This is a genomic window from Promicromonospora kroppenstedtii, assembly GCF_044389675.1.
GTDB classification, from domain to species: Bacteria; Actinomycetota; Actinomycetes; order Actinomycetales; family Cellulomonadaceae; genus Promicromonospora; species Promicromonospora kroppenstedtii.
Genome location: NZ_JBIRYI010000011.1, coordinates 95,018 through 150,063 on the forward strand (window position 1 = coordinate 95,018; position 55,046 = coordinate 150,063).

General features: G+C 73.3%; 56 protein-coding genes (1 of these 56 cut by a window edge). 23 read left to right on the forward strand and 33 right to left on the reverse strand.

Translation table 11 applies throughout. From position 1 onward, the window contains the following. Positions 1-146: 146 nt before the first annotated feature. The gene (gene metG, locus ACH47X_RS18255) at positions 147-1,865 is read right to left on the reverse strand and encodes a methionine--tRNA ligase (RefSeq protein WP_397405942.1); all 1,719 of its coding nucleotides are present in this window, start codon (positions 1,863-1,865) and stop codon (positions 147-149) included. A gap of 118 nt (positions 1,866-1,983) precedes the next feature. Continuing rightward, entirely contained in the window at positions 1,984-3,555 is a 1,572-nt protein-coding gene (pdxR, locus tag ACH47X_RS18260; RefSeq protein WP_397405943.1) for a MocR-like pyridoxine biosynthesis transcription factor PdxR, read from the reverse strand. Between the two features lie 67 nt (positions 3,556-3,622). Between pdxR and ACH47X_RS18265 the strand changes: the two genes are divergently transcribed. Next, the gene (locus ACH47X_RS18265) at positions 3,623-4,633 is read left to right on the forward strand and encodes a DMT family transporter (RefSeq protein ID WP_397405944.1); all 1,011 of its coding nucleotides are present in this window, start codon (positions 3,623-3,625) and stop codon (positions 4,631-4,633) included. Here ACH47X_RS18265 and ACH47X_RS18270 read toward each other — a convergent pair. Continuing rightward, positions 4,560-5,147, reverse strand: coding sequence for a TIGR03086 family metal-binding protein (locus ACH47X_RS18270; RefSeq protein ID WP_397405945.1), 588 nt, complete (start codon positions 5,145-5,147; stop codon positions 4,560-4,562). The genes ACH47X_RS18265 and ACH47X_RS18270 overlap by 74 nt on opposite strands. Positions 5,148-5,198: 51 nt before the next feature. Here ACH47X_RS18270 and ACH47X_RS18275 point away from each other — a divergent pair, with 51 nt between their 5' ends. Beyond that, the gene (locus ACH47X_RS18275; protein WP_397405946.1) at positions 5,199-5,615 is read left to right on the forward strand and encodes a MarR family winged helix-turn-helix transcriptional regulator; all 417 of its coding nucleotides are present in this window, start codon (positions 5,199-5,201) and stop codon (positions 5,613-5,615) included. 36 nt (positions 5,616-5,651) lie between these two features. On the opposite strand, the gene ACH47X_RS18280 is transcribed toward ACH47X_RS18275, so the two are convergent. From ACH47X_RS18280 to ACH47X_RS18320, 9 genes are all read right to left on the reverse strand, one after another. After that, a complete protein-coding gene (locus ACH47X_RS18280; RefSeq protein WP_397405947.1) occupies positions 5,652-6,371 on the reverse strand; it encodes a response regulator in 720 nt (239 codons plus the stop codon). Then, positions 6,368-8,902 (reverse strand): DUF4118 domain-containing protein, encoded by a 2,535-nt coding sequence (locus tag ACH47X_RS18285; RefSeq protein WP_397405948.1) that lies wholly within the window; start codon positions 8,900-8,902, stop codon positions 6,368-6,370. Before ACH47X_RS18285 ends, ACH47X_RS18280 begins: the two co-directional genes overlap by 4 nt. A 4-nt stretch (positions 8,903-8,906) precedes the next feature. Beyond that, complete coding sequence (kdpC, locus tag ACH47X_RS18290) at positions 8,907-9,533, reverse strand: potassium-transporting ATPase subunit KdpC (RefSeq protein ID WP_397405949.1); 627 nt, start codon at positions 9,531-9,533, stop codon at positions 8,907-8,909. Between the two features lie 32 nt (positions 9,534-9,565). Next, complete coding sequence (gene kdpB, locus ACH47X_RS18295; RefSeq protein WP_397405950.1) at positions 9,566-11,779, reverse strand: potassium-transporting ATPase subunit KdpB; 2,214 nt, start codon at positions 11,777-11,779, stop codon at positions 9,566-9,568. Further along, positions 11,776-13,443 carry a potassium-transporting ATPase subunit KdpA gene (gene kdpA / locus ACH47X_RS18300; RefSeq protein ID WP_397405951.1) on the reverse strand — a complete coding sequence of 556 codons (1,668 nt, stop codon included), beginning with the start codon at positions 13,441-13,443 and terminating at the stop codon, positions 11,776-11,778. Before kdpA ends, kdpB begins: the two co-directional genes overlap by 4 nt. Positions 13,444-13,451: 8 nt before the next feature. Further along, complete coding sequence (gene kdpF / locus ACH47X_RS18305) at positions 13,452-13,544, reverse strand: K(+)-transporting ATPase subunit F (protein ID WP_084800731.1); 93 nt, start codon at positions 13,542-13,544, stop codon at positions 13,452-13,454. Between the two features lie 842 nt (positions 13,545-14,386). Continuing rightward, positions 14,387-14,818, reverse strand: coding sequence for a TFIIB-type zinc ribbon-containing protein (locus ACH47X_RS18310; protein ID WP_397405952.1), 432 nt, complete (start codon positions 14,816-14,818; stop codon positions 14,387-14,389). A 70-nt stretch (positions 14,819-14,888) separates the two neighbouring features. After that, the gene (locus ACH47X_RS18315; protein ID WP_397405953.1) at positions 14,889-16,073 is read right to left on the reverse strand and encodes a hypothetical protein; all 1,185 of its coding nucleotides are present in this window, start codon (positions 16,071-16,073) and stop codon (positions 14,889-14,891) included. Between the two features lie 2 nt (positions 16,074-16,075). Continuing rightward, a complete protein-coding gene (locus ACH47X_RS18320) occupies positions 16,076-17,197 on the reverse strand; it encodes an SPFH domain-containing protein (protein ID WP_397405954.1) in 1,122 nt (373 codons plus the stop codon). Positions 17,198-17,423: 226 nt separating this feature from the next. Between ACH47X_RS18320 and ACH47X_RS18325 the strand changes: the two genes are divergently transcribed. The 7 genes from ACH47X_RS18325 to ACH47X_RS18355 all read left to right on the forward strand — a co-directional run bounded on the left by ACH47X_RS18325 (position 17,424) and on the right by ACH47X_RS18355 (position 24,194). Then, positions 17,424-17,807, forward strand: a complete 384-nt coding sequence (locus tag ACH47X_RS18325; protein WP_397405955.1) for a universal stress protein — start codon at positions 17,424-17,426, stop codon at positions 17,805-17,807. A 22-nt stretch (positions 17,808-17,829) separates the two neighbouring features. Beyond that, on the forward strand, positions 17,830-18,954 hold the full coding sequence (gene moaA / locus ACH47X_RS18330) for a GTP 3',8-cyclase MoaA (RefSeq protein ID WP_397405956.1): 1,125 nt from the start codon (positions 17,830-17,832) through the stop codon (positions 18,952-18,954). 63 nt (positions 18,955-19,017) lie between these two features. Continuing rightward, positions 19,018-19,242, forward strand: coding sequence for a hypothetical protein (locus ACH47X_RS18335; RefSeq protein WP_397405957.1), 225 nt, complete (start codon positions 19,018-19,020; stop codon positions 19,240-19,242). 148 nt (positions 19,243-19,390) lie between these two features. Then, positions 19,391-20,380: a carbohydrate ABC transporter permease gene (locus ACH47X_RS18340; RefSeq protein WP_397405958.1), complete on the forward strand. Its 990-nt coding sequence runs from the start codon at positions 19,391-19,393 to the stop codon at positions 20,378-20,380. Beyond that, complete coding sequence (locus ACH47X_RS18345) at positions 20,377-21,249, forward strand: carbohydrate ABC transporter permease (RefSeq protein WP_397405959.1); 873 nt, start codon at positions 20,377-20,379, stop codon at positions 21,247-21,249. The genes ACH47X_RS18340 and ACH47X_RS18345 overlap by 4 nt, the downstream gene beginning before the upstream one ends. A gap of 52 nt (positions 21,250-21,301) precedes the next feature. Then, positions 21,302-22,684, forward strand: a complete 1,383-nt coding sequence (locus ACH47X_RS18350) for an ABC transporter substrate-binding protein (protein ID WP_397405960.1) — start codon at positions 21,302-21,304, stop codon at positions 22,682-22,684. Between the two features lie 100 nt (positions 22,685-22,784). After that, on the forward strand, positions 22,785-24,194 hold the full coding sequence (locus ACH47X_RS18355; RefSeq protein WP_397405961.1) for a glycosyltransferase family 4 protein: 1,410 nt from the start codon (positions 22,785-22,787) through the stop codon (positions 24,192-24,194). On the opposite strand, the gene ACH47X_RS18360 is transcribed toward ACH47X_RS18355, so the two are convergent. Further along, complete coding sequence (locus ACH47X_RS18360; protein ID WP_036970536.1) at positions 24,160-24,579, reverse strand: molybdenum cofactor biosynthesis protein MoaE; 420 nt, start codon at positions 24,577-24,579, stop codon at positions 24,160-24,162. The two genes, ACH47X_RS18355 and ACH47X_RS18360, sit on opposite strands and share 35 nt — an antisense overlap. A 31-nt stretch (positions 24,580-24,610) precedes the next feature. Next, the gene (locus ACH47X_RS18365) at positions 24,611-25,867 is read right to left on the reverse strand and encodes a molybdopterin molybdotransferase MoeA (RefSeq protein ID WP_397405962.1); all 1,257 of its coding nucleotides are present in this window, start codon (positions 25,865-25,867) and stop codon (positions 24,611-24,613) included. 78 nt (positions 25,868-25,945) lie between these two features. Here ACH47X_RS18365 and ACH47X_RS18370 point away from each other — a divergent pair, with 78 nt between their 5' ends. Next, complete coding sequence (locus ACH47X_RS18370) at positions 25,946-26,584, forward strand: hypothetical protein (RefSeq protein ID WP_397405963.1); 639 nt, start codon at positions 25,946-25,948, stop codon at positions 26,582-26,584. Positions 26,585-26,596: 12 nt separating this feature from the next. Here ACH47X_RS18370 and ACH47X_RS18375 read toward each other — a convergent pair whose 3' ends face one another. After that, positions 26,597-27,085, reverse strand: a complete 489-nt coding sequence (locus tag ACH47X_RS18375) for a dsRBD fold-containing protein (protein ID WP_397405964.1) — start codon at positions 27,083-27,085, stop codon at positions 26,597-26,599. 194 nt (positions 27,086-27,279) lie between these two features. Between ACH47X_RS18375 and ACH47X_RS18380 the strand changes: the two genes are divergently transcribed. Beyond that, positions 27,280-28,458 carry an XdhC family protein gene (locus ACH47X_RS18380; protein WP_397405965.1) on the forward strand — a complete coding sequence of 393 codons (1,179 nt, stop codon included), beginning with the start codon at positions 27,280-27,282 and terminating at the stop codon, positions 28,456-28,458. A gap of 52 nt (positions 28,459-28,510) precedes the next feature. Here ACH47X_RS18380 and ACH47X_RS18385 read toward each other — a convergent pair whose 3' ends face one another. The 3 genes from ACH47X_RS18385 to ACH47X_RS18395 form a co-directional block, all read right to left on the reverse strand. Then, the gene (locus tag ACH47X_RS18385) at positions 28,511-28,849 is read right to left on the reverse strand and encodes a DUF86 domain-containing protein (RefSeq protein WP_397405966.1); all 339 of its coding nucleotides are present in this window, start codon (positions 28,847-28,849) and stop codon (positions 28,511-28,513) included. Further along, positions 28,846-29,325 (reverse strand): nucleotidyltransferase family protein, encoded by a 480-nt coding sequence (locus ACH47X_RS18390; RefSeq protein WP_397405967.1) that lies wholly within the window; start codon positions 29,323-29,325, stop codon positions 28,846-28,848. Before ACH47X_RS18390 ends, ACH47X_RS18385 begins: the two co-directional genes overlap by 4 nt. Positions 29,326-29,458: 133 nt before the next feature. Continuing rightward, positions 29,459-29,812: a VOC family protein gene (locus ACH47X_RS18395; protein ID WP_397405968.1), complete on the reverse strand. Its 354-nt coding sequence runs from the start codon at positions 29,810-29,812 to the stop codon at positions 29,459-29,461. A gap of 83 nt (positions 29,813-29,895) precedes the next feature. Between ACH47X_RS18395 and ACH47X_RS18400 the strand changes: the two genes are divergently transcribed. Continuing rightward, entirely contained in the window at positions 29,896-30,897 is a 1,002-nt protein-coding gene (locus ACH47X_RS18400) for a S66 peptidase family protein (protein WP_397405969.1), read from the forward strand. Between the two features lie 150 nt (positions 30,898-31,047). After that, positions 31,048-31,467, forward strand: a complete 420-nt coding sequence (locus ACH47X_RS18405) for an Hsp20/alpha crystallin family protein (RefSeq protein WP_036970540.1) — start codon at positions 31,048-31,050, stop codon at positions 31,465-31,467. 179 nt (positions 31,468-31,646) lie between these two features. On the opposite strand, the gene ACH47X_RS18410 is transcribed toward ACH47X_RS18405, so the two are convergent. Genes ACH47X_RS18410 through ACH47X_RS18430 form a run of 5 tightly spaced genes read right to left on the reverse strand, consistent with a single transcriptional unit; the run spans position 31,647 to position 37,989 of the window. Beyond that, entirely contained in the window at positions 31,647-32,537 is an 891-nt protein-coding gene (locus ACH47X_RS18410) for an ROK family protein (RefSeq protein ID WP_397405970.1), read from the reverse strand. Beyond that, complete coding sequence (locus ACH47X_RS18415) at positions 32,534-34,306, reverse strand: dipeptide ABC transporter ATP-binding protein (protein WP_397405971.1); 1,773 nt, start codon at positions 34,304-34,306, stop codon at positions 32,534-32,536. Before ACH47X_RS18415 ends, ACH47X_RS18410 begins: the two co-directional genes overlap by 4 nt. Then, positions 34,303-35,139, reverse strand: a complete 837-nt coding sequence (locus tag ACH47X_RS18420; RefSeq protein ID WP_397405972.1) for an ABC transporter permease — start codon at positions 35,137-35,139, stop codon at positions 34,303-34,305. The genes ACH47X_RS18415 and ACH47X_RS18420 overlap by 4 nt, the downstream gene beginning before the upstream one ends. After that, on the reverse strand, positions 35,136-36,173 hold the full coding sequence (locus ACH47X_RS18425) for an ABC transporter permease (RefSeq protein ID WP_397405973.1): 1,038 nt from the start codon (positions 36,171-36,173) through the stop codon (positions 35,136-35,138). Before ACH47X_RS18425 ends, ACH47X_RS18420 begins: the two co-directional genes overlap by 4 nt. A 1-nt stretch (position 36,174) precedes the next feature. Beyond that, a complete protein-coding gene (locus tag ACH47X_RS18430) occupies positions 36,175-37,989 on the reverse strand; it encodes a peptide ABC transporter substrate-binding protein (RefSeq protein ID WP_397405974.1) in 1,815 nt (604 codons plus the stop codon). A 252-nt stretch (positions 37,990-38,241) separates the two neighbouring features. On the opposite strand from ACH47X_RS18430, the gene ACH47X_RS18435 reads away from it, so the two are divergent. Continuing rightward, on the forward strand, positions 38,242-39,450 hold the full coding sequence (locus ACH47X_RS18435; protein WP_397405975.1) for an ROK family transcriptional regulator: 1,209 nt from the start codon (positions 38,242-38,244) through the stop codon (positions 39,448-39,450). Continuing rightward, the gene (locus ACH47X_RS18440) at positions 39,447-40,949 is read left to right on the forward strand and encodes a M81 family metallopeptidase (RefSeq protein WP_397405976.1); all 1,503 of its coding nucleotides are present in this window, start codon (positions 39,447-39,449) and stop codon (positions 40,947-40,949) included. The genes ACH47X_RS18435 and ACH47X_RS18440 overlap by 4 nt, the downstream gene beginning before the upstream one ends. Before the next feature lie 81 nt (positions 40,950-41,030). Here ACH47X_RS18440 and ACH47X_RS18445 read toward each other — a convergent pair whose 3' ends face one another. After that, on the reverse strand, positions 41,031-42,059 hold the full coding sequence (locus ACH47X_RS18445; protein WP_397405977.1) for an ornithine cyclodeaminase: 1,029 nt from the start codon (positions 42,057-42,059) through the stop codon (positions 41,031-41,033). Continuing rightward, complete coding sequence (gene ddaH / locus ACH47X_RS18450) at positions 42,056-43,051, reverse strand: dimethylargininase (RefSeq protein ID WP_397405978.1); 996 nt, start codon at positions 43,049-43,051, stop codon at positions 42,056-42,058. The genes ACH47X_RS18445 and ddaH overlap by 4 nt, the downstream gene beginning before the upstream one ends. Before the next feature lie 102 nt (positions 43,052-43,153). Between ddaH and ACH47X_RS18455 the strand changes: the two genes are divergently transcribed. The 3 genes from ACH47X_RS18455 to ACH47X_RS18465 all read left to right on the forward strand — a co-directional run bounded on the left by ACH47X_RS18455 (position 43,154) and on the right by ACH47X_RS18465 (position 45,653). Then, a complete protein-coding gene (locus ACH47X_RS18455) occupies positions 43,154-43,591 on the forward strand; it encodes an Lrp/AsnC family transcriptional regulator (protein WP_397405979.1) in 438 nt (145 codons plus the stop codon). A gap of 74 nt (positions 43,592-43,665) precedes the next feature. After that, complete coding sequence (locus ACH47X_RS18460; protein ID WP_397405980.1) at positions 43,666-44,331, forward strand: DedA family protein; 666 nt, start codon at positions 43,666-43,668, stop codon at positions 44,329-44,331. A gap of 137 nt (positions 44,332-44,468) precedes the next feature. Then, a complete protein-coding gene (locus tag ACH47X_RS18465; protein ID WP_397405981.1) occupies positions 44,469-45,653 on the forward strand; it encodes an MFS transporter in 1,185 nt (394 codons plus the stop codon). Here ACH47X_RS18465 and ACH47X_RS18470 read toward each other — a convergent pair. From ACH47X_RS18470 to ACH47X_RS18480, 3 genes are all read right to left on the reverse strand, one after another. Beyond that, the gene (locus ACH47X_RS18470) at positions 45,552-46,517 is read right to left on the reverse strand and encodes a helix-turn-helix domain-containing protein (RefSeq protein ID WP_397405982.1); all 966 of its coding nucleotides are present in this window, start codon (positions 46,515-46,517) and stop codon (positions 45,552-45,554) included. The genes ACH47X_RS18465 and ACH47X_RS18470 overlap by 102 nt on opposite strands. An 81-nt stretch (positions 46,518-46,598) precedes the next feature. Then, positions 46,599-47,030, reverse strand: coding sequence for a hypothetical protein (locus tag ACH47X_RS18475; protein ID WP_397405983.1), 432 nt, complete (start codon positions 47,028-47,030; stop codon positions 46,599-46,601). Between the two features lie 32 nt (positions 47,031-47,062). Continuing rightward, a complete protein-coding gene (locus ACH47X_RS18480; protein ID WP_397405984.1) occupies positions 47,063-47,719 on the reverse strand; it encodes a hypothetical protein in 657 nt (218 codons plus the stop codon). A gap of 120 nt (positions 47,720-47,839) precedes the next feature. On the opposite strand from ACH47X_RS18480, the gene ACH47X_RS18485 reads away from it, so the two are divergent. Next, positions 47,840-48,226, forward strand: coding sequence for a DUF1304 domain-containing protein (locus tag ACH47X_RS18485; RefSeq protein WP_397405985.1), 387 nt, complete (start codon positions 47,840-47,842; stop codon positions 48,224-48,226). Between the two features lie 6 nt (positions 48,227-48,232). On the opposite strand, the gene ACH47X_RS18490 is transcribed toward ACH47X_RS18485, so the two are convergent. From ACH47X_RS18490 to ACH47X_RS18500, 3 genes are all read right to left on the reverse strand, one after another. Beyond that, positions 48,233-49,174: a GlxA family transcriptional regulator gene (locus ACH47X_RS18490; RefSeq protein ID WP_397405986.1), complete on the reverse strand. Its 942-nt coding sequence runs from the start codon at positions 49,172-49,174 to the stop codon at positions 48,233-48,235. Further along, entirely contained in the window at positions 49,171-49,746 is a 576-nt protein-coding gene (locus tag ACH47X_RS18495) for a cysteine hydrolase family protein (RefSeq protein WP_397405987.1), read from the reverse strand. The genes ACH47X_RS18490 and ACH47X_RS18495 overlap by 4 nt, the downstream gene beginning before the upstream one ends. A 121-nt stretch (positions 49,747-49,867) precedes the next feature. Beyond that, positions 49,868-50,710 carry an NAD(P)H-binding protein gene (locus ACH47X_RS18500; RefSeq protein WP_397405988.1) on the reverse strand — a complete coding sequence of 281 codons (843 nt, stop codon included), beginning with the start codon at positions 50,708-50,710 and terminating at the stop codon, positions 49,868-49,870. Between the two features lie 123 nt (positions 50,711-50,833). Here ACH47X_RS18500 and ACH47X_RS18505 point away from each other — a divergent pair, with 123 nt between their 5' ends. Then, a complete protein-coding gene (locus tag ACH47X_RS18505; RefSeq protein ID WP_397405989.1) occupies positions 50,834-51,247 on the forward strand; it encodes a winged helix-turn-helix transcriptional regulator in 414 nt (137 codons plus the stop codon). 168 nt (positions 51,248-51,415) lie between these two features. Here the strand turns inward: ACH47X_RS18505 and ACH47X_RS18510 are convergent, their stop codons facing one another. Beyond that, positions 51,416-52,258 (reverse strand): alpha/beta fold hydrolase, encoded by an 843-nt coding sequence (locus ACH47X_RS18510; protein ID WP_397405990.1) that lies wholly within the window; start codon positions 52,256-52,258, stop codon positions 51,416-51,418. Positions 52,259-52,383: 125 nt separating this feature from the next. Between ACH47X_RS18510 and ACH47X_RS18515 the strand changes: the two genes are divergently transcribed. Next, positions 52,384-52,953, forward strand: coding sequence for a TetR/AcrR family transcriptional regulator (locus tag ACH47X_RS18515; RefSeq protein WP_397405991.1), 570 nt, complete (start codon positions 52,384-52,386; stop codon positions 52,951-52,953). Positions 52,954-53,031: 78 nt separating this feature from the next. After that, complete coding sequence (locus tag ACH47X_RS18520) at positions 53,032-53,625, forward strand: DsbA family protein (RefSeq protein WP_397405992.1); 594 nt, start codon at positions 53,032-53,034, stop codon at positions 53,623-53,625. Here ACH47X_RS18520 and ACH47X_RS18525 read toward each other — a convergent pair. After that, entirely contained in the window at positions 53,564-54,508 is a 945-nt protein-coding gene (locus ACH47X_RS18525; RefSeq protein ID WP_397405993.1) for an alpha/beta fold hydrolase, read from the reverse strand. The genes ACH47X_RS18520 and ACH47X_RS18525 overlap by 62 nt on opposite strands. A 33-nt stretch (positions 54,509-54,541) precedes the next feature. On the opposite strand from ACH47X_RS18525, the gene ACH47X_RS18530 reads away from it, so the two are divergent. Beyond that, on the forward strand, positions 54,542-55,046 hold the start of the coding sequence (locus tag ACH47X_RS18530) for an AfsR/SARP family transcriptional regulator (RefSeq protein ID WP_397405994.1). It continues 1,670 nt past the right edge of the window; only the first 505 of its 2,175 coding nucleotides appear in the window; the start codon lies at positions 54,542-54,544; its stop codon lies beyond the right edge, outside the window.

A 55,046-nucleotide genomic window follows, 5' to 3' on the forward strand; every position in this document is an offset into this window, starting at 1 on the left:
CACGGGGCGGCCGCGGCGTCGGCAGTTGGCATCGAGATCGGCTCAGGCCTGAGCCGATCTCGATGCCAACTGCCGACGCAACGGGCAGGCTGCCGAACTTGCCGCAGCCAGTTGCCGGACTCGGCGCAGCCCCGAGCTCTCCGGGCTCAGGCCTCGCCGCCGCCGAAGCGCTCGCGGTAGGCGTCCAGGTCGTCGTCGCTGATCTTCGCGAACAGCACCGGCGGCACCGTGAACGCGGTCCCGGCTGGCACGGCGTCGAGCGACGTCGCGGCCTCCGGGCTCACCCAGGTCGCGGTGTCGTCGGCCAGCGCGAACACGCGGCGCAGCGTGGCCGCCGTCTGCGGGATGAACGGCTCGGAGACCACCGAGTAGAGGTGGATCAGGTTCATCGCGGTGCGCAGCGAGACCGCCGCCGCCTCCGGGTCGACCTTGACCTGCTTCCAGGGCTCCTTCTCGACGAGGTACGCGTTGCCCGCCGACCACAGCGCGCGCAGGGCGTTCGCGGCCTTGCGGTACTGGAGGGCCTCCAGGTGCTCCTCGTACTCGGCCAGGAGCCGCGCCACCTCGGTGCCGAGCTTCTCCTCGGCAGTGCCCGGCGTGCCGCCCTCGGGGACGGTCTCGCCGAACCGCTTGGCCGAGAAGGTCAGCACGCGGTTGACGAAGTTGCCGAGGGTGTCGGCCAGGTCCTTGTTCACCGTGCCGGCGAAGTGCTCCCAGGTGAACGACGAGTCGTCGGACTCCGGGGCGTTGGCGATGAGGTACCAGCGCCAGTAGTCGGCCGGCAGGATCTCCAGCGCGGCGTCGGTGAAGACGCCCCGCTTCTGCGACGTCGAGAACTTGCCGCCGTAGTAGGTCAGCCAGCTGAAGCCCTTGACGTAGTCGACCATGGTCCACGGCTCGCGGACGCCGAGCTGCGTGGCGGGGAACATCACCGTGTGGAACGGGACGTTGTCCTTGGCCATGAACTGCGTGTAGCGCACGTCGTCTGCCTCGTACCACCAGGACTTCCAGTCCCGGGTCTCCCCCGGCGCGGCGGCGTCCGCCCACTCCTGGGTGGCGCCGATGTACTCGATCGGGGCGTCGAACCAGACGTAGAAGACCTTGCCGTCGGCCGCGAGCTCGGGCCAGGTGTCGGCCGGGACGGGCACGCCCCACTCCAGGTCGCGCGTGATGGCGCGGTCCTGCAGGCCCTCGGTGAGCCACTTCCGGGCGATCGAGGTGGACAACAGCGGCCAGTCCTTGCTGTTGCCGTCGATCCACGACTCGACCTCGGCCTGGAGCTTGGACTGGAGCAGGAACAGGTGCTTGGTCTCGCGCACCTCGAGGTCGGTCGAGCCGCTGATCGCCGAACGCGGGTTGATCAGGTCGGTCGGGTCGAGCACGCGGGTGCAGTTCTCGCACTGGTCGCCGCGCGCGCGGTCGTAGCCGCAGTGCGGGCAGGTGCCCTCGACGTAGCGGTCGGGCAGGAACCGGCCGTCGACCGGCGAGTACACCTGCCGGATCGCCCGCTCCTCGATGAAGCCGTGCTCGTTGAGCTGCCGCGCGAAGTGCTGCGTGGTCTCGGCGTTCTGCGGCGAGGAGCTGCGCCCGAAGTGGTCGAACGACAGCCCGAAGCCCTCGTAGATCTTCTTCTGGGTCTCGTGCGCCCCGGCGCAGAACTCCGCGACGGGCAGGCCCGCCTCGGCCGCTGCCAGCTCGGCCGGCGTGCCGTGCTCGTCGGTGGCGCAGATGTACAGCACGTCGTGGCCGCGCTGGCGCATGTACCTCGCGTAGACGTCGGCCGGGAGCATCGACCCGACCATGTTCCCCAGGTGCTTGATGCCGTTGATGTACGGAAGCGCACTGGTGACAAGGTGGCGAGCCATCGCTGGATGCTCCGATTCGTAGTTCTGGATCCGTGGGTCCGGGCGGGGTGCCCGGCGGGCTCGCGGAGCGAGCCACGGCCAAGCCTAGATCCACCGGGTGCCGGGGGCGGCATCGCGGTCACGGTGTGAGCGGCCGGACGCCGACGACGGCTCCGGCGCCGGCCGCCGGCCGGAGCCCGCGCGCGACCCGCGCCACGGCCTCGGCCAGCCGGTCCGGCGGGTTGGCGGCGTACCCGATCACCAGCCCGGGCGGTCCGTCGCCCACCCGGTGGGCCGACAGGGGGTGCACCCGGACCCCGGCCGCGGCGGCACGCCGGGCCACGTCGACGTCGTCGACGCCCGGCAGGGTGACCAGCAGATGCAGGCCGGCGGCCACACCGTGGGCCGCCGCGCCGGGCAGGTGCGCCGCCAGCGCCGTGAGGAGGGCGTCGCGCCGGGCGCGGTGGCGGCGCCGGACCTGGCGCAGGTGCCGCTCGAAGGCGCCCGAGGTGATGAAGTGCGCCAGGGCGAGCTGGGGCAGCGCCGGGCTGGCCAGGTCGGTCCAGTACCGGGCCTCGACCAGCTCGGACCGGAGCGCGGCGGGCGCCAGCAGCCAGCCGATCCGGATCCCCGGCGCGAGCGTCTTGGACACGCTGCCCAGGTGCACCACGTGGTCGGGCGCGAGGGCGCGCAGCGCGGGGACCGGCGGGCGGTCGTACCGGTGCTCGGCGTCGTAGTCGTCCTCGATCACGAGCCGACCGGGCGTCCCGTCCGGGTCGTCCGCCGGTCCGGAGCCCGCCCACGCGACCAGCGCGCGCCGCCGGTCGGGCGCGAGGACCACGCCGCTGGGGAACTGGTGCGCGGGGGTGACCAGGACGGCGTCGACCCCGGAACGACCCAGTGCCCCGACATCGAGGCCGTTCCGGTCGACCGGGACGGGCATGGGCGTCAGGTCCCACCGACGCAGGTGCTCGCGCGCGCCGTAGGAGCCCGGGTCCTCGAACCCGATCCGGGTGGTGCCGCGGGCCACGAGCGCACGGGCGAGCAGCATCAGGCCCTGGGAGACACCGTTGACGACCAGGATGTCGTCCGGGTGCGCGCGCAGGCCGCGGGTGCGGGCGAGCCATGCGGCGAGCGCCTCGCGCAGCGCGGGCAGGCCGCGGGGGTCGCCGTAGCCGAGGTCGCTGGAGGCGAGGCCGTCCAGGGCCGCGCGCTCGGCGCGGGCCCAGGCCGCACGCGGGAAGGCGGACAGGTCGGGCAGCCCGGGCGAGAGGTCGATCAGGTCGGCTTCCGTGCCGCCCGGAACCTCCGGCGCGAACGCGCCGGGCAGGCCGCCCGCCAGGCCCGGCGCCGACGGCCGGGCCTCCAGGGAGGCGCCGGGCGAGGCGCCGGGCACGGCGGCCGACGCCGCGGTCCTGGTCCCGGGCCCAGGCGCCGGCGCTGGTGCAGGCGCCCAGGCGGCGCGGACCGTCGTGCCGCCGCCGTGCCGCCCGGCGAGCAGGCCCTCGTCCGTCAGGCGCCGGTAGGCGTCGACCACCACGCCGCGGGAGCAGCCGAGCTGGTCGGCGAGCACGCGCGTGGCGGGAAGCCGGTCGCCCGGGACCAGGCGTCCGTCGGACACGGCGCGCCGCACCGCCTCGGCGAGCCAGGCGGTCAGCCCGCCGGCCGGGGCGTGGGCGGGGTCGAGCTGGAGAAAGTCGGACCCGGTCATTTGGTCCCCTCGAATTCTGACGTCTTGGCACTGTCAGATATACCAAGTCGCGGGCAGGCTCGCGGACATGACGACCAGCACCAGCTCCGCGCCGCACGCGGGTACCGGCACCGACACCGACCGGAGCAGCCCCGAGGCCCCCCGGACGGATCGGCACGGCCCCGCCTGGACCGGCCCACTGTTCGCGGCACTCGGCATGTCACTGGTGGGCAGCCAGGTGGCGGTCTCCGGTGTGCTCGCCGACGCGCCGCTGTTCGCGGTGCAGGCCGTGCGGTACACGGTGGCGGCCCTGGTGCTCGCGGTGGTGCTGCGACTGACCGGCCGGGCGCTGCCCGCACCCCGCGGCCGCGAGTGGGCCTGGCTCGCCGGCGTGGCGCTGAGCGGGCTGGTGCTGTTCAACGTGGGGGTGGTCCGCGGCGTCGCGCATGCCGAGCCCGCGGTGATCGGGGTGGCGGTCGCGGCCGTGCCCGTGCTGCTCGCCCTGGTGGGGCCGCTCCTGGGCGGTTCGCGGCCGACGCCGGCCGTGGTGGCCGCCGCAGCGGTGGTGACCCTGGGGGCCGTCCTGGTCACGGGCGGCGGACGCACGGACGCGGCGGGGGTCGGCTACGCGCTGCTCACCCTCGTGTGCGAGGCCGGGTTCACGCTGCTGGCCGTCCCCGTGCTGCGCCGGCTCGGGCCGCACGGCGTCTCGCTGCACGCGGTCTGGATCGCGGCCGTGGCGCTCTGGGCGCTGAGCCTGACGGTCGAGGGGCCGGGCGCCGTGCTGACCCTGCGGGCAGAGCACCTGCCGGCCACGCTGCACCTCGCGCTGGGCGTCACCGTCGTGGCGTTCCTGCTCTGGTACACCGCCGTCGGCCGGATCGGTCCGGGACGGGCGGGGCTGTTCACCGGCGTCGTCCCCGTGGCATCGGCCCTGGGCGGCGTGGTGCTCGGCGGGGCGGTGCCGGGGCCGGCCGTCTGGCTGGGCATCGCGATCGTGGTGCTGGGCGTCGCGCTGGGGATGGTCAGGCGACCGGCTGCGGGTCCCGGCCCAGCAGCCGCAGCGCGGCGAACCACGGGTCGGAACCGGTCGCGGTGAGCGGAGGCTCGAACACACCCGGCGTCCCGCCCGGCCGGGCGGCGATGGCGCTCGCGCTGTCGAGCACGAAGGCGACCGTGGCGTCGTCGGGCCGGTAGGTGGTGCCGACCGCGGTGGCCACGTCCCAGGCGTGCACCGCGGTGTCGAGGAGCTGCATGCCGAGCGCGAGGGTCGCCGGGACCCGGGAGTCGAACTCGGCCAGACGGACGGGGGCGTCCGGTTGCGCGCGTGCGGACGCCTCGCGCAGCGCCGTCGCGGACTCCGCCCACGCGCCGACGGCGCCGTCCGGGGTCACCTCCGGGCCCGCGTAGAGCGCGATGTCGGCGTCGCCGTCGCCGAGGGCGGCCGCGAAGCCGCGGTTCTGGCCGATCATGTGCGACAGCAGGGCGGCGAGGTCCCACTCGTCGCACGGCGTCGGGAGGTCGAGCGGGCCCCGGGCGGCCCGCTCGATCAGGCGGGTGGTGTCGGCGAGGGCGGTGTGGTGCAGGGTGAGCATCTCCGAATAAGTAAGCATGCGTAGACGATACACCCGCGCAGATCATAGGTTGGTGGTTAGGATCTCCGGGTGGAGCGTCCCGAGCTTGGCTATCTCTTCGACCGGCTGCTGCGGGTGGTGATCGCTCGTGAGGAGCCGATCCTCGCGGCCGCCGGCCTGCAGATGTGGGATCACGTGCTGCTCACGGCGCTCGCCCGGGGGGACGCCCCGACCCAGGCGCAGCTCGCGGCCGAGACCGGGCGCGACAAGACCCGGCTGATCGGCAACCTGGACCGGCTCGTCGAGCTCGGGCTGGTCAGCCGCGTGCCCGACCCGGCCGACCGGCGCAACCGCGTCGTCTCGCTCACCACCGAGGGGCGACAGGTCCTGGAGCGGTGCCAGACCGGCATCCGCGCCATGGAGACGGAGCTGCTGGGGGCCCTTCCGGCTGGCGAGCGCGCGAACTTCGAGCGGGCGCTGGTGGCCCTGGCCGCTTCCCTCGACTGACCGGCACGCCGAGCGGGTCAGAGGCGCCGGGCGCCCTCACTCCTCGAACCGGTACCCCGCCCCCGGGTGCGTCAGGATGTGCTTCGGGTGCGACGGGTCCTGCTCCAGCTTGCGCCGCAGCTGCGCCGTGTAGACGCGCAGGTAGTTGGTCTCCGTCGAGTAGGCGGGACCCCACACCTCGTGCAGCAGCAGCTTGCGGTCCACCAGCCGGCCGCGGTTGCGGACCAGCACCTCCAGCAGGGCCCACTCGGTGGGGCTCAGCCGCACCTCTTCCCCGGCGCGCGAGACCTGCCGCCGCGCCAGGTCGATCCGCAGCTCGCCCGCGGTGACCACGGGCTCCTCGGCCTGCGCCGGCTCCGCCCGGCGGACGGCGGCACGCAGGCGCGCCAGCAGCTCGTTCATGGCGAACGGCTTGGTCACGTAGTCGTCGGCGCCCGCGTCGAGCGCGTCCACCTTGTCGTCGCCGAGCTGCCGGGCGGACAGCACCACGATCGGCACCCGGGTCCAGCCCCGGATGCCCGCGATGACGTCGAGCCCGGGCATATCGGGCAGCCCCAGGTCGAGCAGCACCACGTCGGGCCGCGCCGACGCCACGGCGTCGAGCGCGGCGGCGCCCGTCGGCGCGGCGGTCACGTCCCAGCCGTGCGCACGCAGGTTGATCGCCAGCGCGCGGGCCAGCGCGGCGTCGTCGTCCACCACGAGCACGCGGTTGCCGGACGCCGTCCGCTGGCCCCCGCCGTCCACAGCACCGGTCACGGGACCATCCCATCACGCGGGACGGTCAGAACCATGGTCAGGCCGCCGCCCGGGGTGTCCTCGGCGGAGATGCGGGCGCCGACCGCGTCCGCGAGGCCCGACGCGACCGCCAGACCCAGGCCCAGGCCGTTCGCGCTCGTGTCGTCGAGCCGCTGGAACGGCTCGAACATGGTGACCTTGCGCTCGTCCGGCACGCCGGGGCCCGTGTCGGCCACGCGCAGCTCGACGGCGTCGCGCGCGGCCGAGGCGGTGAACAGCACCTTGGCGCCGGGCGGCGAGTACCGCACCGCGTTGGAGACCACGTTGGCCACCACCCGCTCGAACAGGCCGGGGTCGGTGTGCACGAGCGGCAGGTCCTCCGGCACGTCGAGCGTGAGGTCAGCCAGCCACGGCTCGACGGCGATCGGCACCACCTCCTCCAGCGACGCGGCGCGCAGCGCGGGCCGCACGGCGCCGGTCTGGAGGCGGGACAGGTCAAGCAGGTTGCCGATCAGCCGCTCGAGCCGGTGCGTCGAGTCGGCGATCGTCGCCGTCAGGACGTCGCGGTCCTCCCGGTCCAGCTCGACGTCCGGCGAGGCCAGGCCGTCCACGGCCGTGCGGATCGCCGCGAGCGGCGTGCGCAGGTCGTGCGAGACGGCGGCGAGCAGCGCGGTGCGGGTGCTCTCGGTGCGCTCCAGCACCTCGGCCTGGGCGGCCTGCTCACGCAGCCTGCGCCGCTCCAGGACGATCCCGGCCTGCGCCCCGAACGCCTCGACCACCTGCCGGTCGCTCGCGGGCAGCACGCGGCCGGCCAGGACCAGCCGGTGCCGGTCGTCGACCAGCACCTCGGTCTCGGTCTGCTCCGCCCCGTCGCCGCCAGGTCCGGGAGCGGACTCCGCTCCGGTGACCCACCGCTCGTGCGCCACCACGGACCAGGGCCCGCGGTCGTCGGCACGCTCCTCCAGGCGCACGTCGGACATCGCGAAGGTCTGGGCCAGACGGTGCACGATCGCCTGCGCCGTATCCTGGCCCGACAGCACCGACCGGGACAGCGCCGCGAGCGTGGACGCCTCGGCCCGCGCCCGGTAGGCCTGCGTGGTGCGCCGGGCGGCGAGGTCGACCACGGAGGCGACGGCCACGGCGACCACGACGAACACACCCAGGGCGAACACGTTCTCCGCCTCGGCGATCGTCCACCGGCCCACCGGATCCGTGAAGAACCAGTTGAGGCACAGGTTGGACACGACGGCGGCCACCACCGCGGGCCACAGTCCGCCGATGAGCGCCACGCCGACCACCCCGGCGAGGAGCAGCATGGCGTCCGTCGCGAGCGCGACGTCGTCCCGGCCGATCGCCAGCAGCCCGGCCGTGAGCACGGCGGGGACCAGCAGGGCCGACGCCCAGCCGGCGGCCCGGCGTCGTGGGGACAGCGACGAGTAGCGGGAGCGCACGCCCACACCGACCCGCGCCCGCTCGTGCGTCACCAGGTGCACGTCGATGGCACCGGACAGCCGCGCGATCTCCGCGCTGGACGAGCCCAGCAGCGCCTGCCGCCACACGGGGTGCCGGGAGACGCCCACCACGATCATGGTCGCGTTGACCCCGCGCGCGAACTCCACGACGGCGGACGGCACGTCCTCCCCCACCACCGTGTGGAACGCACCTCCGAGCGACTCCACCAGCGCGCGGTGCGCCGCGATCGTGGCCGACGGCGTCGACGGCAGGCCGTCGGTGGGCAGCACGTGCACGGCCAGCAGCTCGGTGCCCGCCGCCCGCTGGGCGATCCGCGCGGCCCGGCGCAGCAGCGTCTCCGTCTCCGGGCCGCCGGTGACGGCCACGACGATGCGCTCGCGGGCAGGCCAGGTGCCGCCGATCGAGTGGTCGGCGCGGTACCGGGTCAGGGCGTCGTCCACCCGGTCCGCGAGCCAGAGCAGCGCGAGCTCGCGCAGCGCCGTCAGGTTGCCCACGCGGAAGAACGACGACATCGAGGCGTCGATCTGCTCGGCGCGGTACACGTTGCCGTGCGCGAGCCGGCGCCTCAGCTGCTCCGGCGAGAGGTCGACGAGCTGGATCTGGTCGGCCTCGCGGACCACCTGGTCCGGCACCGTCTCGCGCTGCCGCACCCCGGTGATCGCCTCGACGTCGTCCGTGAGGGACGCGATGTGCTGCACGTTGACCGTGGTCACCACGTCGATCCCCGCGTCCAGCAGGTCGTGCACGTCCTGCCAGCGCTTGGCGTGCTGGGAGCCGGGCGCGTTGGTGTGCGCCAGCTCGTCGACGAGCACCACCTCGGGGGCGCGCTCCAGCACCGCGGCGACGTCGAGCTCGGTGAGCGTGGAACCGCGGTGCTCGGCCAGCCGGCGCGGGATCATCTCCAGGTCGCCGATCTTGGCGACCGTCGCGGCGCGGCCGTGCGTCTCGACCAGCCCGATGACGAGGTCGGTGCCGCGCGCCCGGCGGCGGTGCGCCTCGTCCAGCATGGCGTAGGTCTTGCCCACGCCGGGGGCCGCCCCCAGGTAGACGGTGAGGCGGCCCCGGCGTCCGGTGGTCATGGGTTCAGTGTGCGTCATCGAGCGCGAGGTTGAGCTCGAGCACGTCGACCCGCGGCTCGCCCAGCACGCCCAGGTCGCGCCCGGCCGTATGCGCCTCGACCGCGGCCTCGACGTCGGCCACCGGCAGGCCGCGCTCGCGCGCGACCCGGGCGACCTGGATCGCGGCGTACTCGGGGCTGATCTGGGGGTCCAGGCCCGACGCGGAGGCCGTGACCGCGTCGGCCGGGACGTCCGCCGGGTCCACGCCCTCCAGCTCGGCGACGGCGGCCTTGCGCTCCTCGATGGTCGCCACCAGGTCGGGGTTGAGCGGGCCCAGGTTGGAGCCGCCCGAGGCCAGGGCGTCGTACCCGTCGCCCGCGGCCGACGGACGGGGGTGGAAGTACTGCGCGCCTTCGAAGCCCTGCGCGACCAGCGCCGAGCCCACCGCCTCCGACCGGTCGGTCGTGTGCGAGCCGTCCGAGCGGACGAGCGAGCCGTTGGACTGCCAGGGGAAGGCCACCTGCCCGACGGCGGTCACCGCGAGCGGGTACGCCAGGCCGACCAGGAGGGTGAGGACGAGCAGCATGCGCAGTCCCGCCAGCGAGTGCCGGGTCAGCGTCGCGAGCTCGCTCGCCACCGTGGTGCTTGCCATTGTGATTTCCTTTCCGGATCCGGTGCGCGGGGCTACAGGCCCGGGATCAGCGAGACGACGAGATCGATGAGCTTGATGCCGATGAACGGCGCGACCAGGCCGCCCAGGCCGTAGACCAGCAGGTTGCGCTGCAGCAGCGACGACGCCGAGGCCGGCCGGTACCGCACGCCCCGCAGCGACAGCGGGATCAGCGCCAGGATGATCAGCGCGTTGAAGATGACGGCCGACAGGATCGCCGAGCCCGGGCTCGCCAGGCGCATGACGTTCAGCACCTCGAGCTGCGGGAACACCGTCATGAACATGGCGGGCAGGATCGCGAAGTACTTCGCGACGTCGTTCGCCACCGAGAACGTGGTCAGCGCGCCGCGCGTGATGAGCAGCTGCTTGCCGATCTCCACGATCTCGATGAGCTTGGTGGGGTCGGAGTCGAGGTCCACCATGTTGCCCGCCTCCTTGGCGGCGGACGTGCCGGTGTTCATCGCCACGCCGACGTCGGACTGGGCCAGTGCCGGGGCGTCGTTCGTGCCGTCCCCGGCCATCGCGACGAGCCTGCCGCCCTCCTGCTCGCGCTTGATGAGCGCGAGCTTGTCCTCCGGGGTGGCCTCCGCCAGGACGTCGTCCACCCCCGCCTCCGCGGCGATCGCCCGCGCGGTCACGGCGTTGTCGCCCGTGACCATCACCGACCGGATACCCATGGCGCGCAGCTCGTCGAACCGCTCGCGCATGCCCTCCTTGACCACGTCCTTGAGCCGGACGACGCCGAGGATCCGCGCGGGGGCCTCGCCCACCTGCTCCGCCACCACCAGCGGGGTGCCACCACGGCGGGAGACCGCGTCGATGTGCCCCTCCAGCTCGGTGCGCTCCCTGTCGGAGAGCTGTGCCCCGGTGCTGTGCACCCAGCGCTGGATCGCGCTGCCCGCACCCTTGCGGATGCGATGGATCTCGGTGTGCCCGGCGCCCCCGGCCTCGGTGGTCCGGGTCAGCGGCACATCCACCCCGGACATACGCGTCTGGGCGGTGAACGGCACGAGCTCGGCGTCCACCGGGAGCTCCTCGACCGTCCCGGCTCCGCCGCTCGAGAGGCGCATGCCGTCGACGAGCTCGACGATGCTGCGCCCCTCCGGGGTCTCGTCCGCGAGGGACGCGAGCCGGGCCGAGGCCGCCAGCTCACGCGGGGCGACCTTCCCCAGCGGGAGCACCTCGGTTGCGCGCCGGTTGCCGTACGTGATGGTGCCCGTCTTGTCGAGCAGCAGCACGTCGACGTCGCCGGCCGCCTCCACGGCGCGGCCCGACATCGCCAGCACGTTGCGCTGTACCAGTCGGTCCATGCCCGCGATGCCGATCGCGCTCAGCAGCGCGCCGATCGTCGTCGGGATCAGGCAGACCAGCAGCGCCACCAGCACCAGCAGCGACTGCCGCGAGCCCGAGTAGACCGCGAACGGCTGCAGCGTGGCAACCGCCAGCAGGAACACGATCGTCAGCGACGTCAGCAGGATGTTCAGTGCGATCTCGTTCGGCGTCTTCTGCCGCTCGCTGCCTTCGACCAGGGCGATCATCCGGTCCACGAAGGTGGCCCCGGCGGGCGCCGTGATGCGCACGACGACCTGGTCCGAGAGCACCACGGTGCCGCCGGTGACGGCGCTGCGGTCGCCGCCGGACTCGCGGATGACGGGGGCGGACTCGCCGGTGATGGCCGACTCGTCGATGGACGCGACGCCCTCGATGACGTCCCCGTCGCCCGGGACCGTCTCGCCTGCGGCGACCACCACGACGTCGCCCCCCTGCAGCGTCGAGGACGGCACCTCGACGGTCGGCAGGTCAGCCAGGCCGCTCGTGTACCGGAGCGTGTCCCGCGGGGCGTCGACCTTGTGCGCCGTCGTCTGCTGCTGCGTGGCGCGCAGCGTGGAGGCCTGCGCCTTGCCCCGCGACTCCGCCACGGACTCGGCGAGCGTCGCGAAGAGCACGGTGGCCCACAGCCACACCGCGATCCACCAGGCGAACACGCCCGGCTGGACGATCGCGAGCACCGTGGTGACCAGCGCGCCCACCTCGACCACGAACATGACGGGCGAGGTGTACAGGACGCGCGGGTCGAGCTTGCGCAGCGCGCCCGGGAAGGCGGACCGCAGCTGCGTCCAGGTCAGGGCGCGCGGCGCGGCGGAGCGCTCGGCCCGCTGCGAGCCGGCCCCGCCGGACGCGGGTTCTCGGGTGGGGACGTCCGGGATGTTCCGGGTGTCGATGGTCATGACAGGGACTCCACAACGGGACCGAGGGAAAGAACGGGGATGAAGGTGAGACCCACGACGATGATCGCCACCGTCGCCAGCAGGCCCGCGAACAGCGGGCGGTGCGTGGGCAGGGTGCCCGACGTCGCGGGCACGGCCGTCTGGCTCGCGAGGCGGCCGGCGAGGGCCAGCACCAGTGCGATCGGCACGAACCGGCCGGCCAGCATCGCGATGCCCTGGGTCACCTCGTAGAACGGGGTGCCGCTGGTGAGCCCGCCGAACGCGGAACCGTTGTTGTTCGCGGCGGAGGCATAGGCATAGAGCACCTCGGACAGGCCGTGCGGGCCCGACTCCTGGATGCCGGCCAGGCCCGGCTCGACGACCACGGCGATCGCCGTGCCCACCAGGACCAGCGCGGGGACCGTCAGCACGTACAGCGCGACGAGCGTCATCTCGGGGCGGCCGATCTTCTTGCCCAGGTACTCGGGCGTGCGGCCCACCATGAGCCCGGCGATGAACACCGCGACCACGGCCAGCACGAGCATGCCGTACAGGCCCGCGCCGACGCCGCCGGGGGCGACCTCGCCGAGCAGCATGTTGAACAGCACCACGCCGCCGCCGGGGGCGGTCAGCGAGTCGTGCGACGCGTTCACCGCGCCGGTCGACGTCGCCGTGGTCGCCACCGCGAACAGCGCGCTGCCCGCCAGGCCGAACCTGGTCTCCTTGCCCTCCATCGCGGCGCCCGCCGCCTGGGGCGCGGCCCCGGGGCCCGCCATCTCGGCCCAGGTGGTCAGCGCGAGCGAGGCCGCGAACAGGCCGGCCATGACGCCGAGGATCGCCCAGCCCTGCCGCTTGTCGCCGACCAGGATGCCGAACGTGCGGGGCAGCGTGAACGGGATGAGCAGGATCAGGAAGACCTCGACCAGGTTGGTGAACGGCGTCGGGTTCTCCAGCGGGTGGCCGGAGTTCGCGTTGAAGAAGCCGCCACCGTTGGTGCCGAGCTCCTTGATGGCCTCCTGCGAGGCGACCGGGCCGCCGAGCGACTGCTGGGTCGCGCCCTCGACCGTGGTCAGCGCGGTGTGCGGGTCCAGGTTCTGGATCACGCCGCCGGCCATCAGCAGCACCGCGGCCACCAGGGACAGGGGCAGCAGGATGCGAGTCACGCCGCGGGTCAGGTCGGACCAGAAGTTGCCGATGCGGGCGTCCGTCCCGGAGCGGGCAAACCCGCGCACCAGAGCTATCGCAACCGCCATGCCGACGGAGGCCGAGACGAAGTTCTGCACGGCCAGGCCGGCCATCTGTACCAGGTGCCCCGCGGCGGCCTCACCCGAGTACCACTGCCAGTTGGTGTTGGTGGTGAAGCTGACCGCGGTGTTCCAGGCACCGGCCGGGTCGAAACCGGTGAAGCCCAGGCTCCACGGCAGGTACGCCTGCAGCCGCAGCATGCCGTACAGGAACAGGACCGAGACGAGCGAGAACCCGAGCAGGGACATCAGGTAGGTGGTCCAGCGCTGCTCGGCGTCCGGGTCCACGCGGACGACGCGGTACCAGAGACGCTCCGCGCGCAGGTGCTTCGGGCTGGAGTAGACGCGCGCCAGGTAGGCGCCCAGGGGAACGTGGACGGCGGCAAGCACGGCGACCAGGACGGCCACCTGTGCCACCGCGACGAGGACTGCGGAGCTCATGGCAGCGATCACCGCGTCCGGTCGGCGCGGATCAGCGCCACGAAGAGGTAGACGAGGCCCGCGAGGGTCAGCACCAGGCCCACGGCGTCGAAGAGGTTCACTTCCGCCTCCCCGAAGGGCGGGCGGAGTCGTCGCTCGCGGCGGCGCGCCGCGCCACCAGAGCCACCGCGGCGAAGAACGCCACGGTCAGGAGGATGAAGGCCAGATCGGTCATGCCACTGGTCTACGCCGCTCCGCGACCCGTGGAACCAGTCCTTGACGGAACGCTGACGCCGCCCGGGCGCTCGCTGACGCCCTCCTGACGCCGCGCGCCGTCGGCGGGGTGGGGCGCCGTCGAGCGTAGGCTCCGTCGGCGCAACCGGCAGGCGCCGTCGAACGTAGGCTCCGTCGGCGCAACCGGCAGGCGCCGTCGAACGTAGGGTCCGTCGGCTCAGCCGGCAGGCGCCGTCGAGCGTAGCCTCCGTCGGCGCAACCGGCAGGCGCCGTCGAACGTAGGGTCCGTCGGCGATTGAGCGCTCATGAGCCGACGAACCCTACGTTCGACCGCCTGCGACGTTCGACCGCCCGGGCAGCGCGTGCCAGGTGTCAGGCCGCGAGCACGGGCACCGACGGCGCGGGCAGGCGTCGTCGAGCGTAGGCTCCGTCGGCGCAACCGTCGGGCGCCGTCGAACGTAGGGTTTGTCGGCTCATGAGCGCTCATGAGCCGACGGACCCTACGTTCGACCGCTGGGGCAGCGGGTGCCGGGTGTCGGGCGCCCGGGCAGCGGGTGCCAGGCGCCAGGCGCCAGGGCAGCGTGAAGTCAGGTAGGGCGCGGGCGCTGGGTCGAGCACATCGGCGTCGGCCCGGCTCCAAAATGAGATCGGTCGGTTGCTGTGAGGTCGGTCCAGCGATGGACCGGTCTCACAGCAACCGACCGATGTCGTCAGCGCGGTGCGGCCGGGGTCAGAAGTCGAAGAGCTCCCCGAGGATCGACTCCTTGCGCTTCTTCTTGTAGCGCGGGTCGTAGCGGCGGTCGTCGTCGTAGCGGCGGTCGCGGTCGTAGCGGCGGTCGTCGTCGTAGCGGCGGTCGCGGTCGTAGCGGCGATCGTCATCCCGACGCCGGTCGTCGTAGCGCGGGTCGTAGGCCGGCTGCGGCGAGCCGTAGGCCGGGCCGGCGTGCACCGGGTTCGGCGCCGAGGGGGCGGCGGGCGCTGGCGGGGCGACGGGCGCCGACGGCCGGTTCTCCGCGGCGATCTCGGCCTCGACCGACCGGTCGATGACCTTGTCGAGCTCGCCACGATCGAGCCACACGCCACGGCACGTGGGGCAGTAGTCGATCTCGATCCCCTTGCGCTCGGACATGACGAGCGTCGTCTGGTCGATGGGGCACAGCATCGGTTGGTCTCCTCGCGGTCGTCTTCTACCGGTCACCCAACGGACGGGGTGAGGCTGCGGTTCCTGCGGGCTACGTCGGAGCTCCCACGCTCTCACGGACCACCGGCTCGCCCCACCGCACGGCAGCCTCGGCGAGCGCCCCGGCCGTGCCGCCGTCGCCGTTCGCGACGACCGCCCAGATGATCGCCGCCGCCACGAGCAGGCCCGCGAGCACGGCGAGCGTGATCTTCCACGCGGACCAGGGCCGCTGGCCCACCACCTCGGCGGTGCGGGCGTTGACCAGCACCTGGAACGGCTTGCCGCCGTACAGGTAGGTGGCGATCCAGACGGGCAGGAGCAGGAGCTTGTACGTCACCGCCGCGTAGCTGGTGTGCACCTGGTGCACCCGCTGCACGTCCCCGCCGATGTCCTGCTCGCAGTCGTTCTCGATGACCGGCGCCATCTCGCCCTTGGCGACCTCCAGCCCGGTCTCGGGCTCGACGTCGTACCGCAGGGTCTCGTAGCCGGCCAGGTAGTCGGGCTGGTAGGCCCGGGCCTGCTGCAGCGGCCACGGGCTGAGCTTCGCCAGGTGCTCGGGCATGACCCGGCCGGTCCCGGCCACCAGCACGTCGTCGAAGTCCCGCGCGACGGTGCCGGCGGCCGGGTACCAGCGCGTCTTCTGCACCTGCCGGGTCTGGGTCTGGCTGCGTCCCTCGGAGTCGGTGGTCGTGTAGGTCTCGGTGACCCAGTAGTGCTCGCCGCGCTGCCCGACGTAGTCGGACCGGGTCCGCGCGTCGAACGTCCAGTGCGGCAGGTAGACGCCGTGCGCCTGCTCGGCGGAGACCACCTTCTTCAGGGCGGACGGGGCGAACCAGCGCGAGCGCACCCAGGTGCGCAGGGCGCCCTGCATGGCCTCGCGGTCCACCTCGAAGGGCAGCACGGCCTCGGGTTCGACCAGGCCGAGGCCCTCGACCTCGGCGACCATGGGCGACCCGCAGAACCCGCACTTCTGGGACAGGTGGTCGCTGGTGGTCACGGCGCCGCAGGTGCCGCACCGGTAGTCCTGCGTGGCCGGCGCCGCTGTCCGGGTCCGGGACGCGAGCGCCGCGAAGTCGTGCTCGCGCACCTCGCGGACGACGGCGGTGACCTGCTGCGTGTGCCCGCAGTACGGGCAGGTCAGCGTGCCGGTGCCCGCGGAGAACTCGACGTTGGCCCCGCACTGCTCGCACGGGTAGGCGTGGTGGGCGGCGGGGCCGCCGTCGGTGAGCTCGACCATCCTCAGGCCTGCGGCAGCGGGGGCGGTGTCGCGCCGAGGTGCTTGGCCACGTCAGGCACGGACGACGCCGGCTCCCAGCCGGCCATGCCCGCGCGCCAGATCAGCGTGCTCGCCGTGAGGGTGCCCGCGGCGGCCTGGGCGGCCAGCGCGGCGTCGTCGAACGGGCCGGTCTGGGCGCCGCCGTTGCCGAGGAACCAGCCGCCCGGCAGGGGCGGCGGGCCGGCCGGTGCCGGAGCCGGGGCGGACGGCGCGGCGGGCTGGGTGGGCGGCACGATCGCGTTGCCCACCGCCTGGCCCAGCCCCATGCCGATGACGGCGCCCGCGCCGCCTCCGCCGTCGGCCGCGGCCTCCATGGCGGCGCCGGCCTGGAACTGCTGGAAGGCGGCCATGCTGCCCACGGTGCCGGACGAGACGATGCCCATCGAGGTGCGCTTGTCGAGCGCCTCCTCGACCTCGGGCGGCAGCGAAATGTTCTCGATGACGAACTTCGGCACGGCGATGCCGAGGTCGGTCGACAGCTCCTCGGTGAGCCGGGCGGCGAGCTGGTCGCCGAGGTCGCCGTGGTGCGCGGCGACCTCGATGACGGGGATGCCGGACGACGAGAGCACGCTCGCGAAGTGGCTCACCACGTTCTGGCGCAGGTACTCGTGCACCTCGTCGGTGCGGAACTGGGGATCGGTGCCGACCAGCTCGCGCAGCAGCAGCCGCGGGTCGGAGACCTTGGCGGAGAACGCGCCGAAGGCCCGCACACGCACCATGCCGAGCTCCGGGTCCCGCATCATGACGGGGTTCTTGGTGCCCCACTTGAGGTCGGTGAACTGGCGGGTGCTGACGAAGTAGACCTCGGCCTTGAACGGCGAGTGGAAGCCGTGCTTCCAGCCCTTCAGGGTGGACAGCACCGGGAGGTTCTGGGTCTCCAGGGTGTAGGTGCCGGGCTCGAACACGTCCGCGATGGTGCCCTCGTTGACGAAGACCGCGGTCTGGGACTCGCGGACGACGAGCCGGGCGCCCATCTTGATCTCGTTCTCGTAGCGGGGGAACCGCCACACGATGGTGTCCCGCGTGTCGTCGAGCCACTCGACGATGTCGACGAGCTCGCCCTTGATCTTGTCCAGCAGACCCATGACGTCTTCCTCTTCTCTCCACCCGGACACTCGCCCGGAAGCCCCAAGCACTCGGACCCTACAAGTCCGGTACGTCCCGGCAAACGAAAAGGGATCGCGTTCGGTGCCCGGGACGTCTCAAGGCCGTCCCACGTGCCGCCCGGCGCCTGCCAGTGGACCGGACATGTGAGAGAGTTTCACCGCAGGGTGACAACCCGGCGAACCTGTCCGGAGGTGCAAGGGACCGATGACCGTCCTCGTGGCGTACAACGAGTCACCCCAGGGTGAGGCCGCTATGCGTGCGGCCGTCGCCGAGGCGGTACGGCGCAGCCAGGAACTGGCCGTGCTCGTGCTCACGCCGCAGGCGGACACCAAGGTCCCCGCGTCGCTCGCGCACCTGCTCGACACCGTGCCCGGCACGGTCTCCGTGGCGCCGATCGTGTTCCGCGCCGAGCAGGCCGACGTCGCCGACGCGATCGTCGACCAGGCCGAGGCCGTGTCCGCGGAGCTCGTGGTGATCGGCTCGCGCAAGCACTCGACGGTCGGCACGTTCCTCGTGGGGTCGACGACCCAGCAGGTGCTGCTGGACTCCCCCGCCCCGGTGCTCGTGGTCAAGGCCAGCTACGCCTGAGCCTGCGGACTACCCTCATGGGATGAGCGCTGTGACTCTCGGGATCCCGTCGGTGCGAGGCGTGCCCCGCCGCGCGGCCACCCCGGCCGGGCGGCCCCGCCCCGAGACACCCCTGCTGGTCGACCGGTACGGGCGTGTCGCGCACGACCTGCGGGTGTCGATCACCACGGCGTGTTCCCTGCGCTGCACCTACTGCATGCCGGCCGAGGGCCTGCCCCTCGTGCCGCGCGACGAGCTGATGACGCCGGACGAGATCGGCCGGATCGTCGGCATCGGCGTGCGCGACCTCGGCATCCGCGACATCCGGTTCACCGGGGGCGAGCCGCTCATGCGGCGCGACCTGGAGCAGATCATCGGCGCCTCCCGGACCGCCGCGGACGACGCCATGCGCCATCTCGGTGCGGACGCGGACCAGCGCGTGCGGATCGCCATGACCTCCAACGCGCTCGGCCTGGACAAGCGCGCCGACGCGCTGGTCGCGGCCGGGCTGGACCGCGTGAACGTCTCGCTGGACACCGTGGACCGGCAGGCGTTCGCGACCCTGACCCGCCGGGACCGGCTCGACGACGTGCTCACCGGGATCCGCGCGGCGCTGGCCGCCGGGCTGGCGCCGGTCAAGATCAACGCGGTGCTGCTTCCCGAGACCCTGGCGGGCGCCGCCGACCTGCTCGCCTGGTCCGTGGAGCACGACTGCAACCTGCGGTTCATCGAGGAGATGCCGCTCGACGCCGACGGCCGCTGGACGCGCGACGACGTGGTCAGCGCAGCCGACCTTCTGGAGGTGCTGCAGGAGCGGTTCACCCTGACCCCCGCCGGCCGCGAGGACCCCTCGGCCCCGGCCGAGGAGTGGCTGGTCGACGAGGGCCCCGCCACCGTCGGGATCATCGCCTCGGTGACCCGCTCCTTCTGCGGGGCCTGCGACCGCACCCGGCTGACCGCCGAAGGCACCGTCCGCTCGTGCCTGTTCGGCAACGAGGAGACCGACCTCAAGTCCCTGCTGCGCGCCGGTGCCACCGACGACGAGGTGGGCGACGCGTGGCGCGCCGCCATGTGGGCCAAGCCCCGCGCCCACGGCAGCGACGCCGTCGAGCTGGCCGCCGACGCCTTCGCCGAGACGGAGCGCAGCATGGGTGCCATCGGCGGCTGAGACCTCGATCCGTCGAGATGCCGAGCAGACGGTCGTCCATTTGCATAGTAGGACCTCGTCGAAATGCTCAATAGAACGCTGATCGTCGAAGGCGAGGACAGGAAAGTCGTTGCTGTCGAGGTAAAGCTCGCCGCAACCGTCACCGACAAGGACGTGCGTCACCTCAACTGGCTTCACGACCAGATCGGCGATCGGATGGCCGATCGAGTGGTCGTCACGACGGGCGAGTTCGCATACCGACGGCCTGATGGCGTCGCTGTTGTCCCGCTCGCGCTGCTCGGCCCCTGAGCAGAACCAGCGTGACATGACGTCCACGTGACGTCCCGCCGTCCCAGGTGACGCCCCGGGGACGCCCGCGTGTACGTTGCCGGAAGCCTCGGCCGCCCGCGCTCCAAAATCAGACATAACGCCCAGGCGCCTTCCTAGGCTCGCCGCCGTGACCACCATCGCGACGACCCGGGCACCGGAGGATCCCGGCGCCCCGCACGCCGGGTCGGCCGCCCCCGAGCGCACCGAACCCCAGCGCCTGCGCCGCAGCCGCCTCGCGGCCGGCCGCCGCCGCACCGCCCTGCTCTGGGCGCTCCTGCTGGCCGGCCCCAACATCGCCCTCCTGCTGGTCTTCGTGTACCGGCCGCTGGTCGAGAGCCTCTACCTCTCCACCCTCCAGTGGAACCTCGGCTCCCCCACCGCGCGGTTCGTCGGGCTCGGCAACTACGTCGAGTGGTTCACCGCGCCGACCACCGGGCGCATCGTCCTGACCACCCTCGTCTTCACCGTCGCGACGGTGGGCGGCGCCATGGTGCTGGGCCTCGGCCTCGCCCTGCTGCTGAACCGCAGGCTGCGGGGCCGCGGCATCGCCCGCACCGTCGCGTTCGCGCCGTACGTGCTGGGCGGGTTCGCCGTCGGCATCCTCTGGCTGTTCATGTTCGACCCGCGCTACGGCCTGATCCAGGAGCTGCTCAACTGGGTGGGCATCGCCTCGCCCCAGTGGTACACCGGCCGCCCCTGGCCGCTGGTCATGGTGATCGTCGTCTACCTGTGGAAGAACCTCGGGTACGTCGCCCTCATCTACCTGGCGGGCCTGCAGGCCGTGCCGCAGGACCTCAAGGACGCCGCAGCGCTCGACGGCGCCTCCGCCGCCCGCACGCTGCGCTCCGTCGTGCTGCCCCTGCTCACGCCCACCACCTTCTTCCTGCTCGTGACCATGCTGCTCAGCTCCCTCCAGTCGTTCGACACGATCAAGGCGATGACGCAGGGCGGCCCGCTCGGGTCCACCACCACGCTCATGTACTCGATCTACGTGGAGAGCTTCGTCAACGGCCGGGCGGGCTACGCATCCGCCGTCGCCACGATCCTGTTCCTCGTGCTGCTGGCCGTCACCGCCGTGCAGCTGCGGTTCGTCCAGCAGAAGGTGCACTACGCATGACCGCCACCACGTTCCCGCAGACCGCCGGCTCCCCCGCTCCCGCCCGACGACGGCGCCCGGCCCAGCTGGGCGGCTACGTCACCATGATCTTCGCGACCATCGTGCTGGGCGCCCCGCTGCTGTGGATGGCGCTCGCGAGCCTCAAGGCACCGGACGAGCTGTACCAGGTGCCCCTCCAGTGGCTCCCGGCGCAGCCGGCCCTGGACAACTACGCGCAGGCCGCGGGCGCCATCCCGCTCGGGCGGCTGCTGGTCAACAGCATCGGCCTGACCGTCGTCGGCGCGGGGCTCAAGGTCGCGCTCGGCCTGTGCTGCGCGTACGCACTGGTCTTCCTGGACTTCCCGTTCCGCAAGGTCGTGTTCGGGCTGGTGATCGCCACGCTGATGATCCCGCCGCAGATCACGATCATCCCCAACTACACGCTCGTGGCGAGCCTGGGCTGGCTGAACACCTACCAGGGCATCCTCGTGCCCGGGCTGGCCAGCGCGTTCGGCACCTTCCTGTTCCGCCAGCACTTCCTCACGCTGCCGCGGTCCGTGCTGGAGGCCGCCGAGCTCGACGGCGCGGGCCACTGGCGCAAGCTGTGGCGGTTCGTCGTGCCGATGAGCACGCCCACGCTGGCCGCCGTCGCGCTGGTCTCCGTCGTGACCGAGTGGAACGACTACCTGTGGCCGTTCCTCGTGGTCGACGACCCCTCGAAGATGACGCTGCCCGTCGGGCTCACCCTGCTGCAGAACACCGACGGCATGACGAACTGGGGCGTGCTGCTCGCCGCCACCGTCGTCGTGACCCTCCCCATCCTGCTGGTCTTCCTCGTGCTGCAGCGCCGGCTCGTCGCCGGTCTCACCGCCGGCGCCGTCACCGGCTGACCAGCGCCCGCACCCCCCGAGAACTCCCCAGAGAGACAACCAAGGAGCACCCGTGTCCCACCGCACTGCCCGCCGTGCCACCGCGCGACCGCGCGCCGTCGTCGTCACCGCGCTCGCCGCGCTGACCGCCCTGACCGCAGCCGGGTGCGCCGGCCCGAGCGTCGGCGCGGCCGGCGGCTCCGACGAGCCGTCCGCCGAGGCCGTCGACTGGTCGCAGGTCGAGCCCGCGAAGGAGATCACCTGGTGGAGCAACCACCCGGGTGCGTCGCAGGAGGTCGAGCAGCAGTTCATCGACGAGTTCAAGGACGAGACCGGCATCAGCGTGAAGCTGGTGACCGCGGGGGCCGACTACGACGAGGTCGCTCAGCGCTTCCAGGCCGCCTCGCAGACGGACGAGCTGCCCGACCTGGTCATCGCCTCGGACGTCTGGTGGTTCCGCTACCACCTCAACGACCAGATCATGCCGGTCGACGACGTCATGGAGTTCCTGGACGCCGATGCCGCGGACTTCCAGCCCGCGCTGTACTCCGACTACGAGTACGACGACCAGCACTGGGCCGTGCCGTACGCGCGCTCGACGCCGCTGTTCTACTACAACAAGGACCTGTGGGACGCCGCCGGCCTGCCCGACCGCGGCCCGGAGACCTGGGCCGAGCTCGAGGAGTGGGACGCCTCCCTGAAGGACGAGGTGCCCGAGAAGGGCTCGACGTTCGGCCTGTCGACCGGCCCGTCGTGGGGCGCCTGGTGGTTCGAGAACATGATCTGGGGCCAGGGCGGCGCGTACTCGGACGGCTTCGAGCTCACGCTCGACACGCCCGAGGCGATCGCGGGCGGCCAGTTCGTGCACGACCTGTTCCACGAGTCCGGCGTGGCCACCCTGTCGGCCGACGACGCCATGGCCGACTTCTCCTCGGGCCTCATCGCCTCCACGATCGGCTCGACCGGCTCGCTGAAGGGCGCGCTCGACGCCGCGAAGTTCGAGGTCGGCACGGCCTACCTGCCCGACGGCCCGCAGGGCGGCGGTACGCCGACCGGCGGCACCGGCCTGGCGATCCCGTCGTCCAAGACGCCGGAGGAGCAGCTCGCGGCCGCGATGTTCCTGGAGTTCCTCACCGACACCGAGAACACCGCGACCTTCTCGCAGTCCACCGGCTACATGCCCGTGCGCACCTCCGCGGTGGAGAGCGACACCATGAAGGCCACCTACGAGGAGACGCCGCAGTTCCGCACCGCGGTGGACCAGCTCGCCGACAAGGCCCGCGTGCAGGACGACGTCCGCGTCTTCGTGCCCGGCGCGGACGCGCTGCTGAACGACGCCCTGGAGCAGATCGTCATCGAGGGCGCCGACCCGGCCACGGCGTTCGAGGAGATCACGCCGCGCATCGAGACCGCGTACACCGAGAACGTCGAGCCCTACCTGGACCCCCAGGACTGAGGCCCCTTCGGCCGACGTGACCGGCAGGCCCAGGTCCACCCCGCCGCCCGCGAGGCACGCGGTGGATCTGGGCCCTGCCCGAACGTGGTTGAATCACGCCGTGCCTACAGCGACCGATCGGCCGCACCGCATCATGATCGTCACCGACGCCTGGGAACCGCAGGTGAACGGCGTCGCCACGGCGCTCTCGCGCACCGTGGCCGAGCTGCGCCGGATGGGCTGCGCGGTGGAGGTGGTCACGCCCTGGGACGGTTACCGCACCATCCCGCTGATCACCTACTCCGAGATCCGCGTGCCCATCATGGCCCGCGACGACGTGGAGCGGCGGTTCCTGGAGTTCGCGCCCGACGCCGTGCACATCGCCACCGAGGGTCCGCTCGGCTGGTACGCGCGCGCCGTCTGCGACCATTTCGGGTTCCCGTTCACCTCCAGCTACCACACGCAGTTCCCCGAGTACGTGAGCGCGCGCTGGTCGTGGATCCCGCTCTGGGCCGGGTACCGCTACGTGCGCAAGTTCCACGACAAGTCCGGCGCGGTCCTGGTGGCGACGCCGACCATGCGCGAGCAGCTCACCCAGTGGCGCATCCGGAACGTGACGCCGTGGAGCCTCGGCGTGGACACCGAGCAGTTCCATCCGCGCCGCCGGGCGGCCGCGACCGGTTCCGGCGCCACGGGCAACGGCGTCTACCGGGACCTGCCCGGTCCCGTCTTCCTGTACGTGGGGCGGCTCGCGGTGGAGAAGAACGTCGAGGCGTTCCTCGACCTGGACCTGCCCGGCTCGAAGGTCGTGGTGGGCGACGGCCCGGCCCGCGCCGACCTGGAGGCCGCCTACCCGGCGGCGCACTTCCTGGGCCGCCGCTCGGGCGACGACCTGGCGCAGCACTTCGCCGACGCCGACGTGCTCGTCTTCCCGAGCCGCACCGACACGTTCGGGCTGGTCATCCTGGAGGCGATGGCGTCGGGGACGCCGGTGGCCGGGTTCGACGCGCCGGGCCCGCGCGACCTGATCCCGGGCTCCGGCGCCGGTGCCGTCGACGACGACCTGCGCGCGGCGTGCCTTGCTGCCCTGGCGTGCTCCCGCGAGGAGACGCGCCGGTACGCCGAGCTGTTCTCGTGGCGCGCGTGCGCCGAGGCGTTCTACGACCGGCTCGACGTGCCGCCCCCGCCGGTGCGGGAGCGCATCTGGGTGCGCGGGATGCAGCGGCTGCCGAACCTGGGCCTGACCGGGCTGAGCATGCCGAACCTGTCGATGCCCCACCTGACGCTGCCGTCGCTGCCGTCGCTGCCCAGCCTGCCGTCGCTCCCGAGCCTGCCGTCCCTGCCGAGCCTGTCGCGGAGCGGACTGTCGCGGACCGGCCTGTCCCGGCCGAACCTCACGCTGCCGGGCCGCACGCTGCCGGGCCGCGTCGCCCGGCTGCCCGAGCTGCTCATCTCCCGCCGGGTGGGCCGCGCGGTCACCCGCGTGCGGCGGATCGTCACAGACCGACCCACTCGGACTCGCCGTCCGTGAACTGCTGCTTCTTCCAGATCGGCACCTCGGCCTTGATGCGCTCCACCAGCAGGGAGCACGCCTCGAAGGCCTCCTTGCGGTGCCCGGCCGACGCGGAGGCGACGAGCGCGACGTCCCCGACCTCGAGGTGCCCGTAGCGGTGCGTCGCGGCGACGCGGAGGCCCGTCTCCGCGCTCACCGCCTGGCACACTTTTTGCAGCACGGCGGTGGCGTCGGGGTGCGCCTCGTAGTCGAGGCTCGTGACGGCACGGCCGCCGTCGTCGTCCCGGACCACGCCGCGGAAGGTGACCACGGCGCCGCACTCCGGCGCGGCCACCGCCGCCTCGACGGCCCGCCCGACGGCGTCGTCGAGCTCCTCCTGCGTCACGCGCACGACCTGGTCCATGCTCACCGATCCCTCTCGCCCGGGTGCGACGTCACAGCGGCCACACGGCCACCTCGGCACCCGGTTCGAGCGTAGTCGCGGCGGCGGGCACGTCGATCAGCACGTCCGCGGCGGCCATCGATGCGACGAGGTGCGAACCGGGCCCGCCGACGACAGCGACCCGCTCCTCCGCCCCGACGGCGGCCGCGCCCGCCGCCGGGCGCACCCAGCGGCCCCGCAGGAGCTGCCTCTTCCCTGCCGGGGACCGGACGGCGCCGTCGAGCACCGCGGGCATGCGCTCGACCGGCGGGAGCCCGGCGGACCGCCGCAGCACGTCCCGGAGGAACACCACGAACGAGACCTGGGCGCTGACCGGGTTGCCGGGGAAGGTGAGCACGGGCGTGCCGCCGATCCGGCCGAACCCCTGCGGCCCGCCGGGCTGCATCGCCACGGACCGGAAGACCACCTCGGGCAGGGCGTCCTTGACCACCTCGTAGGCGCCCTGGCTCACGCCCCCGGTGGTGAGGACCAGGTCGCAGCCCGCCGCCGCGCGCTCCAGCCCCGCGCGCACCGCCGCCGGGTCGTCGGCCAGGGTGAGCCGCTCGCCGACGCGCCCGCCCGCCGCCTGAACGGCGGCCGCGAGCGCCGGGCCGTTGGCATCCCAGATCTGGCCGGGGCCGGGCTCGCCGCCCGGTCCCACGAGCTCGCTGCCCGTGGACACGACGGCCACCGAGACCTGGGCGCGGAGCGCGAGGTGGGCGACCCCGCAGGCGGCGGCCGCCGCGACGTGGTGGGGTGCGAGCACGGTGCCGGCGGGCAGCACGACGGCGCCCGCGGCGACGTCGGACCCGGGCTCCCGGACGAACTCGCCGCTCATGCGGGCGCGCGCCACGTCCACCGTGGTCGCCAGGGCCGCGGCAGCACCGTTGAAGGTCACGTGGTCGGTGTCCTCGACGGGCACCACGGCGTCCGCGCCCTCGGGCACGGGCGCGCCGGTCATGATCCGCACCGCGGTGCCTGGTGCGAGCGGGGCGGGCTCGCCCGGCGCGGCGGCGACGTCGCCCGCCACGGGCAGGGTGACGGGCGCGCCCGGGCCGGCCGTGGCGACGTCGGCGGCGCGCACCGCGAAGCCGTCCATCTGGGAGTTGCGGAACCGCGGCAGCGGGCCGGGGGCGGTCACGTCGCGCGCCAGCACGCGGCCGAGCACCCCCTGGTCGAGGGGTACCTGCTCGACGGGCCGGTCCGCGAGCGTCGCGAGCAGCTCCGCGACGTCGGCCCGGTGCTGTTCCACGTCCACGCGCTCGCTCATGTCCGCAACCTACCCGCAGCGCCGTCCGGCAGGCGGTTTGCCCTGGCGAGCGGACCGGGCCGCGCGAAAGAATCGAGCATGCAGATCCAGGCGCTGAGCAACAACGGGACCACGCCCGACGGCGCCCTCGTGCGCCGGGAGTCCGAGACCGCCGACGGCCTGCTGGTGCTCGACTCGGTGCTCGCGATGCGCCCGCAGCCCGACGTGGTGCTGCGGGCGCGGCACCACGTGGAGTACGACGGCGACGTGCGTGCCTGGGTGCGCTGGTCGCACCAGCGCGAGCCGGGCGGTGTGGACGTCTCGTTCGAGCGCGCGGACCTGCCACCGGGTGTGGGCGACGGCGTGCCGTCGTTCGCCCGGTACCTGCTGGTGCTGGAGCTCGCGACGGTGGGGTCCTGGGTCGAGTACACACAGCTCGCCGACACCGACCCCGCGCGCACGCAGCACGCCCTGCTGGTGCGCACCGACACGCAGCCGCTGGTGCTGCCGGACGGCTTCTCGGTCTCCGCGATGCGCATCGACCAGCTCCTGGACGGCAGCCCCGCGAACGCGTTCTGGTGCGACGAGCACGGCGTGCTGCAGGCCGACTACATCGAGACGTTCCCCGACGGGACCCGGATCACGGGCATCTCGTGGCGTACTACCTGGGCGGGCGTCGAGCCGTGGCTCGACCCCGAGGTACGTGCGGAGCTGGACGCGTCGGGGATCCTGGCCTGAGGGTCGTGCGGGTCACCGGTGCAGGTGCGCCTTGTGCCCGACCGCGGCGGAGACGTCGGCCTCGGCCACGGCGAGCAGCCGGTCGGCGAGGCGCCGCAGAGCCCGGCCGGCGGCGATCTCGTCGCCGATCAGGGGGACCTCGTCGTCGTCCGGTGACTTCCTGGCGTGCCCGACGCCGCGCAGGGCGTCCGGCGGGCCGTTCATCACCGTGGCCTCCGCCGTCGTGCTGCCCGCCGCCTCGACCACGGTGATCCGCACGTCCCAGGTGAGGGCGCGGCCGCGGCGAGCCTCGGTCCACGCGCCGGACGTCGCCTCGACCTGGGCGTCCACGTACGTGTCGCCGCCGGGGTAGACGAGGGTCTCCTCGCCCGTGTCGGACCAGCGCACCCGGTACGGCGGCGACCCGTCGCCGTGGGGACACTCGGTGACCACGCCGTCCCGCACTGCGCCGCCGACCACACCGGAAGCCGTGACGATCCGGTCGCCCACTGCTGCTTTCATGGGGTCCTCCTCGCGTCGTTGCGGTCCCTTCCATGATGGCCCCGAACCGGGCGGCGTGTCAGACCGTACCCGTCATCTGTTCGACCCCTGCGCGTGACAGTTGCGTGAGACGGTGAGGAGCACGGGGGCGGCGCGGAGTGCGTGCGGGCACGCGCGGAGTTTCGTGCGGAGGTTCGCGCGGGAAAGGAGCCGGGGTGCGGGACCTGCTGCCGCAGCTGCTCGACTGGTGGCACGCCGACGAGCGCGCGGCCGTCGCCACGGTGGTGCGCACCTTCGGGTCCGCACCGCGCGAGCCGGGTGCGGCGCTGGCCGTGGGGCCGGGCGGCGAGGTCATCGGCTCGGTGTCCGGCGGGTGCGTCGAGGGCGCCGTGCACGATCTGTGTCTCGAGGTCGCCGAGACCGGCCGCCCCGCGCTCGTCGGCTACGGGGTCTCCGACGACTACGCGTTCGACGTGGGCCTGACCTGCGGCGGGACCATCGAGGTGTTCGTCGCGCCGGTGTCCCGCGCGACGTGGCCGGGCTTCGACGCGTTCGCCGGGCGGGTCCTGGCCGCGCCCCGGGCCGACGGCGGCCCGGCGGGGCCGGGCATCTGCCTCGCGACGGTCGTCGCGGGGACGGGTGGTGCGGGGGCCGGTCGCGCGGGAGCCGAGGTGGGCCGGCGGCTGGTGGTCACCGGTTCGGACGCTGCCCCCTCGGCCGGGCCGGGACTCGGCGACGCCGGTCTCGACGCCGCCGTTGCCGCGGACGCCATCGGGCAACTCGCCGCCGGCACCTCCGCGGTGCGCGAGTACGGCCCCCACGGCGAGCGCACCGGCACGGGGACCCGGGTCTTCCTGCAGGTCTTCGCGCCGCCCCCGCGCCTGCTGGTGTTCGGCGCGATCGACTTCGCGGCCGCGCTGGCGCGCGCCGGGCGCCTGCTCGGGTTCCGGGTCACGGTCTGCGACGCCCGCCCGGTGTTCGCGACGCCGGCCCGCTTCCCCGAGGCCGACGAGGTGGTGGTCGAGTGGCCGCACCGGTACCTCGCCGCCGAGATCGAGGCTGGCCGCGTCTCCGCACGCGACGCCGTGTGCGTGCTGACCCACGACCCCAAGTTCGACGTGCCCCTGCTGCACACCGCGCTGACCGACCTGCCGGCCGGCACCTACGTGGGCGCCATGGGCTCCCGTCGAGCGCACGCCGAGCGGACCGCCCGGCTGGTCGAGGACGGCGTTCCGGCCGCCGCGCTCGCGCGGCTGCACAGCCCGATCGGCCTGGACCTCGGCGCCCGCACGCCCGACGAGACCGCCGTCTCGATCGCCGCCGAGATCATCGCGGCCCGGTCGGGTGCCTCGACCCGGCCTCTGCGTGAGACGGACGGCCCGATCCACGGCTGACTATCCGACGCCGGTCCGACGCCCCTCCGCGCAGGGTGGCTCCGGCTCTGCCCTACTGGACGCCAGACTCTGGCCGGAGCAGTCCGCGCAACGCGCCTTCGTACGCACCGAGATCACTTTCAACGGTGCTGCGGATCAGCTGCGGGTCGATGTACTCGTAGGCGTGCGCGATCCGGTTCCGGGTGGACCAGATCGCCTTCCACGTCGTGCCGAACGCTCGCGCCCGGGCCTCCTCGCTCAGTTTGGCGGCCACCTCGATCGAAGCCCCGAGGCGGAGACACACGGCATCGAACAGGACCGGATCGTCCATCGTGCCGTGCTCGAGATACGACTTGAGCACGTCCAGGTGATGCAACGCCGACTCAACGTTGCGCTGGTCCTTGTCCGTCACAGCGGGATCGCCTCGACGGTCGCGGCCACGCCCTCGCGCAGGGCCCGCGCGATCACCACATCGACCTCGCGCCCCAGCAGTTCCTCGAGCTCTGCCTCCAGCGCGCCGATTGCGAACAGGCCGACGTCGGGATCGGTGTCGACGAGCAGGTCGATGTCCGACTCCGCGGTGTCCTCACCGCGGGCCACCGACCCGAACACGCGGATGTTGTGCACACCCCGACGCGCCGCGGCCTCGACGATCTCGTCGCGCCGGTCACGAAGCAGCAAGGTCAGCAACGGCACGACCTCGTCCGGCTCGCCCCCGGCCGCCGCCGTGTCCAGCTTCAGGAGGCGGGCGACCTCCGGCTGGCTCCGGCCGAGGGCCAGGCCGATCCTGCGCTGACTCCAGCCCAGGTCACGCGCCTGGCTCGCCGCAACGACGAGCTCACGCGTCGCGGCCGCTCGCAGCTCCCCCGCATGCCGGCTCGTCCGCATCAGGTGCTCCGCGAAAGCCCGCTCGACCGCCGATTCCCGCTCCGTCTGTCTCCGCACTGGCTGCTGCTCCACCCGAAACCACCTCCTGATAGCAGATGCTATCAGCATGCTGGGTCGAGCGCCCGGGGACCCGTCAGTCCGCGTGCTGCACCACGTTGACCACCGTGCCGTCCGGCGCACGCACCAGGAACCGGTGCACGCCCCAGGACTCCGTCGTCAGCGGGTGCACGATCTCGTACCCGCGCTGCCGCGCCTCGGCGTACGCGCCCTCGACGTCGGGCGTGTGGACCGAGACCGTGGCGTCAGCGGCGGCCGTCGCGTCGCGCGTCAGGAGCTGGACCACGGCGCCGGTGTCCGGGGACGTGTAGCGGGCCACCCAGCCCAGGTTGAACTCCTCGGTGCTCAGCCCGAGGTAGTCGGCGTAGAAGTCCTTGGCGGCGTCGACGTCGGCCACCCGCAGGTTGGCCATGATCCGGCTTACGCGCATCGTTCCTCCTGATCGGGGGCTGGTCGGGAACCGGTCGGGAAATCCGGGCGCCTCCACCCGCGACGCCGTCCTAGGCTGCGGGCATGTCAGCGCACGTCGAGACCATCGTCCCGCCCAAGCTCCGCCCCGGCGACACCGTCCGGGTGGTCGCACCCGCCCGCTCGCGCACCATGATCATGGAGCACGACAACACCCGCTGGATCGACGAGCGGTTCGCCACGATGGGACTCACCCTCACGTTCGGTGAGCACGTCGACGAGGACGACCAGTTCCGCAGCGCCTCGATCGAGCACCGCGTCGCCGACCTGCACGCCGCGTTCGCCGACCCCGCCGTCGCGGGGATCATCACCGTGATCGGCGGGTTCAACAGCAACGAGCTGCTGCCCTACCTGGACTTCGACCTGATCGCGGCCCACCCCAAGGTGTTCTGCGGTTACTCGGACATCACCGCGCTGCAGAACGCGATCCTCGCGCACACGGGTCTGGTCACGTACTCCGGCCCGCACTGGTCGAGCTGGGGCATGCGCGACCACTTCGAGCCCACCGGCGACTGGTTCCGCGCCGCCGTGACCAGCGACGCCCCCATTGTCGTCGAGCCGTCACAGGCCTGGACCGACGACATGTGGTTCGCCGACCAGGACGCCCGCACCGCCGTGCCGAACGAGGGCTGGTGGCGGCTGCGGCCGGGAACCGCCTCGGGTCGGATCGTCGGCGGCAACCTGGGCACGCTCAGCCTGCTCCAGGGAACCGCGCACATGCCGTCGCTCGACGGCGCGCTCCTGTTCCTGGAGGACGACTTCGAGTCCGACGCCGCGCACGTCGCGCGCCAGCTCACGTCCCTGCTCCAGCTCCCCGGCGCCGACGGCGTGACCGGGCTCGTGCTCGGCCGCTTCCAGGCCGCCTCCGGCGTGACCCGCGGGGCGCTCGACGAGATCGTCGCGCGCCAGCCCGCCCTGACCGGCAAGCCGGTGCTGGCCGGCGTCGACTTCGGACACACCAGCCCGCAGCTCACCTTCCCGGTCGGCGGCGCGGCGGACGTCGTCGTCGGCGAGCAGGAGGCGGCGCTGACGATCACCCGCCACTGAGCTCCGACGTGTCAGACGCACGAACCACCCGGGTGACCCGTGCGTCTGACACGTTGATCCCGGGGCGGCGTCCGCCGTCGGCGAACCCGGAAATTGAGTCGGGTCGGCTCAGGTTGTACCGGTCATCAGACCCCGCCCGAGGAGGACACCATGACCACCGTTCTGACCCGTTCCCCGTTCGCCCGCACCTGGGTCCGCGACCCGTGGAGCCAGCAGCTCGGCGTCACCGAGGGCCCCGTGCCCGCGGCCGACGTCTATCGTGAGGGCGAGGACCTCGTCGCCCGCCTCGACCTGCCGGGCGTGAACCCGGCCGACGACGTCACCGTCGAGGTCGAGGGCCGCAAGCTCGTCGTGCGCGGCGAGCGCAAGGACCAGCGCTCCGAGGAGTCCGAGGGCCGCCGCATCTCGGAGGTCCGCTTCGGCTCCTTCCGCCGCGTCGTCACCCTGCCGAAGGCCGTGGACGGCGACGCCGTGCGCGCGTCCTACGACTCGGGCGTCCTGACGGTCACCGTGCCGGGCGTCTTCGCCGGCACCACGCCGCAGCGCATCGAGGTCACCACCGCCGCCTGATTCCCCTCAGGCGGCCACCACGACGGCGCCCGACCGCTCCTTGCGGCCGGGCGTCGCCTGCGTTCCTGGGGCAAGCAAGGGACCGAGCTCAGTGACTTCGGTCCCCTGTCTCGAGACCGGTCCGTTGAATGACCGGTCTCAGGGCGACCGACCGATGTCATGTGCGCCAGAAAGCACAGTCATCGCGCCAGCGCCGCCGCGCCCACCACCGTCGCGTCGCCGCCCAGGACCGCCCGGCGCACCTCGACCGGGTGCCCCGACACGGGCGGCTCGTCGTCCAGCCGAGCCCGGATCGCGGGCTCCAGCAGGTCCCAGGCGTGGGCCAGACCGCCACCCACCACCACGTGCCCGACGTCGAGCAGCGCCGCCAGCACGAGCACCGCCGACCCGACCGCGCGCCCGGCGTCGGCCAGCACGCGCGCGGCGTCCGCGTCCCCGGCCCGTGCCCGGGCCTCGATCTCCGCCGCGCCGACGGCGGCCGCCACGGCCTCCCCGTACCGCCGCTCCACCGAGCGCCCCGACGCCAGCGTCTCCAGGTGCCCGCGCTGCCCGCAGGTGCACCGTGCATCGCCGAACCCGGGCACGTGCCCGATCTCCCCCGCCGCCCCCGCGCCCCGGTACAGGGCGCCGTCCAGCCAGAGCGCTCCCCCGACGCCGGTCCCGAGCGCGATCCCCGCCGCCGACCGCACACCTCGGACGGCGCCCCAGGTCGCCTCGCCCACGAGGAACGCGTCGACGTCGTTCGCCACGGTGACCGGCAGGCCGGTCCGGGCCGCGAGCCCGCTCCGCAGGTCGGTGCCGACCCAGCCGACGAAGGAGTCGCTCGCGGCGAGCACCTCCCCCGTCACCGGGTCCACGACCCCCGCCGCGCCGACGCCGACCGCCGCGACCCGAACGCGCGCCGTGGCGGTCGCCCGCTCGACGAGCCCGGCCGCGACGTCCAGCATCGCCGCCCCGCCCGACGGCGTCGGCGCGGTCGCCGAGGCGAGCACGGCGCCGTCCGCCGTGACGACGGCGGCCCGGATCTTGGTGCCCCCGATGTCGACGCCCGCGGTGGGTCCGCCCGTCACAGCGCGGCCCCGGGGGCCGGGGCGGCGCCCGACGCCACCGCACCCGGCACCGGCGCGAGCGCCTGCCGGGCCGCGCGCCGCTCCCGCTGCGCCGCCGGGTCCGGCGTCGGCACGGAGGCCAGCAGCTCGGCCGTGTACGGCTCGCGCGGCGCGCGGAACACCTCCGGCGTCGGGCCGCTCTCCACGAGGCGCCCGGCGCGCAGCACGGCCACGCGGTCGGTCAGCTCATGCACCACGCCCAGGTCGTGGCTGATGAACAGGCAGCCGAACCCGAGCTCTGCGTGCAGGTCGCGCAGCACCTGGAGCACCTCGGCCTGCACGGACACGTCGAGGGCGCTGGTCGGCTCGTCGGCCACCAGCAGGCGCGGCCGCAGCGCGAGCGCCCGGGCGAGGCCGATCCGCTGGCGCTGCCCGCCGGAGAACTCGTGCGGGTAGCGCCGCTCCGCGCCCGCGGGCAGGCGCACGGCGTCGAGCAGCTCGCGCACCCGCGCCCGCTTCTCGGCCGCGGTCAGCCGCCGCCCGTCCCGGCCGTGGATCGCCAGCGGCTCGGCGATCGACTCGCCGACGAGCCGGCGCGGGTCCAGCGACCCGCCCGGGTCCTGGAACACCACGCCGACGTCGGCCAGCAGACGCCGCCGGGCCCGGCCGCGCGCCCGGGCCACGGAGGTGCCGAGCAGCAGCACCTCGCCCTCGGACGGCGTGAGCAGGCCGAGGCAGGCGCGGCCCGCCGTCGACTTGCCCGAGCCGGACTCGCCGACCAGGCCCAGCATCTCGCCCGCGCGCACGGTCAGGTCGAGGCGCTCGACGGCGCGCACGTGGCGGCCCTGCACCCGGTAGTCGAGGCTGACCCCGCGCAGGTCGAGCACGACCTCGCGGGGGTCGTCGGCCTCGTCCCCACCACCGGTCGAGCCATCGCCCGTCGGCCCCGCCCCGCGGTCGCTCGACCCGTGATGAGTCGTCGTGCTCGCCGGTGGCACCGCCGGCACAGCGTCCAGCAGCGCCCGCGTGTACTCGTGCTCCGGCGCCAGCAGCACCTGCTCCACCGGCCCGTGCTCCACGATCCGGCCGCCGCTCATCACCGCCACCTCGTCGGCCAGGTCGGCCACGACGCCCATGTTGTGCGTGACCAGCAGCAGCGCCGTCCCCCGCTGCGCCACCAGCTCGCGCAGCAGGTCGAGGATCCCGGCCTGCACGGTCACGTCGAGCGCCGTCGTCGGCTCGTCGGCGACGATCAGCTGCGGCTCGCACGCCAGCGCGATCGCGATCACCACGCGCTGCCGCTGCCCGCCCGACAGCTCGTGCGGGTACTGCCCCGCCCGCCGCTCCGGCTCGGGGATGCCCACGGACCGCAGCAGCTCCACGGCCCGCTCCCGCGCGACCGCCCGCGGCACGCGCTCGTGGTTGAGCACCGCCTCGGCGATCTGGTCGCCCAGCGTCATGGTCGGGTTGAGGGCCGTCATCGGCTCCTGGAACACCATGGAGACCACGCGGCCGCGCAGGTCCACAAGCCGTTCCTCGGGCGTGCTGACGACGTCGCGCACCGCGCCGCCGTCGGCCAGCTCGACCGAGCCGGTGACGCGCGCGGTCGAGGGCAGCAGCCCGAGCACGGACAGCGAGGTGACGCTCTTGCCCGAGCCGGACTCGCCCACCAGCGCGACCACCCGGCCGCGCCCTACCTCGAGATCGACGCCGCGCACCGCGGGCACGTCCCCGGAGCCGGTGGTGAAGGTGACGTCCAGGCCCCGGATGCGCAGTACGACGTCGCTCATGCCGTCCTCCCCTTCACGTCGACGACGTCCCGCAGCCCGTCGCCCACGAAGTTCAGGGCGCAGACCACGACGACGATCGCTAGGCCGGGCGGCAGGATGAGCCACCAGGCGCCCTGGTAGATGTAGTTGATGCCGTCGTTCAGCATCGCGCCCCAGTCGGTCGTGGGCGGCTGCACGCCCATCCCGAGGAAGCTGATGTAGGCGACCAGCAGGATGGCGTCGGCCACCTGGAAGGTCGCGTTGACCACCACGGTGCCCACGGTGTTGGGGATGACGTGCGTCAGCACGGTGCGGCCGTGCGAGGCGCCCATCGCGCGGGCCGCCACCACGTAGTCGCGGGTGCGCACCGACAGGGCCTCCGCCCGGATCAGCCGGGCCGGGACCAGCCACGACACCAGGCCGAGCACCACGATCATCATGCCGACCGTCGGCCGCACGATCGTGGAGAGCACCAGCAGCAGGAAGATCGCGGGGATCGCGATACCGGCGTCGACCACGCGCATCATGACGACGTCGACGGCGCCGCCCACGTACCCGGCGACCGCGCCCCAGAGGGTGCCGACCACGGTGGCGAGCGCCCCCGCGAGGACCCCGACCAGGAGCGAGACCTGACCGGCGACCATCAGCCTGCCCAGGTTGTCGTAGCCGAGCGCGTCCGTGCCCAGGGGGTGCCCGCCGACGCCGGGCGGCAGGTTGGCCGCGCCGAGGTCGGTCGCCACCTGCTCCGTGGGGTACACGAGCGGCCCGACCAGCACGAACAGCACCAGCGCGGCGAGCGCGGCGGCGCCCACGACGGCCAGCCGGTTCCTCGTGAAACGACGCAGCCCGGTCATCGCAGACCTCCTCGGGTGCGGGGGTCCAGGACGGCCTGGACGACGTCGGCCAGCAGGGAGCCCACGACGGTGGCGACCGAGATGACCAGCACGCAGCCGAGCAGCACCGGGAAGTCGCTGCTCTGCGCGGCGCTCCAGAACAGCAGCCCCATGCCGGGGTAGTTGAAGAGCTGCTCCACCACCAGGGCGCCGCCGAACATGACGGGCAGGTAGTAGCCGAGCATCGCGACCACGGGCGTCAGCGAGTTGCGCAGCACGTGCCGGAGCACCACGCGGCGGTGGGCGGTGCCCTTGGCGCGGGCCGTGCGCACGTAGTCCTCGCCCAGGTTGTCGAGCGTGGCCGACCGCATGTACCGGCTGAACGTGGCGACGATCGGCACCGCGCCCGTGAGCACGGGCAGCACGAGCGCGTCCGGCTGGGCCAGCACCTCGGCGATCCCGGTGCCCTGCGGCGCCGCCGCCGGGAACAGCCCGGCGGTCTGGCTGAGCAGCAGGATCAGCAGCATCCCGAGGAAGAACGTCGGCGTCGAGTAGGCGACGATCGCCAGCGTCGAGAGCCAGTAGTCGACCGCGCGGTTGCGGCGCACGGCCTGGTAGACGCCGACGGGCACGGCGATCAGCACCGCGGCCACGAGCGAGAGCCCGGTCAGCAGCAGCGTCTTGGGCAGGCGCAGGGCGATCGCGTCCGACACCGACTGGTTGAGCAGGTAGGACTCGCCGAGGTCGCCCGTCAGCGAGCGCCCCAGGAACGAGAGGTACTGGAGCACCACGGGCTGGTCCAGGCCGTTGGCGGCCTCGAACGCGGCGATCTGCTCCGCGGTGGCCTGCTGGCCGAGGACGCCGCGGGCGGGTCCGCCCGGCAGCGCGTGCAGCAGCGCGAACACGATGACGCTGACCACGAGGATCACGACGAGCGCCTGGAGCACGCGCCGGATCAGGAAGCGGCCGAAGCCGCCGCGGGCCGCCCTGACGGGCGCGGGCGCGGCGGCTCCGGCTTCGACGGCCCCGCTGGTCGCGGGGATGGCTGTCGTCATGTCAGCCGGCCCAGCTCCAGCGCTGCGGGTGGAAGCTGGCGAGCGGGTCCTGCGTGGTGCCCTCCAGCCCGTCCTTGATGACCGAGACCTGGTAGACGGGGTTCGGCAGCCACATGACCGGCAGGTTCTCGGCGCCGAACGTCGAGTACTCCTGCATGACCGACGCGTCGGTGCTCTCGGTGGAGTCGTGCATGAGGGTGTCGAAGGTGTCGTCCGAGTACGAGCCGAAGTTCGAGGCCGCGCCGGTGCCGAACACGCGCTCGCCGCTCGGGTAGCCGCCGAAGTACCAGCTCCCGGCGGTGCCGAAGAACGGCAGCTGCCAGTCGCAGTCCGCCTGGTCGGCGGTGCACGGCGCGATGGAGGACAGCACGGTGTTCAGCGGCGCGCTCTCGATGGTCACGCCCACGCCGGCCTGTTCGAACGTCGACTTGATCTCGGCGAACATGTTGTCCGTCTCGGCCGAGCCGCTCTGCGTCAGGATCGTGATCGCGAGCTGCTGGCCCTTCTCGACATCCTTGCCGCACTCGTCGTCGCCGTCGCCCGGGCGGGTGCACTCCAGCACGCCGTCGGCCCCGGGGGTCCAGCCGTGGTCGGCCAGCAGCGCGGCCGCGGCCTCCGGGTCGAACGGGTACGGGTTGGCCTTCTGCTCCTCGGAGAGGAAGTCGCTCTCGGGGTTCTGCGGCACGGGGCCGTAGCCGGGCAACGCGGCGCCCTTCCAGATGACGTCGGAGATCTGCTCCTGGTCCACCAGGTGCTGGAACGCCTGGCGCACGTAGAGCTGGCGGAAGACCGGGCCCAGCTCGGGGTGGTTGAAGTTGTAGGGCAGGTAGGTGATGGACCAGCCCGCCCACGGCTCGACGGCGTAGCCGAGCTGCTCGTACTGCTCCGGCGCGTCCAGGCCCGTGGTCGGGATGTACCCGTAGTCGACGGCGCCGGAGCGGACGGCGTTCACCTCGGCGTCGGTGGACGTGTACGGCAGCAGGTTGACGGTGTCGATCGAGGCGGCGTCGTCACCGTCGTACTTCGCGTTCTTCGTCAGCTCGACCTGGCCGCTGTCGGTGAACCCGGTCAGCGAGTAGGGGCCGTTGATGGTCTGCCACAGCGGGTTGGACTCGTAGGTCGACAGGTCCTCGCTCTGACCGACGAGGTAGTCGAAGATCGCCTTCGCGCCGTCCTCGGTCTCGGCGAGCGCCGGGTCGGGCTCGTCGCCGTCGGCGGCCTTGGCCCAGGCGTGGGCCGGCAGCGGCACGACGAGCGTGAGCTGCGAGGCCTGGAGCCACTCCGGGTTGTAGACCTTGTCGAAGGTGAGCTCGACGGTCTTCTCGTCGGGGGTGGCCACCTCGGTCACGTTGTCGGGCATGCGGCCCTCGGAGTAGCTGGCCCAGACGTCCGTGTTGGCCGTGACGAGGTCGAACCAGAACTTCACGTCGGCCGAGGTCACGGGCTCGCCGTCGCTCCATGTGCGGTCGTCGTCGAGCGTGATGGTGGCGACCAGGCCGTCGTCGGAGAAGGTGATCTCGTCGGCGAGATCGGCGCTCGCCACGCGCCCCACCTCGCCCTCGGAGCCGTCGTAGGCCACGAGCGGCTCCCAGAGGGTGCGCATGATCGCGGAGTTGTGGGTGGCGAGCTTTCCGGCGATGCCCAGGGGCACGATCCAGTTGGGGGTCGCGTTCGCGGGCAGGGCGTAGTTCACGTCGGTGCGAGCGGCTGCCTCGTCGCTGCCGGACGAAGACGTCGAGCATCCGGCGAGGAGGGCGACGGCGGCGGCAGCGCCGACGGCGAGCCGTACGGCCCGTCCGGCATGCGTGGTGCGCATCTGGGTCTCCTTGGTCTGCGGGGCCGACGACGCCGGAGCCTGTGCGACTCGGGCACTTGTTTCGCCAGCCGAATAATGGAGCACCGTAGACGTATGAAGTTTCCCGGATCTATGCGAATTCCGTAACAAGACTGTTAATTCGGTCCCGCAAAAAGGCCGAGCTGTCCGGAGTGCGCCCGGCGTGGTGCAGACTCGTGCCCGGAACTTGTTCCGCGTCCTGAAAGAAGTTCTGGAAGAACTTGGAGGAGGCCCGTGGCCCAGCCCGCGCGTCCCCGGGTGGCCGCCGCACGGCTCGAGCGGGAGATTCTCGTGCTCGTGTCCAGCGGCCGCGCCCGGTCCCGCAAGGAGATCGCCGAGTCGCTCGGCATCGCCCCGTCCACCGTCTCGCAACGGGTGCAGGCGATGCTCGCCGCCGGCGTCCTGGAGGAGACGGGCGAGGGTGCGTCCAGCGGCGGACGCCGGCCGCGCGCGCTCCGGGTACCCGGCAGCACGGGCTACCTCGGCGTCGTCGACCTCGGGGGCGCCCACGCCCGGCTCGGCATCCTGCCGCACGGCGGCGAGCTGACCACCACCACCGAGGTGGCCCTCGCGATCGGCGACGGCCCCGGGCCGGTGCTGACTCGGGTCACCGCCGCGCTGCGGGAGCTGGCCGCCGCGCAGCCCGACGGTGGCCGGCTGCTCGGCGTGGGCATCTGCCTGCCCGGCCCGGTCGACGTCGCCCGGCGCGCCCTGGACAGCCCGTCGCGCATGCCCGGGTGGTCGGGGTTCGACGTCGGCTCCTGGCTGGAGGACGCCCTGGGCGTGCCCGCCGTGGTCGAGAACGACGCGAACGCGATGGCCGTGGGCGAGCACTTCGGGCACGCCCGGCGCACGCGGCACTCGGTGTCGGTCAAGGCCGGCACCGCGATCGGCGCCGGGATCCTGGTCGACGACCGGCTGTACCGCGGCGCGGGCGGCGCGGCGGGCGACATCACGCACACGCGCATCCCGGCCGGTGGCGACACCCCGTGCACCTGCGGCAACCGCGGCTGCCTGGAGACCGTGGCCTCGGGCGCGGCCCTCGTGCGGCTGCTGCGTGAGCAGGGCTACGACGTGGCCGCCACCGCCGACGTCCTCGCCCTGGTGCGCGACGCCGAGCCCGTGGCGACCACCCTGACCAGGACCGCCGGCCGGCACCTGGGCGCGGCGCTGTGCACGGTGGTCAACTTCTTCAACCCCGGCGCCGTCTACCTGGGCGGCGCGCTGTCCACGCTGGAGCCGTTCGTCTCCGCGATCCGCAGCCAGATCTACGAGGGCGCCCACCCGCTGATGACCCGCGACCTCGTGATCGCGCCCTCCGGGCTGGGCCCCGACGCGAACCTCGTGGGCGTGGGCCGCCTGCTGGAGGACACGCTCGTACCGCACGCGCTGGCCACCCACGCCTCCCCTACCCCCTCCACAGCGTCGGAAGGACCACGATGACCAACCCCCGCCCGCGGGTCGCGATCGCCGGCATGTCGATCGAGTCCAGCACGTTCTCCCCGCACCGTTCCGGGTGGGAGGCCTTCACGCTCCGCCGCAGCGCCGAGCTCGTGGCGCACTACCCGTTCCTGTCCGACGGCGCCCCGCTGCGCGACGCCGCCGACTGGACCGGGGTGCTGCACGCCCGGTCGCTGCCCGGCGGCGCCGTCCCGGCCGAGGTGTACGAGTCGGTGCGCGACGAGATCGTCGCGACGCTGCGCGCCCAGCAGGAGGAGCACGGACCGTACGACGGCCTGCTGCTCGACATCCACGGCGCCATGACCGTGGTCGGGCGGGACGACGCGGAGTCCGACCTCGCCGCGGCGGTGCGCGCCGCCGTCGGGCCGGGGACGCTGATCAGCGCGACGATGGACCTGCACGGCAACGTGCCCCGGGAGCTCGCACAGGCCAGCGACCTGATCACCTGCTACCGCATGGCCCCGCACGAGGACGCCTGGGAGACGCGCGAACGCGCGGCCGCGAACCTGCTCGCGCGGCTGGAGTCGGGCGGCGCCCCGAAGAAGGCGTGGCTGCAGGTCCCCGTGCTGCTGCCGGGCGAGAAGACCAGCACCCGCATCGATCCGGCCGCCTCGATCTACGCCGACGTCGCGCGCGTGGCCGGTCTGCCCGGCGTGCTCGACGCGGCGCTCTGGGTCGGGTACGCGTGGGCCGACGAGCCGAGCTGCCGCGCCGCCGTCGTCGTCACGGGCGACGACGAGGAGGTGATCGTGCGCGAGGCCGAGCAGCTCGCCCGGCAGTACTGGGACGCGCGCGACGACTTCGCGTTCGTGGCGCCCGCCGCCCCGTACGACGAGTGCGTCGCGACGGCGCTGGCGAGCACGGCGCGGCCGTACTTCCTGTCCGACTCGGGCGACAACCCGACCGCGGGCGGCGCGGGCGACGTCACCTGGACGCTCGCGCGGCTCCTGGCGGAGCCCGCGTTCGCGGCCGCGCCCGAGGAGGGCGGCCGCAGCGCGATCTACGCGTCCCTGCCCGACCCCGCGGCGGCGCGCGCCGTGGCCGCCGTGTTCGCCGCACACGGCGCGGGTGCCCCGGTCGACGTCGAGGCCGGCGCCCGGGTCGACGACGGCCCGCACGGCCCGGTCCGGCTGACCGGCGTGGTGGAGCACGTGAGCGAGGGCGACCCGGACGCCGGGATCGTCGCCGTCGTCCGGGTCGGCGGGCTGCGCGTGATCCTCACGGAGCGGCGCAAGCCGTACCACCTGGAGCGCGACTTCACGGTGCTGGGCCTGGACCCGCGGGGCACCGACGTCGTCGTGGTCAAGATCGGCTACCTGGAACCCGAGCTGTACGACATGGCGGCCGACTGGATGCTCATGCTCACCCCGGGCGGCGTGGACCAGGACCTGCTGCGCCTGGGCCACCACCGCCTGACGGCGCCGACCCACCCGTTCCACGCCTTCGACGCCGAACCGGAGCTCCGCGCCGAGCTCCTCTAAGCCGTTGAGTGCTGGATATTCGCCCTTTTCTGCGCCTCAGAAGGGCGAATATCCAGCACTCAACGGGGCTGGTGGGGCGGGTCAGGCCTCCGCGACCAGCGAGAACAGGTCCTTCGGGTTGGTCGGCTCGGCGATGAGGTCCAGGTGCTGCAGCAGCTCCGGGGCGTTGGCCGTGACGTCCTCCAGCACGAACTTCAGCGCGGTCCAGTCCTCCACGGCGAAGCCGACGGAGTCCCACACGACGAGCTCGTCCTGGCTCCGGCGGCCCTGCGCCGCGCCCGTGACGACCTGCCACAGCTCGGTCACCGGGAAGTCGGCGGCCTGGCGCTGGATCTCGCCCTCGATGCGCGTCTGCTCCGGCAGCTCGACGAAGACGCTCGCGCGCGCCACGATCGCCGGGTCCAGCTCCGTCTTGCCTGGGCAGTCGCCGCCGATCGCGTTGATGAAGACGCCGCCGGTCACGTCGGCGTCGTGCAGCACGGTCGCGTTCTGCTTGTCGGCGGTGCAGGTGGTGATGACGTCTGCGCCGCGCACCGCGTCAGCGGCGTCGTCGGCCAGCGCGACGTCGAAGCCGAGCGCCTTGGCGTGCTTCGCCAGCTTCTCCATCGCGTCACGGTCGACGTCGAAGACGCGCAGCGTCTCGATGCCCAGCTCCGCGCGCATGCCGAGGGCCTGGAACTCGGCCTGCGAGCCGCAGCCGATCAGGGCGAGCGTGCGCGAGTTCGCCGGGGCCAGGTAGCGAGCGGCCAGGGCCGACGTCGCCGCCGTGCGCAGGGCGGTGAGCAGCGTCATCTCGGCGAGGAACGTCGGGTAGCCGTTGCCGACGTCGGCGAGCATGCCGATCGCCGTGACCGTCTGGAAGCCGTTGGTCGGGTTGAGCGGGTGCCCGTTGACCAGCTTGAAGCCGTAGGTCTGCGCGTCCGAGGTGGGCATGAGCTCGATGACGCCCTCCGGGGAGTGCGACGCGATGCGGGGGCGCTTGTCGAGCTCGGGCCAGCGCGCGAAGTCGCGGTCCAGGGCGTCGGTCAGCGCGGCGATCGCGGCCTCCGGGCCGCGCCGGGCCACCCAGCGGGCGGTGGCGGCGACGTCGAGGTACGGGACGGTGGTCATCGGGTCTCCTCGGTGGTGGCGGGGGCGGCGGTCGCGGTGGCCGCGTCGGCCAGCACCGCGCTGGCGACGACGGCGCTGGCCAGGGCCGTGCCCGTCAGCGCGGGCAGGGCGGACGGCGTGGTGGTCTCGGGACGCAGCTCGAGGGTGCAGCACTTCACCGAGCCGCCGCCCTTGAAGATCTCGGACAGGTCGATGCCCACCGGCACGAAACCGCGCTCCTTGAGCGCCTCGGCGTAGGCGCCGGCGCGGTCGCTGAGGAAGACGTGCAGCCCGTCGGAGACGACGTTCAGGCCCAGGACGGCGGCGTCCTCGGCGCCGACCAGGATCGCGTCGGGGAACCGCTCGCGGAGCGTCTCCTGCGCGGCAGGGCTGAAGGCCTCGGGGTGGTAGGCCACGACGACCTCGCCGGAGACGGCGCCGTCGTCCAGCACGGAGAGGGCGGTGTCGAGGTGGTAGTAGCGCGGGTCGACCAGCTCGAGCGGGACCAGCTCGATGCCCTGCTCGGCGAGCTCCAGGCGCTCGGCCACCTCGGCGTGGCCGGCGGGCGTGGTGCGGAAGCCGGTGCCGGCGAGCAGCAGCTTGCCGATGAGCAGCAGGTCGCCCTCGCCCTCCATGATCTCGACCGACTCGCCGAGCCGGCGGTAGCCCTCGGCGGCCGGCGTGCCGAACCAGCGGTCGTACGCCGGGCCCTCGGCCGCGCGCTCCGGGTAGGTGAACCGGGCGGCGAGCGCCCGCCCGCCGACGACGATGCCGCCGTTGGCCGCGTAGACCATGTCGGGCAGGCCCGGCTCGGGCTCGATGACGTCGACCTTGTGACCGCGGGCCTCGTAGGCCGTGCGGAGCGCCTCCCACTGGGCGAGCGCCTTGGTGGTGTCGACGGGCGAGGACGGGTCCATCCACGGGTTGATGGCGTAGACGACGTCGAAGTACGTGGGCGGGCACATGAGGTAGTGCCGCGGGGTGGCGGTCCGCTGCGCGGTGGTCTGCGTCATGGCGCGAGGCTAAGGCCGCACCGATTCACAACAGGCACGCATCCGTTGCGCATCCTGCCGCGGATTCTTGCGTGATCGCTCGCTGTATTGAACGATTCGTTCATGGATGCCGTGAACCGGGCGATCGTCGGAGAGCTGCTGCGCGACGGGCGCGCCACCTACCAGGAGGTCGGCAGCGTCGTGGGCCTGTCGGCGCCCGCGGTCAAGCGCCGGGTGGACCTGATGATCGCCCGCGGGGAGATCTCCGGCTTCACCGTGCGCGTGGACCCGCAGGCGATGGGCTGGATCCTGGAGGGCTACGTCGAGATCTTCTGCTCCGGGATCGTCTCCCCCAAGGTGCTGGAGCGCGACTTCGCACCGATCCCCGAGGTGGTGCGCGTCTCCACCGTGACCGGCGACGCCGATGCGATGGTGCACGTCATGGCCACGAGCATGGAAGAGATCGAGCGCACGGTCGAGCGCATCCGCACCGTCACGCACGTCGTCAAGACGCGCACGGCGCTGGTGATGTCCCGGGTGATCGACCGGCCGGGCGCCTGACCCTGCGGGATACCCCCCGCGACGCCTTAGGCTGTCCTAACCAGGTTGTTCCCCCAGGACCGGAGGCCCCCTCGATGCTCAGGACCGCGGTTTCGGACGACGTCGCCGGCTGGCTCGACGTGCTCGGCCCCCTCGCCTTCTACCTGGTGGTCTGGGGCCTCGTGTTCGTCGGCACCGCGTTCTTCGTCGGTGTCTTCATCCCGTTCCTGACCGGTGACGGGCTGCTCTTCGGCGCGGGCATCGTGGCGGGCAGCACGGACCGCATCGACATCTGGGTGCTGGCGATCGGCGTCGGCGTCGCCGCGGTGGCGGGCGACCAGGTCGCGTTCGTGCTGGGCCGCCGCTACGGGCGGCCGTACCTCGAGTCGCGCCGGGGCCGCTGGGTGCAGGCCGCCGTGGTGCGCACCGAGCGGTTCTACGACCTGTTCGGCTGGTGGTCCGTGGTGATCGGCCGGTACATGCCCTGGGCCCGCGTCTTCGTGCCGGTGATAGCGGGCGTGACGCGCATGCCGTACGGCCGGTTCCTGACGGCGAACATCTTCGGGGCCCTGAGCTGGGCGGTGCTGATCACCGTGCTGGGCTACTACGCGGCGTCCGACCCGTCGGTGCGGCCCATCGCCTACGTCGTGGCGGGCGTGGTCATCGCGGCGTCGGTGGTCGCGGGCGTCCGTGCCTGGCGGCACGACCGGGCCACCCGGCCGCACGCCGAGGCGGAAGCGGAAGCACCGCGGGCCGAGTGATCGGTAGAACGTCAGGTGATCGGCAGCTCGGAGTGCCGACCACCTGACATTCTGCCGACCACAGGTCGCCCCGGGCGGTCAACAGCATCCGCCGTTCGATCAACCGGCAGCGCGGTGAGGCGTGCAGGGTGGTGGCCATGAGCACGAGCACAACCACCATCACGCGACGCGGACCCGCTACGGCCCCGTCGTCGGACGACCCCACCTGGACCCCCGTGGTCGCCCTCTCGTTCGGCATCGCGATGGTGGTGCTCAGCGAGTTCCTGCCGGCCGGCGTGCTGCCGGCGCTGGCCGCCGACGTCGGCGTCAGCGAGGGGACGGCCGGGCTGGCCGTGGCCGCCACCGCCATCGCGGGGGCCTGCACGGCGCCGAGCATCGCGGTGCTGCTGCCCCGCGCCGACCGGCGCACCGTGCTGGTCGCCCTGCTCGCTCTGGCCGCGCTGTCGAACCTCGCTGTGGCGGTCGCTCCCAGCTTCGCCGTGCTCCTGGTGGGCCGGCTGCTGCTCGGGATCGCGCTGGCCGGGTACTGGTCGTTCGCGTTCGGCGCCGGCACCCACGCTGTGCCCGGCAAGGACCGCGTGGTCTCGTCCACGCTGGCGTTCGGCACGAGCATCTCGACCGTCGTCGGCATCCCGGTGGCGTCCGTGGTGGGCGACGCCGTCGGCTGGCGCGCCACGTTCGGGGGCGTGGCGGTGCTGACCGCGCTCGGCGCCGTCGTGCTCGCCCTGACGCTGCCGTCCGTGCCGGCCCACCCGACCGCGGGCCTGCGGATGCTGACCGCCGCGCTGCGCAACCGGCGGCTGCTGGCGGGCATCGCCTGCGTGGTCCTGGTCGCGTTCGCCAACTTCACCGCCTACCCCTACATCCGCATCGCGATCGAGCGGGTGGACCCGTCGGCCACCACCTGGATGCTGCTGGCCTGGGGCCTCGGCGGCGCGGTGGGCACGGTGCTCGCCGGGGTGCTCGCGCGGTGGCTGCGTCCGCTGGCTGCCACGGCCCCGCTGGCGCTGGCCGCGGCGCTCGTGCTGACGGCGTTCGCCTCGACCGTGCCGGTACTGGCCCTCGCAGTGGTGCTGTGGGGCCTGTCCATGAGCATGGTGCCGGTGTTCTCGCAGCTCTGGGTCACTCGCGTCGAGCCCGAGCGGGCCGAGTCCGCGATGTCGCTCCAGGTGACCGCCTTCCAGATCGCGATCACCGTCGGGTCGTCCCTGGGCGGCGCGCTACTGGACGGCCACGGCGTCCGGCCGCTGATGCTGGTCGGCGCGGCGGCCGCGGTCGCGGCCGGTCTCGGCTGGGCGGTCCTGCGGGTGCCGCGCCGCTGAGGTCGGCAGGGCGGACGGGACCCAGGGACGGGCCTGGCGCACGAGGACCGGGCCCGGCCGGGCGGCCGGCGCCGGCTGGGCGGCCGGGCCCGTCGGGGTCGGCTCGGCCCGCCACGCGAGCGGCGAGCGGCCGTGGTCGGACGCGAACGCCCGGCTGAACGCCGCCACCGAGCCGTAGCCCACCTCGAACGCGACGCGGGTGACCGGCAGGCACCGGTCGGTGAGCAGCGTGCGGGCCCGGTGCATCCGCACCTCGCGCAGCATCCGCATCGGGCTGTGCCCGGTGGCCCGGCGAAACCGCTCGGTCAGCGCGGAGCGGGACAGGTGCACGAGCGCCGCCATCCGGTCGAGCGTCCACGGTTCGCCGGGGCTGGCCGCGAGCGCCGCGACGACGTCGGCCACCAGGGTGTCCGCGGGACCGGCACCCACGGCACCGTCGGACGTCGCCGGGCCACCGTCGAGAGCGTGGCCCTGCTCCCAGAGTGCCGTCATCGCCGCCCCGATCAGGCCGGCGTAGCTCGCGGCGAACGGGGCCGGGCTGGAGATCGCGTCGAGCGGGCACGCGGTCACGAGCGCGACGACGCCGCGCTGCCGCTCGTCGAACCCGCGCACCACGAGCGGGCTCGGCAGCGCCGCGCCGGGGGCCGATCGGCGTAGGTCGCCGTGCACCAGGTCGGTCCCGGCGTCGGCGGTGAGCCGGTGCGCCGTCCGGGCGTCGACGAGCACGGCGTCGCCGGGCAGCACCCGGTGCCGCGCGTCAGCGGTCTCCAGGGTCACGGCGCCGGCGAGCACGACGGCCCACAGTGCGCCGGGCCGGGACCGCACGTCACCGGCGGCGAGCCGCTCGCGCCGCAGCGCCGTCATCTCCCACTCCATACGAGACGGAGCCAATCGGGCGCGCCGGCTATTCCCGGTCACCCCGCGGGTGAGCGGCGGGCCCAATAGTCAGGCCGTCAGGATCCGCAGCGCGGCCTGCCCGTTCCTCCGGTGTTCGACCGGCAGCGCGCCCCACGCCGGGGCGCCGTCGGGCAGGTTGTGCCGCAACGTCTGCAACCGCTGCCGGTCCGAGCCGGTGAATCGTTCCCGCTCGGCGAAGGGGTCCGCCAGACAGCAGAGAAGTGAGGCCGCATCGCGAAGGTGCCGGTCCGGGTCGCGGGAGTCGCTCCGGTAGGCGGCAGCCTTGAGGACGACCGCGCCGAAGACGTCGGGGACACTGACGGTCGTGACGCGATCGCGGGCGATGTTCAGGCGCGCGTTGACCGTGCGACGCAGTGCCTGGGTGCCACCTTCGATAGCGACCATGGCGTGCCCGCGCAGTTTCTCGGCGACGCTGGGTGCCGCGTGGTCCGCCGCCAGTACGTCGACGACGTCCGGCACGGTGGTGACGACGTCGACGAAGGGGCGGCAGGTCACAGCGACTCCAGTGCTTGGTCGAGGGCGGTAAGACCCGCGCGCCGTTCACGCGGGTCGAGGGATTCGGCGAGATCAAGGGCCGCGACCACGAACCCGGCCTCGGCAAGCGCCGCGACGAGGGTGAGGTCCATCGACGTGGCGCGCAGCGTGATGCGGCCTTCCTCGTCACGCACGAGCCCGTTTCGGTCTGCGACCCCGTCGCGGTCGGCGCGGCCGACGTAACCGTCGACTCCCGTCGTCGACGCGAGGCCCAGCGCTCCGGAGGCCCGCGACGTGTCGACGATCTCTGCACGCACCCGACCCAAGCTCGCCGGGTGTCCTCCGTACCGGACGACATCCGCACGGTTGCGGGCGCGTTCCACAAGCTGAGCGGGCGTGAGCGACCGCAGCCTCGCTCGGAGCCGCGAGCGCTGGCTGGCGCCCAGCCATTCCGCCGTGCGTCCGGACAGGATGGCGACCGCGCCCCACGCCGTCGGTTCCGTCCACGCCCGGCCGTGCCCGGCGCCCCGGACGGCAAGGAGACGCTCCACCGAGGTTGCGTCGACGACGCCCCTGGCAACCTGTCGCAGGTGTCCCTGGGCGACGAGGTGCTGCACCTGACGGGTCGAGACACCCAAGCGTTCAGCGGCTTCCCCCACGGCGAGCAGTGACATGACAGAAAGTTTCGCCTATGCGAAATTGTCCGTCAACAGGACGTCGACCGACAGCCCTGACATACTGCCGACCAGCCGGCCGCCGTCCCGTCAGGCCGCACCCACCCGGAGGAAACCGCCTTGCTGATCGTCGGACTCGTGCTCGCGGGCGTCGCCGCGCTCATCCACGTGTACATCTTCTACCTGGAGTCCTTCGCCTGGACGGAGAAGCGGACCCTCGCGACGTTCGGCATGACCGCGCAGGAGGCGGAGGTCACCAAGCCGCTGGCTCTGAACCAGGGGTATTACAACCTGTTCCTCGCGATCGTCACGGGCGTCGGCATCGTCCTGACGGCCACCGGGTCGACGGCGGCGGGCGCCGCGCTGGTCCTCGCCGGGGCGGGCTCGATGTTCGCGGCGTCGCTCGTGCTGGTGATCTCGGACCCGAGCAAGCGCGGCGCCGCACTCAAGCAGGGGCTGGTACCGCTGCTGGGCGTGCTCGCGCTGGTCATCGGGCTGGCGGCCTGACGCCGCTCAGCGGGACCCGCGGAGGCGGCGGAGCGACCGCGCGTCCTCGAAGCCGACCGTGTGCGCCGCCTGTTCCACCGTGGCGCCCTGGCCGATGAGGTGCTCGGCGCGCTCGTGCCGCAGCAGCTGCTGGTAGCGCAGGGGCGTCACCCCGGTGGCCCGGGTGAACGCCCTGGTCAGCGTGCGCTCGGCCACGCCGGCGCGCGCCGCCAGATCGGTCAGCGGCAGGGTCCGCGCGAAGTGCGAGTCGATGTGGTCCTGGACGCGGTGGACCGTGTCGTCGACGTGCGACCGGTGCCGCAACATCGCGCTGGCCTGTGGCTCCGCCCCGTTGCGGCGGGCGTACACGACCATCTCGCGAGCCACCCGGGCGGCGAGTGCCGGGCCGTGGCGCATGGCCAGCAGGTGCAGCGAGAGGTCGATGCCGCTGGCGATCCCGGCGGAGGTGACCACGCCGTCGTCCGAGGTGAAGAGGACGTCGCGCACGACGTGCGCCCGCGGGTGGCGGGCGGCGAGCGCGTCCTGGACGGCGTGGTGGGTGGTGCAGCGGCGGCCGTCGAGCAGGCCGGCCTGGCCCAGGGCGTCCGAGCCCGCGCAGATGCTGGCGACGGTGCCGCCGCGCGCATGATGCTCCCGCAGCCGCTCGCGCGTGGACTCCGTCAGGCGGGGCCAGGCCCCCGGGTCGCCGCCGACACGCCAGCCCGGGACGACGACGAGGTCGCCCGGGGCCAGCGCGGGCCAGTCGGTGCCGGCGAGGAGCGGGAGGCCCTGGGCGGAAGGGACCGCGGAGGCGGCGCCGTCGGCCGGGGCGCCGTCGGCCGGGGCGCCCGACACGTACCGCAGGTCGTAGCGGTGGCCGAGGTCCCCCGCCGTGAAGAACGCCTGCGCGGGGCCCGCCAGGTCGAGCAGGTGGACCCCGGGCAGGAGCAGGAAGACGACGGTGGTCACGCCGTCGATGCTGCCACCTCGGCCGGGGTCGCGGCCGTGTCCTCGGCCTCGAGCTCGGCGACCGTCGCGATCCGCGCGAACCGGTCCCGGAGCACGGTCTCGGTGCGCTCCAGGATGTCGGCGGCGCTGAACCGGCCCAGCGGGTCGGTAGTGGTGGCGTCACTCACGAACGTCACCTCGTAGCCCAGGTCGGACGCGACGCGCGTGGTGGTCTCGACGCACTGCTCGGCCCGGATGCCGCAGATCCGCAGCTCGCCCACACCGTGCGTGGTGAGAATCTGGGCGAGGTTGGTCGTGGTGAAGGCGTTGTGCGCGGTCTTGTGGAGCACGGGCTCGCCGGGCCGGGGCTCGCCGAGCTCCTCGAACAGGCGGACGTGACCGGTCGCGGGGTCGAACGGGTTGCCGGACCCGGGCTCGGTGTGCAGCACCCACACCACGAGGTCGCCGGCCGCGCGGGCGAGCTCGACCAGCCGGTTGACGGGTTCCGCGACCCCGGGGTTGAGGGTCTCGGCCCACAGGGGCCGTACCCGGAAGGACTCCTGGACGTCGACGACGATCAGCGCTCTGTTCATGGCCCCAGTCTGGCCCGCCCGGCCGCGGCGCGGGAGGCCGGATCCGGTCCTGGGGCGGACCGATCCGGTCACCGGGGCGGGTCGCCCTGGGCCCCGCGCCCGCGCCCGCGAGAACCCCGGCTCAGCCGCCGAACGCCGCCGCGTTCCTCCGCGCCCAATCGGCGAAGGCGCGCGCCGGCCGGCCCAGCACCTTCTCGATGTCGGGACTGACCAGCTGTTCCTCCGCCGTCGGCTCGCCCAGGATCGCAAGCGTTCCGTCAACGACCGACTCGGGAATGTAGGCGAGCATCTCGGCGCGCGCCTGCTCCCGGGTCTGCTCGGCGAAGGTCAGCGGAACGCCGAGCGCCCCGGCGAGGGCCTCCGTCCGCTCGCGCGGCGAGACGGCGGCGGGACCCGTCAGCACATAGGCGCGGCCCGCGTGCCCGTCGTCGGCCAGCGTGGCGGCTGCGACCTCGGCGATGTCCAGCGGGTCGACGGCGGGCAGCGCGACGTCGCCGAACGGCGCGTGGACGGCCCGCTCCGATCGGACCGTCGGGACCCAGGCGAGCGCGTTGCTGGCGAAGTCGGCAGGCCGCAGCAGCGTCCACTCCAGGCCCGAGCCCTGCACCCGCTTCTCCAGCTCGGCGAGCGGACCGTGCGATGCCGATCCAGCACGGGTGACGGCGCCCAGCGAGGACAGCAGGACGAGCCGCCGCACACCGGCGTCGGCGGCGACACCGATGATCCGCTCGGTGTCCAGGTGCCCGCCCGATCCGGGTACCAGCAGGAACATGGCGTCCGCGCCGTCGACGGCAGCGCGCAGGCTCGCCGGTTCTGCCAGGTCGGCACTCACCCCGCGGACCCGGGGATCGTCGAGCGGGGCGGTCCCCGCGCGGGACACGGCGGCGACGTCGTGACCGCGGCGGACGAGCTCTGCGACCAACGGCCGGCCGATGTTCCCCGTGGCTCCGGTGATGACGATCATGGGTGCTCCTTGTCGGTAGGACACGGCCCTGGACCAGGGCCGGACGACCCCTACGGCCGCCGTGCCACCGACGTTACGAGCGTCAGTACAGTAGGTTCCCTCAGGAAAGTATTGGAGCCTGCCATGTCGAACGCGACCGCCGCCGCGAAGCCGGGCGCCGGCACCTGGAGCCCGCAGCCCGACGACGACCCCACCACCGCCTGCCCGATCTCACCGGTCGTCGACCTCGTGTTCAGCCGGTGGACCACCCCGATCCTGTGGGTGCTGCAGGCGCACGGGACCCAGCGCTTCGTGGAGCTGGAGCGGCGCATCGGGGTGACGCCGAAGGTGCTGACCCAGCGTCTGCGTCAGCTCGAACGGGACGGCCTGGTCCAGCGCAGGATCTACGCGGAGGTCCCACCGCGCGTGGAGTACGAGATCACGGAGCTGGGCGGCAGCCTGCAGTCCGTCTTCGCCGCACTGGGCGAGTGGGGCGACGCGCACATGTCCGACGTCGAGCGGTCGCGCGCCGCGTACACGGGCCCGCTCCCCCGCTGAGCCCACGTCGAACCGGGCGGTCGACACCGGCGGTGCACGCCGGCGATGCACCGCCGGCCGTGCACGCCGGTCGGCAAAATGTCAGGTGGTCGGCAACCCGAGCTGCCGACCACCTGACCTTCTACCGACCACCCGCCCGACGTCGACCCCGCGGCGTCGGGCAGGGCGTCACGCCTGGACGAACCGCAGCAGCGCCTCGTTCACCTCGTCGGCGTGGGTCCAGAGCAGGCCGTGCGGCGCGCCCTCGACCTCGACGTACTCGGCCTCGGGGAACGCCGCGTGGAAGGCGCGCCCGGTGGCGTCGATCGGCAGGATGTTGTCCTTGGTCCCGTGCAGGATCAGGGACGGCTTGCCCGCGGCGCGCACGGCGGCGACGTCGGCCCGGAAGTCCTCGATCCAGGCGGAGACCACCGCGTACGCGGCGACCGGAGCGCTGCCCGTCGCGGTGTTCCAGCTCGCCGTGACGGCCTCCTGGCTGATCCGCGAGCCGAGGTTCTCGTCCAGGTTGTAGAAGTCCTGGTAGAAGTTCGTGAACCAGGCGAAGCGGTCGGCGCGGGCCGCCGCCTCGATGCCGTCGAAGACGGACTGCGGCACACCGCCCGGGTTGTCGTCGGCCGCCACGAGGAACGGCTCGAGCGAGGCGAGGAACGCGAGCTTGGCGACGCGCTCGTGACCGTGGTTCTTGACGTAGCGGGCGAGCTCACCGGTGCCCATCGAGAAGCCGACGAGGATGACGTCGCGCAGGTCCAGCGTGTTGAGCACCGTGTCCAGGTCGGCGGCGAACGTGTCGTAGTCGTACCCGGCCCCGACCTTGCTCGACTTGCCGAACCCCCGGCGGTCGTACGTGATCACGCGGTAGCCGGCGGCGATGAGCTCGCGCGACTGCCGCTCCCAGCTGTTGCCGTCGAGCGGGTACCCGTGGATGAGGACGACCGGCTGCCCCGAGCCGTGGTCCTCGTAGTAGAGCTCGGTGGTGGTGCTGTTCTCGGTGCCGACGGTGATGAAACCCATGGTCAGTTCCTCTCCTGAAACCTCTGCCCCGACTGAGAACGGTCGTTCTCTGCCGATGTCCGCTACAGTAGAGAACGAACGTTCTCCGCGCAAGTCGTGCGGAGGGAGATGTGGGGTGAGATCGGATGATCGACGAGAAGACCGCTCGGGAGGCAGTGGTCCAGGCCGCGGACGAGCTGTTCTACGCGCACGGCGTCCAGGCGGTAGGCATGGACGCCGTGCGGACGGCGGCGGGCGTCTCGCTCAAGCGGATCTACTCGCTCTTCGCCTCGAAGGACGAGCTGATCGTCGCCGTGCTCAACCACCGCACCGCGATCTGGGACACCGGGCTCGCCTCGGCGTCCGAGCGGGCGACGTCGGCCCGCGAGCGCATCCTCGCGATCTTCGACTTCCTCGACGCCTGGTTCCGGGAGCCGAGCTTCAGGGGCTGCGCCTTCATCAACACGCACGGCGAGCTGGGCTCCACCTCGACGGCGGTGGCGGACACCGTCCGCGAGCAGAAGCGCGCCTTCCAGAACTACGTCGCCCAGCTCGTGGCCGACGCCGGTGCGCCGCCTGCCCTGGCGCCCCAGCTCGCCATCCTGGCCGAGGGCGCGCAGACCACCGCCGCCATCGCGGGCACCCCGGAGGCCGCACACCAGGCCCGCGCGGCCGCCGAGACCCTGCTGGACGTTGCGACCGCCGCCCACGACTGACCCCGCCCGACCCCCGGGCGTCCGACCCCCCGGCATTGACCGCAGCCGGCCCCTCATGCGGTGCGAGAGGATGTAGACATGACGACCGACAAGACCGGCACCGCGCGGGACGGGGCGCAGCTCCCCCTGCAGACCGGACCGCACGAGGGCGACTTCGCGTTCCGGTGGGCGTACGGCAACCCGGAGGCCCCGTTCACCATCGTGGAGTTCGGCGACTTCGAGTGCCCGTACTGCGGCGCGGCCAAGCCCGTGCTGCACGAGCTCGTCAACGGCTCGGACGGCCAGGTCCGCCTGGTGTGGCGGCACTTCCCCCTGTTCGAGCCCCACCCGTACGCACTGACGGCGGCCCTGGCGGCCGAGGCGGCGGGGCACCAGGGCGCGTTCTGGCCGATGGCGGGCCTGCTCTTCAAGCACCAGGACAGCCTCGACGACGCGTCGATCGTGCGGTACGGGGAGCAGCTCGACCTGGACACCTCCGCGCTGGTGGGCGACGCGGCGCAGAAGTTCGCCGACGCCGTCCGCACGGACTACCAGGACGGCATCGACGCCGGGGTGCACGGCACGCCCACCCTGTTCATCAACGGCGAGCCGTACACCGACGGCGTCACCGTCACCGATCTGCGGGACACGATGGGCCTGTCGCGCAAGCGCACGTCCCGCTTCGGCCGGTAGGTGCCTGCCGGCGCGCGAGCAAAGCGCGCAGATGACCGACGATCTCGTCCGGAGCCTGCTCGGCCATGAAGTGCCCGGCGGTCACCGTGCGGTGAACGAGGTCGCCGGCCCAGGCGGACCACAGGCCGGCGGCGTCGTAGCCGAGCGCGGCGCCCCAGTCCTGCTGGAGCACGGTGACGGGCATGGGCAGCCGGCGTCCTGCGGCCCTGTCGGCCTCGTCGTGCTCGATGTCGATCCCGGCCGACGCCCGGTAGTCCGCCACGATCGAGGGGACCGCCTCGCGGGAGGCCCGCAGGTACTCCGCCCGGACCGCGGGCGGGATCGCCTCCTGGCTGGTGCCCCAGGCGTCGAGGAAGAACGCGAAGAACTCGTCGGCGGCGCCCTCGATCATCCGCTCCGGAAGGCCGGGCGGCTGGGCCATCAGGTACAGGTGGAACGCGACGGCGGCGTTCGCGCCGTGCAGCACGTCCCACATGTCGAGGGTCGGGAGCACGTCCAGGATCGCCAGGTGGGTCACGCGGTCGGGGTGGTCCAGGCCGGCGCGGACGGCGACGAGGGCGCCACGGTCGTGGCCGGCGAGCGCGAACTTCTCGTGGCCGAGAGCCCGGGCGAGGTCCACGACGTCCTGCGCCATGGTCCGCTTGGAGTAGGTGTCCCGGTCCTGCTCGGCCGGCTTGTCGCTGTCGCCGTACCCACGCAGGTCGGGGACGATCACGGTGTGGTCGCCGGCGAGGTCCGTCGCGACGTGCCGCCACATCAGGTGGGTCTGCGGGAACCCGTGCAGCAGGACCACCGGGCTGCCGGTGCCGCCGACCGCTACGTTGAGGTGCACGTCGCCCACGGCGACGCGCTGGTACCCGAACTCAGGGATCTTCGTTGTCATGCCCCCAATCTCCGCCACGTGGATGAGTAGCTGATGAGTGACCGACCAGGAGCGCACGCCGCGACGTCGACGCAGGTCCGGGTGGGCGTGCTCGGCCCGGTCACCGCCTGGGTCGACGACGTCGAGGCGGCGCTGGGCGGCCCGCGCCAGCGGGCGGTGCTCGCGCGCCTGGTGGCCGCCCGGGGCCGGGTGGTGACCGCCGACCGGCTGGTCGAGGACCTCTGGGACGAGCCGACGCAGGGCGCGCTCGTGGCGCTGCGCACCTTCGTGGCGGCCCTGCGCAGGGCGATCGAGCCCGGACGCGCGGCCCGCACACCGGCGCGCGTGCTCGTCACCGACGGTCCGGGGTACGCGCTCCGCCAGGCCGACGTCGACGCCTGGGCGTTCGAGGCCGCGGTGTCGGGCGCGCGGGACCTGGCGCCCGCCGCGGCCCGCACCGCGCTCGACCGGGCGCTGGGCACCTGGCGCGGTACGGCGTACGCGGGGCTGGAGCAGCCCTGGGCCGTGGCCGAGCGAGGGCGCCTGAGCGAGCTCCGGT

Excerpts from the sequence above, each read along its gene's own strand:
- metG (WP_397405942.1), bottom strand. The coding sequence starts at position 1,865 with ATGGCTCGCCACCTTGTCACCAGTGCGCTTCCGTACATCAACGGCATC.
- pdxR (WP_397405943.1), bottom strand. The coding sequence starts at position 3,555 with ATGACCGGGTCCGACTTTCTCCAGCTCGACCCCGCCCACGCCCCGGCC.
- ACH47X_RS18265 (WP_397405944.1), top strand. The coding sequence starts at position 3,623 with ATGACGACCAGCACCAGCTCCGCGCCGCACGCGGGTACCGGCACCGAC.
- ACH47X_RS18270 (WP_397405945.1), bottom strand. The coding sequence starts at position 5,147 with ATGCTTACTTATTCGGAGATGCTCACCCTGCACCACACCGCCCTCGCC.
- ACH47X_RS18285 (WP_397405948.1), bottom strand. The coding sequence starts at position 8,902 with ATGACCACCGGACGCCGGGGCCGCCTCACCGTCTACCTGGGGGCGGCC.
- kdpC (WP_397405949.1), bottom strand. The coding sequence starts at position 9,533 with ATGGCAAGCACCACGGTGGCGAGCGAGCTCGCGACGCTGACCCGGCAC.
- kdpB (WP_397405950.1), bottom strand. The coding sequence starts at position 11,779 with ATGACCATCGACACCCGGAACATCCCGGACGTCCCCACCCGAGAACCC.
- kdpA (WP_397405951.1), bottom strand. The coding sequence starts at position 13,443 with ATGAGCTCCGCAGTCCTCGTCGCGGTGGCACAGGTGGCCGTCCTGGTC.
- ACH47X_RS18310 (WP_397405952.1), bottom strand. The coding sequence starts at position 14,818 with ATGCTGTGCCCCATCGACCAGACGACGCTCGTCATGTCCGAGCGCAAG.
- ACH47X_RS18315 (WP_397405953.1), bottom strand. The coding sequence starts at position 16,073 with ATGGTCGAGCTCACCGACGGCGGCCCCGCCGCCCACCACGCCTACCCG.
- ACH47X_RS18320 (WP_397405954.1), bottom strand. The coding sequence starts at position 17,197 with ATGGGTCTGCTGGACAAGATCAAGGGCGAGCTCGTCGACATCGTCGAG.
- ACH47X_RS18325 (WP_397405955.1), top strand. The coding sequence starts at position 17,424 with ATGACCGTCCTCGTGGCGTACAACGAGTCACCCCAGGGTGAGGCCGCT.
- moaA (WP_397405956.1), top strand. The coding sequence starts at position 17,830 with ATGAGCGCTGTGACTCTCGGGATCCCGTCGGTGCGAGGCGTGCCCCGC.
- ACH47X_RS18335 (WP_397405957.1), top strand. The coding sequence starts at position 19,018 with ATGCTCAATAGAACGCTGATCGTCGAAGGCGAGGACAGGAAAGTCGTT.
- ACH47X_RS18345 (WP_397405959.1), top strand. The coding sequence starts at position 20,377 with ATGACCGCCACCACGTTCCCGCAGACCGCCGGCTCCCCCGCTCCCGCC.
- ACH47X_RS18360 (WP_036970536.1), bottom strand. The coding sequence starts at position 24,579 with ATGGACCAGGTCGTGCGCGTGACGCAGGAGGAGCTCGACGACGCCGTC.
- ACH47X_RS18365 (WP_397405962.1), bottom strand. The coding sequence starts at position 25,867 with ATGAGCGAGCGCGTGGACGTGGAACAGCACCGGGCCGACGTCGCGGAG.
- ACH47X_RS18370 (WP_397405963.1), top strand. The coding sequence starts at position 25,946 with ATGCAGATCCAGGCGCTGAGCAACAACGGGACCACGCCCGACGGCGCC.
- ACH47X_RS18375 (WP_397405964.1), bottom strand. The coding sequence starts at position 27,085 with ATGAAAGCAGCAGTGGGCGACCGGATCGTCACGGCTTCCGGTGTGGTC.
- ACH47X_RS18390 (WP_397405967.1), bottom strand. The coding sequence starts at position 29,325 with ATGCGGACGAGCCGGCATGCGGGGGAGCTGCGAGCGGCCGCGACGCGT.
- ACH47X_RS18395 (WP_397405968.1), bottom strand. The coding sequence starts at position 29,812 with ATGCGCGTAAGCCGGATCATGGCCAACCTGCGGGTGGCCGACGTCGAC.
- ACH47X_RS18400 (WP_397405969.1), top strand. The coding sequence starts at position 29,896 with ATGTCAGCGCACGTCGAGACCATCGTCCCGCCCAAGCTCCGCCCCGGC.
- ACH47X_RS18405 (WP_036970540.1), top strand. The coding sequence starts at position 31,048 with ATGACCACCGTTCTGACCCGTTCCCCGTTCGCCCGCACCTGGGTCCGC.
- ACH47X_RS18415 (WP_397405971.1), bottom strand. The coding sequence starts at position 34,306 with ATGAGCGACGTCGTACTGCGCATCCGGGGCCTGGACGTCACCTTCACC.
- ACH47X_RS18420 (WP_397405972.1), bottom strand. The coding sequence starts at position 35,139 with ATGACCGGGCTGCGTCGTTTCACGAGGAACCGGCTGGCCGTCGTGGGC.
- ACH47X_RS18425 (WP_397405973.1), bottom strand. The coding sequence starts at position 36,173 with ATGACGACAGCCATCCCCGCGACCAGCGGGGCCGTCGAAGCCGGAGCC.
- ACH47X_RS18430 (WP_397405974.1), bottom strand. The coding sequence starts at position 37,989 with ATGCGCACCACGCATGCCGGACGGGCCGTACGGCTCGCCGTCGGCGCT.
- ACH47X_RS18440 (WP_397405976.1), top strand. The coding sequence starts at position 39,447 with ATGACCAACCCCCGCCCGCGGGTCGCGATCGCCGGCATGTCGATCGAG.
- ACH47X_RS18445 (WP_397405977.1), bottom strand. The coding sequence starts at position 42,059 with ATGACCACCGTCCCGTACCTCGACGTCGCCGCCACCGCCCGCTGGGTG.
- ddaH (WP_397405978.1), bottom strand. The coding sequence starts at position 43,051 with ATGACGCAGACCACCGCGCAGCGGACCGCCACCCCGCGGCACTACCTC.
- ACH47X_RS18455 (WP_397405979.1), top strand. The coding sequence starts at position 43,154 with ATGGATGCCGTGAACCGGGCGATCGTCGGAGAGCTGCTGCGCGACGGG.
- ACH47X_RS18460 (WP_397405980.1), top strand. The coding sequence starts at position 43,666 with ATGCTCAGGACCGCGGTTTCGGACGACGTCGCCGGCTGGCTCGACGTG.
- ACH47X_RS18465 (WP_397405981.1), top strand. The coding sequence starts at position 44,469 with ATGAGCACGAGCACAACCACCATCACGCGACGCGGACCCGCTACGGCC.
- ACH47X_RS18470 (WP_397405982.1), bottom strand. The coding sequence starts at position 46,517 with ATGACGGCGCTGCGGCGCGAGCGGCTCGCCGCCGGTGACGTGCGGTCC.
- ACH47X_RS18480 (WP_397405984.1), bottom strand. The coding sequence starts at position 47,719 with ATGTCACTGCTCGCCGTGGGGGAAGCCGCTGAACGCTTGGGTGTCTCG.
- ACH47X_RS18495 (WP_397405987.1), bottom strand. The coding sequence starts at position 49,746 with ATGAACAGAGCGCTGATCGTCGTCGACGTCCAGGAGTCCTTCCGGGTA.
- ACH47X_RS18500 (WP_397405988.1), bottom strand. The coding sequence starts at position 50,710 with ATGATCGTCATCACCGGAGCCACGGGGAACATCGGCCGGCCGTTGGTC.
- ACH47X_RS18505 (WP_397405989.1), top strand. The coding sequence starts at position 50,834 with ATGTCGAACGCGACCGCCGCCGCGAAGCCGGGCGCCGGCACCTGGAGC.
- ACH47X_RS18510 (WP_397405990.1), bottom strand. The coding sequence starts at position 52,258 with ATGGGTTTCATCACCGTCGGCACCGAGAACAGCACCACCACCGAGCTC.
- ACH47X_RS18515 (WP_397405991.1), top strand. The coding sequence starts at position 52,384 with ATGATCGACGAGAAGACCGCTCGGGAGGCAGTGGTCCAGGCCGCGGAC.
- ACH47X_RS18520 (WP_397405992.1), top strand. The coding sequence starts at position 53,032 with ATGACGACCGACAAGACCGGCACCGCGCGGGACGGGGCGCAGCTCCCC.
- ACH47X_RS18525 (WP_397405993.1), bottom strand. The coding sequence starts at position 54,508 with ATGACAACGAAGATCCCTGAGTTCGGGTACCAGCGCGTCGCCGTGGGC.